The sequence below is a fragment of the bacterium genome, from assembly GCA_030647005.1.
Classification (GTDB): domain Bacteria; phylum Patescibacteriota; class Patescibacteriia; order JACPHY01; family JACPHY01; genus JAUSKG01.
The window spans coordinates 1-47,416 of sequence record JAUSKG010000030.1; the positions used below are offsets into that span (position 1 = coordinate 1).

At 58.1% G+C, this 47,416-nt stretch carries 47 protein-coding genes and 4 tRNA genes; 40 read left to right on the forward strand and 11 right to left on the reverse strand.

Features of this window, described 5'->3' with window-relative positions:
* The 11 genes from Q7S96_03985 to Q7S96_04035 all read left to right on the forward strand — a co-directional run.
* The coding region (locus Q7S96_03985) for a hypothetical protein (protein MDO8463401.1) at window positions 1-1,107 on the forward strand (1,107 nt) is incomplete at its 5' end.
* A gap of 160 nt (window positions 1,108-1,267) precedes the next feature.
* Entirely contained in the window at window positions 1,268-2,008 is a 741-nt protein-coding gene (gene tpiA, locus Q7S96_03990; protein ID MDO8463402.1) for a triose-phosphate isomerase, read from the forward strand.
* Window positions 2,005-2,772, forward strand: a complete 768-nt coding sequence (locus Q7S96_03995) for a hypothetical protein (protein MDO8463403.1) — start codon at window positions 2,005-2,007, stop codon at window positions 2,770-2,772. The genes tpiA and Q7S96_03995 overlap by 4 nt, the downstream gene beginning before the upstream one ends.
* Window positions 2,773-2,845, forward strand: a tRNA-Thr gene (locus Q7S96_04000).
* 3 nt (window positions 2,846-2,848) lie between these two features.
* Window positions 2,849-2,933: transfer RNA gene (locus tag Q7S96_04005), tRNA-Tyr, on the forward strand.
* 163 nt (window positions 2,934-3,096) lie between these two features.
* Entirely contained in the window at window positions 3,097-3,378 is a 282-nt protein-coding gene (locus tag Q7S96_04010) for an HU family DNA-binding protein (GenBank protein MDO8463404.1), read from the forward strand.
* A gap of 183 nt (window positions 3,379-3,561) precedes the next feature.
* Window positions 3,562-3,636: transfer RNA gene (locus tag Q7S96_04015), tRNA-Thr, on the forward strand.
* 29 nt (window positions 3,637-3,665) lie between these two features.
* On the forward strand, window positions 3,666-3,824 hold the full coding sequence (rpmG, locus tag Q7S96_04020; GenBank protein ID MDO8463405.1) for a 50S ribosomal protein L33: 159 nt from the start codon (window positions 3,666-3,668) through the stop codon (window positions 3,822-3,824).
* 36 nt (window positions 3,825-3,860) lie between these two features.
* A complete protein-coding gene (locus Q7S96_04025) occupies window positions 3,861-4,490 on the forward strand; it encodes an MFS transporter (protein MDO8463406.1) in 630 nt (209 codons plus the stop codon).
* A gap of 51 nt (window positions 4,491-4,541) precedes the next feature.
* A tRNA-Trp gene (locus Q7S96_04030) sits at window positions 4,542-4,615 on the forward strand.
* 1,059 nt (window positions 4,616-5,674) lie between these two features.
* Window positions 5,675-6,031, forward strand: a complete 357-nt coding sequence (locus Q7S96_04035) for a hypothetical protein (protein ID MDO8463407.1) — start codon at window positions 5,675-5,677, stop codon at window positions 6,029-6,031.
* 271 nt (window positions 6,032-6,302) lie between these two features.
* Here the strand turns inward: Q7S96_04035 and Q7S96_04040 are convergent, their stop codons facing one another.
* The 6 genes from Q7S96_04040 to Q7S96_04065 all read right to left on the reverse strand — a co-directional run bounded on the left by Q7S96_04040 (window position 6,303) and on the right by Q7S96_04065 (window position 11,139).
* Window positions 6,303-6,911, reverse strand: coding sequence for a hypothetical protein (locus Q7S96_04040; protein ID MDO8463408.1), 609 nt, complete (start codon window positions 6,909-6,911; stop codon window positions 6,303-6,305).
* An 89-nt stretch (window positions 6,912-7,000) separates the two neighbouring features.
* Window positions 7,001-9,181 (reverse strand): toprim domain-containing protein, encoded by a 2,181-nt coding sequence (locus Q7S96_04045; protein ID MDO8463409.1) that lies wholly within the window; start codon window positions 9,179-9,181, stop codon window positions 7,001-7,003.
* A 35-nt stretch (window positions 9,182-9,216) separates the two neighbouring features.
* A complete protein-coding gene (locus Q7S96_04050; GenBank protein ID MDO8463410.1) occupies window positions 9,217-9,606 on the reverse strand; it encodes a hypothetical protein in 390 nt (129 codons plus the stop codon).
* Window positions 9,607-9,648: 42 nt separating this feature from the next.
* Window positions 9,649-9,804, reverse strand: a complete 156-nt coding sequence (locus Q7S96_04055) for a hypothetical protein (protein ID MDO8463411.1) — start codon at window positions 9,802-9,804, stop codon at window positions 9,649-9,651.
* Window positions 9,801-10,046, reverse strand: a complete 246-nt coding sequence (locus tag Q7S96_04060; GenBank protein ID MDO8463412.1) for a DUF5659 domain-containing protein — start codon at window positions 10,044-10,046, stop codon at window positions 9,801-9,803. The genes Q7S96_04055 and Q7S96_04060 overlap by 4 nt, the downstream gene beginning before the upstream one ends.
* A gap of 160 nt (window positions 10,047-10,206) precedes the next feature.
* Window positions 10,207-11,139, reverse strand: a complete 933-nt coding sequence (locus tag Q7S96_04065) for a hypothetical protein (protein ID MDO8463413.1) — start codon at window positions 11,137-11,139, stop codon at window positions 10,207-10,209.
* 280 nt (window positions 11,140-11,419) lie between these two features.
* Here Q7S96_04065 and Q7S96_04070 point away from each other — a divergent pair, with 280 nt between their 5' ends.
* The 15 genes from Q7S96_04070 to mltG all read left to right on the forward strand — a co-directional run bounded on the left by Q7S96_04070 (window position 11,420) and on the right by mltG (window position 27,481).
* Window positions 11,420-12,412 carry a hypothetical protein gene (locus Q7S96_04070; GenBank protein MDO8463414.1) on the forward strand — a complete coding sequence of 331 codons (993 nt, stop codon included), beginning with the start codon at window positions 11,420-11,422 and terminating at the stop codon, window positions 12,410-12,412.
* Window positions 12,413-12,688: 276 nt separating this feature from the next.
* Window positions 12,689-13,369: a thermonuclease family protein gene (locus Q7S96_04075; protein MDO8463415.1), complete on the forward strand. Its 681-nt coding sequence runs from the start codon at window positions 12,689-12,691 to the stop codon at window positions 13,367-13,369.
* A gap of 1,090 nt (window positions 13,370-14,459) precedes the next feature.
* On the forward strand, window positions 14,460-14,831 hold the full coding sequence (locus Q7S96_04080; GenBank protein MDO8463416.1) for a hypothetical protein: 372 nt from the start codon (window positions 14,460-14,462) through the stop codon (window positions 14,829-14,831).
* Between the two features lie 184 nt (window positions 14,832-15,015).
* Window positions 15,016-15,420: a hypothetical protein gene (locus Q7S96_04085; GenBank protein ID MDO8463417.1), complete on the forward strand. Its 405-nt coding sequence runs from the start codon at window positions 15,016-15,018 to the stop codon at window positions 15,418-15,420.
* 522 nt (window positions 15,421-15,942) lie between these two features.
* A complete protein-coding gene (locus Q7S96_04090; protein MDO8463418.1) occupies window positions 15,943-16,224 on the forward strand; it encodes a hypothetical protein in 282 nt (93 codons plus the stop codon).
* A gap of 222 nt (window positions 16,225-16,446) precedes the next feature.
* Complete coding sequence (locus Q7S96_04095) at window positions 16,447-17,376, forward strand: tetratricopeptide repeat protein (protein ID MDO8463419.1); 930 nt, start codon at window positions 16,447-16,449, stop codon at window positions 17,374-17,376.
* Window positions 17,377-17,394: 18 nt separating this feature from the next.
* Window positions 17,395-18,276: a hypothetical protein gene (locus tag Q7S96_04100; protein MDO8463420.1), complete on the forward strand. Its 882-nt coding sequence runs from the start codon at window positions 17,395-17,397 to the stop codon at window positions 18,274-18,276.
* 157 nt (window positions 18,277-18,433) lie between these two features.
* A complete protein-coding gene (locus Q7S96_04105) occupies window positions 18,434-18,937 on the forward strand; it encodes a hypothetical protein (GenBank protein MDO8463421.1) in 504 nt (167 codons plus the stop codon).
* Between the two features lie 234 nt (window positions 18,938-19,171).
* Window positions 19,172-20,971: a translational GTPase TypA gene (typA, locus tag Q7S96_04110; protein MDO8463422.1), complete on the forward strand. Its 1,800-nt coding sequence runs from the start codon at window positions 19,172-19,174 to the stop codon at window positions 20,969-20,971.
* 52 nt (window positions 20,972-21,023) lie between these two features.
* Window positions 21,024-22,226, forward strand: coding sequence for a peptidoglycan DD-metalloendopeptidase family protein (locus tag Q7S96_04115; protein ID MDO8463423.1), 1,203 nt, complete (start codon window positions 21,024-21,026; stop codon window positions 22,224-22,226).
* A gap of 23 nt (window positions 22,227-22,249) precedes the next feature.
* Complete coding sequence (locus Q7S96_04120) at window positions 22,250-23,611, forward strand: DEAD/DEAH box helicase (protein ID MDO8463424.1); 1,362 nt, start codon at window positions 22,250-22,252, stop codon at window positions 23,609-23,611.
* 94 nt (window positions 23,612-23,705) lie between these two features.
* Complete coding sequence (locus tag Q7S96_04125) at window positions 23,706-24,815, forward strand: CAP domain-containing protein (protein ID MDO8463425.1); 1,110 nt, start codon at window positions 23,706-23,708, stop codon at window positions 24,813-24,815.
* A gap of 4 nt (window positions 24,816-24,819) precedes the next feature.
* Window positions 24,820-25,920 (forward strand): hypothetical protein, encoded by a 1,101-nt coding sequence (locus Q7S96_04130; GenBank protein ID MDO8463426.1) that lies wholly within the window; start codon window positions 24,820-24,822, stop codon window positions 25,918-25,920.
* Window positions 25,921-25,926: 6 nt separating this feature from the next.
* A complete protein-coding gene (locus Q7S96_04135; protein MDO8463427.1) occupies window positions 25,927-26,385 on the forward strand; it encodes a host attachment protein in 459 nt (152 codons plus the stop codon).
* Window positions 26,386-26,422: 37 nt separating this feature from the next.
* Window positions 26,423-27,481, forward strand: coding sequence for an endolytic transglycosylase MltG (gene mltG / locus Q7S96_04140; GenBank protein MDO8463428.1), 1,059 nt, complete (start codon window positions 26,423-26,425; stop codon window positions 27,479-27,481).
* A 138-nt stretch (window positions 27,482-27,619) separates the two neighbouring features.
* Here mltG and Q7S96_04145 read toward each other — a convergent pair whose 3' ends face one another.
* On the reverse strand, window positions 27,620-28,213 hold the full coding sequence (locus tag Q7S96_04145; GenBank protein ID MDO8463429.1) for a GNAT family N-acetyltransferase: 594 nt from the start codon (window positions 28,211-28,213) through the stop codon (window positions 27,620-27,622).
* A 286-nt stretch (window positions 28,214-28,499) separates the two neighbouring features.
* Here Q7S96_04145 and Q7S96_04150 point away from each other — a divergent pair, with 286 nt between their 5' ends.
* Window positions 28,500-30,575, forward strand: coding sequence for an ATP-dependent helicase (locus Q7S96_04150; protein ID MDO8463430.1), 2,076 nt, complete (start codon window positions 28,500-28,502; stop codon window positions 30,573-30,575).
* On the forward strand, window positions 30,572-31,492 hold the full coding sequence (locus Q7S96_04155; GenBank protein MDO8463431.1) for a hypothetical protein: 921 nt from the start codon (window positions 30,572-30,574) through the stop codon (window positions 31,490-31,492). The genes Q7S96_04150 and Q7S96_04155 overlap by 4 nt, the downstream gene beginning before the upstream one ends.
* On the opposite strand, the gene Q7S96_04160 is transcribed toward Q7S96_04155, so the two are convergent.
* Entirely contained in the window at window positions 31,477-32,655 is a 1,179-nt protein-coding gene (locus tag Q7S96_04160; GenBank protein MDO8463432.1) for an NADP-dependent malic enzyme, read from the reverse strand. The genes Q7S96_04155 and Q7S96_04160 overlap by 16 nt on opposite strands.
* A gap of 103 nt (window positions 32,656-32,758) precedes the next feature.
* Window positions 32,759-33,097, reverse strand: a complete 339-nt coding sequence (locus tag Q7S96_04165) for a hypothetical protein (GenBank protein MDO8463433.1) — start codon at window positions 33,095-33,097, stop codon at window positions 32,759-32,761.
* Between the two features lie 57 nt (window positions 33,098-33,154).
* Between Q7S96_04165 and xseA the strand changes: the two genes are divergently transcribed.
* From xseA to Q7S96_04185, 4 genes are all read left to right on the forward strand, one after another.
* Complete coding sequence (gene xseA / locus Q7S96_04170; GenBank protein ID MDO8463434.1) at window positions 33,155-34,375, forward strand: exodeoxyribonuclease VII large subunit; 1,221 nt, start codon at window positions 33,155-33,157, stop codon at window positions 34,373-34,375.
* 41 nt (window positions 34,376-34,416) lie between these two features.
* The gene (gene xseB, locus Q7S96_04175) at window positions 34,417-34,629 is read left to right on the forward strand and encodes an exodeoxyribonuclease VII small subunit (protein MDO8463435.1); all 213 of its coding nucleotides are present in this window, start codon (window positions 34,417-34,419) and stop codon (window positions 34,627-34,629) included.
* Window positions 34,630-34,631: 2 nt separating this feature from the next.
* Window positions 34,632-35,450, forward strand: a complete 819-nt coding sequence (locus tag Q7S96_04180) for a ribonuclease H-like domain-containing protein (protein ID MDO8463436.1) — start codon at window positions 34,632-34,634, stop codon at window positions 35,448-35,450.
* A gap of 79 nt (window positions 35,451-35,529) precedes the next feature.
* Complete coding sequence (locus Q7S96_04185; GenBank protein ID MDO8463437.1) at window positions 35,530-36,507, forward strand: hypothetical protein; 978 nt, start codon at window positions 35,530-35,532, stop codon at window positions 36,505-36,507.
* A 52-nt stretch (window positions 36,508-36,559) separates the two neighbouring features.
* Here Q7S96_04185 and Q7S96_04190 read toward each other — a convergent pair whose 3' ends face one another.
* The gene (locus Q7S96_04190) at window positions 36,560-37,012 is read right to left on the reverse strand and encodes a hypothetical protein (protein MDO8463438.1); all 453 of its coding nucleotides are present in this window, start codon (window positions 37,010-37,012) and stop codon (window positions 36,560-36,562) included.
* 246 nt (window positions 37,013-37,258) lie between these two features.
* Here Q7S96_04190 and rplJ point away from each other — a divergent pair, with 246 nt between their 5' ends.
* Together rplJ and rplL are read left to right on the forward strand one after the other, a co-directional pair.
* A complete protein-coding gene (gene rplJ, locus Q7S96_04195) occupies window positions 37,259-37,792 on the forward strand; it encodes a 50S ribosomal protein L10 (GenBank protein ID MDO8463439.1) in 534 nt (177 codons plus the stop codon).
* A 5-nt stretch (window positions 37,793-37,797) separates the two neighbouring features.
* Complete coding sequence (rplL, locus tag Q7S96_04200) at window positions 37,798-38,220, forward strand: 50S ribosomal protein L7/L12 (protein ID MDO8463440.1); 423 nt, start codon at window positions 37,798-37,800, stop codon at window positions 38,218-38,220.
* Between the two features lie 190 nt (window positions 38,221-38,410).
* Here rplL and Q7S96_04205 read toward each other — a convergent pair whose 3' ends face one another.
* Window positions 38,411-40,732: a hypothetical protein gene (locus Q7S96_04205; GenBank protein MDO8463441.1), complete on the reverse strand. Its 2,322-nt coding sequence runs from the start codon at window positions 40,730-40,732 to the stop codon at window positions 38,411-38,413.
* Between the two features lie 165 nt (window positions 40,733-40,897).
* Between Q7S96_04205 and Q7S96_04210 the strand changes: the two genes are divergently transcribed.
* The 6 genes from Q7S96_04210 (at window position 40,898) to Q7S96_04235 (ending at window position 47,261) form a co-directional block, all read left to right on the forward strand.
* The gene (locus tag Q7S96_04210) at window positions 40,898-41,518 is read left to right on the forward strand and encodes a winged helix-turn-helix domain-containing protein (protein MDO8463442.1); all 621 of its coding nucleotides are present in this window, start codon (window positions 40,898-40,900) and stop codon (window positions 41,516-41,518) included.
* Window positions 41,472-41,861, forward strand: a complete 390-nt coding sequence (locus Q7S96_04215; GenBank protein ID MDO8463443.1) for a hypothetical protein — start codon at window positions 41,472-41,474, stop codon at window positions 41,859-41,861. Before Q7S96_04210 ends, Q7S96_04215 begins: the two co-directional genes overlap by 47 nt.
* Window positions 41,862-42,016: 155 nt before the next feature.
* The gene (locus tag Q7S96_04220; GenBank protein MDO8463444.1) at window positions 42,017-42,709 is read left to right on the forward strand and encodes a hypothetical protein; all 693 of its coding nucleotides are present in this window, start codon (window positions 42,017-42,019) and stop codon (window positions 42,707-42,709) included.
* Between the two features lie 148 nt (window positions 42,710-42,857).
* A complete protein-coding gene (locus tag Q7S96_04225; GenBank protein MDO8463445.1) occupies window positions 42,858-44,315 on the forward strand; it encodes a glycosyltransferase family 2 protein in 1,458 nt (485 codons plus the stop codon).
* A 3-nt stretch (window positions 44,316-44,318) separates the two neighbouring features.
* The gene (locus Q7S96_04230) at window positions 44,319-46,229 is read left to right on the forward strand and encodes a DUF4012 domain-containing protein (GenBank protein ID MDO8463446.1); all 1,911 of its coding nucleotides are present in this window, start codon (window positions 44,319-44,321) and stop codon (window positions 46,227-46,229) included.
* Between the two features lie 24 nt (window positions 46,230-46,253).
* Window positions 46,254-47,261: a rod shape-determining protein gene (locus tag Q7S96_04235; protein MDO8463447.1), complete on the forward strand. Its 1,008-nt coding sequence runs from the start codon at window positions 46,254-46,256 to the stop codon at window positions 47,259-47,261.
* Window positions 47,262-47,416: the final 155 nt, after the last annotated feature.

A 47,416-nucleotide genomic window follows, 5' to 3' on the forward strand; every position in this document is an offset into this window, starting at 1 on the left:
TCCCTCCGCACCACCACCACCCCCCGCGACCTCCCGAGCATCACCCACCTCACCACCCTCTCCCACGCCCTCTCCGAGGCATACCGCACGGGAACCATCCCCGAGGGAACATACGATGTTCCCGAAGGACACCTCCCGTACGAATCCTGGAAAAACACCCTCAACCCCTTCCTCACAGAATCCCTCACCACGAACAAGAGCGAAGAGCTCAAAGCATCCTTCCCCGGTATTGAATCCTCTCCTGATCCCCTCGAGTTCCTCATTCAATACCAAGAGGAATTCTTCCAAACACAGTACAACGACCCCGACTTCACCATTGACCGGAACATCCTCCACCTCTCCAAAGAACGCATCGCAGACATCGTCGCCTCCATCGAGCGCGGAGAGACCGACTTCCCGGTCATTGTTGCCCCACCCCGAAGAGAAACTCTCACGGACAAAGAAACATGCAATCCCTCCCTCGGAGGTCTCCCCCGTACTCTCACCCGCGTGCTGTTCGATCGGATCATTCGGAGGCAGCGCATCAAATTTCGGGACTCAAGGGATCCCATCCTCAACGACTTCTTCAACAAACTCCGTGACCTCAACCTCCATGACCTCACGCGGAATGAGCTCCCCCCAGAAGACCCCAACTACATCCCCATTTCCTTCAAAAAAGAACACGTCCTCCAATACCTCACCGCGCTGTACCCCACGCTCAAACGTCAAGGGATCATTGATCAAGAGATCAACGAAACCCCTCCCCCCACTCTCCATTTCATGAAGTGGGAGCAACATCCACCCACAAGCAGAATCATCCCCAACACCACGGAAACCATCGGAAACAAGTCTCTGATTGATGCCGTCACCCATCACTACCCCCTTCCACCTCTTTCTGCATACCTCATCTTGTTTGCGCAGTACCGTGAGAAGACGGGGGAGCCCCTGGATGACTTCCTCCAATCAGGAGATGGAGGTACCTGGTCCTGGATCTTTGGGGTCATAGACCCGAGTACCGCGTCCAAGTGGCCGTCCGTGTATGCGGGCTGGGGTCCCGATGGACTACTCGTGAATCATAATCGCCCCGAGGATGCGATTAAGTTTTCGCGGCTGCGCGTAGCGCGTTGAGCCCTCATAACGGCGTCATTGCGAGGAGTCCCCGACGCGGCAATCCCGGTCATACCAGCACAACGGTGAAAGCCCTGTACGCTCTATGACCGGGATTGCCACGCCTCTCGGATTCGGCTCGCAATGACAGAGGTGTATGATGGATGCTGACCCTTACCTTATGCAGCCACTCCTCATCGCCAACTGGAAGATGCAGCTGACCGATGCGCAGAGTGCGCGCATTGCGGATGCGGTACGGCAGTGTCGTGCATCTGGGGTCTCCGTGGTGCTCTGTCCATCGTTCACCGCCCTCCCCGAGGTTGCGCGTGTTATTGACGGAGCGGATATCGCGCTGGGGGCACAGGACTGCGCGTTCGCAGAGCACGCCGCGCTCACGGGTGAGGTGAGCCCCGATGACCTCGTGCGGGAGGGCTGCACGTACGTGCTCATCGGTCACTCGGAGCGTCGCCATGTGCTCGGTGAGTCCGACGAGGTGGCGGGGAAGAAGCTTTGTGCTGCCGCCCGTGCCGGACTCCGCCCCGTCCTCTGTGTGGGCGAGACCGCGGCGGAGCGCGAGGCCGGTTTGCGCAATGCGGTACTCGAGCGGCAGTGCACCGCAGCACTTGCGAGCGCTGCGCTCGATGAGGTCATCATCGCGTACGAGCCGGTGTGGGCGATCGGCACCGGCGTACACGCCGCACCGGATGACGCATCGGAGGCCGCCGACACCATCACCGCGCTCGTCGCGAAGTTTGGCATCCGTGCGCGTATCCTCTACGGTGGGAGCGTTGATGCGACGAACGTCGCGGATTTCCTCCGCGCGGACGGGATCACCGGTGTTCTCGTGGGCACGGCGAGTCAGTCCGCCGATGATCTCTGTGCGCTCATCGGCGTTGCGGTAGCAATGACAGAACCCCTATGATGACCATGATCGGTTTGGTGCTCGTCGGTATCGGTATCGTCACGATCGTCGTGCATGTCGTGCGCGCGTGGCCGCGATTGAAGCGGCTGCGCGGTCGGAAGAAGCCCGAGGTGACGCGGGATCATGCGGCGATGAATCGTATCCTCATTGATCGGCTGTCGCGGCGCGCGAAGACGCTCAGTGATGCCGCCGGACGCAAGGTGCAGAAGCAGCTCATGGGTGCGCACGCGAACCTCGAGCGCGGGTACCGGAAGCTGCGGCTCCTCGCGAACGATCATGCGGTGATTCCTGAGGCGGGAACGGAGGCGATGAGCTGCGAGACGCGTATCGTCGCCGCGCAGGAGGCAATTGATGCCGGTGAACTCGACCGCGCGGAGGAATCGTACCTCGCATGCCTCAAGGTTGACGCGAAGTACTATGGCGCGTACCGTGGACTTGCAGCGATCTATCGGCTCCGTAAGGAGGACGAGCTCGCGGAGGAGACCCTGCGGTTCCTGAGCAAGCTCTACCCGAACGACGTCGAGGCGCACTGCGCGTTCGCAGAGGTGCTCCAAGCGCGCGGAAAGCACGAGGCGGCACTCAAGGCGATGGAGGCCGCACTGCGCATCGAACCCAAGAACCCGCGCCTCCTTGATTTTGCCACCGGACTTGCTATTGTGAATCATAACCGCATTCGTGCGGTGCAACTCCTCGGGAAGCTGCGAGCCGTCAATCCGGACAACCAGAAGATCGAGCAGCTCGAGCAGTCCATTTCCGAACTCTAGGCCCAGATAGCTCAGTTGGTAGAGCGCATCCATGGTAAGGATGAGGTCACGGGTTCAACTCCCGTTCTGGGCTGTCGGGCGGGTCGCGTAGCGGCAATCGCACCTGGCTGTAAACCAGGGGTCTTACGACTCCGTGGGTTCGAGTCCCACCCCGCCCACCAAAAGCATCCGACTTCCGTCGGGTGCTTTTGGTTTTCTTTACCATTTTCCCTTGTGGAAAAGAAAAGTAGCGTTTCCCTGGTGTTTTGCTACGCTGGAAGTACAAACGTCGATATTATTCCTTCATTTTCACTTATTTTGGCGTAGTTGAGCCACACAAGTACTATGGCAAAGCTGACGAAGTCGCAGATCTTCGCCGCACTCGCGGAAAAGGCGGGTGTGAGCAAGAAGGACGCCCAGTCGTTTTGGGAAGCGATGTACACGCTCGCGATCAGCGAGGTTCGATCGAACGGCGAGTTCACGTTCCCGGGCGTCGGGAAGCTCGTGAAGGCACACCGCAATGCACGCGTGGGTCGCAATCCGGCAACGGGTGAGCAGATCCAGATTCCGGCGAAGACCGTCGTGAAGTTCCGCGTTGCGAAGGCCGCAAAGGACAGCATTCTCTAGTCGCCACGGGCACACGAGTAAAGCGGTCCGATGTCCATCGGGCCGCTTTGCGATAGGGGGGGTAGTTGATGGATTCCCGATCGTGTGCTACGGTTGGCATGTACCGATGGAGCTCTGCGGGTGAGCGAAAGGTGGTGGCGCTGTTCGTTCAATGCGCTGCCGATTGCTCGCGGTCGGCAACGTGCCGCCCTAGCTCAACGGCAGAGCAACGGTTTTGTAAACCGTAGGTTCCGGGTTCAAATCCCGGGGGCGGCTCCAAAAAAATTATCACGGTTCTCGTCACGCCTATGTCACAAGATTACCGCGCCAAGCTGGAGTGCACCGAGTGTCACCGGCTGAACTACAACACGACGCGCAACAAGAAGCGCCTCTCGAAGGTTCGGCTGGAACTCAAGAAGCACTGCAAGGCCTGCGGCACACATGTGCTGCACAAGGAGACGAAGTGACCTCGTCGGTCGGAAGATGCACGATGGGATCCTCCCATGAACTCCATCCTCACCATCCTCACGACATCTGCGTTCTTCGCGAACAGCGCAATGGCACTGACCGTGCCGATCGTCGCGGTATTTATCGTGGAGGATCTCGTGGGTGGCTCCGTAGCTGCCGCAGGATTCGCGGCGACGATCTACATGGTCGTGAAGGCACTCCTCCAGATTCCCGTTGGCCGGTATACGGACGGGGACTCGGGATGCATGCGCGAGTACGGCGTGATGCTTGTTGGTCGCGTCCTGCTCGTCGCGGTGCCGTTCCTCTACCTCTTCATTGACCACATCCGCGAGCTCTACATGCTCCAAGTGCTCGCAGGAATTGGTGCGGCGCTCGTGTACCCCGGGTGGATGGTACTCTTCACGCGATTTGCTGATCACCAGCAGGAAGGCCGCGAATGGTCGTGGTTCAACACGCTCGTCACGTTTGGCGGAGCTGCTGCGGCATCGTTCGGCGGATGGAGCGCGCAGCGATTTGGGTTCGATGTTGTATTCATTACCTGGGGCATCCTCGAAGCGATATCCCTCATGACGACGCTGTTCCTCTCGCAGCATCACACCGATCTCGCTACAGGTTGCGCCACCGTCCGCCGCAAGCATATCGTGCACAATGTGCATTGTGCATAAAAAAATCATGCCAACCTGCTGGTGTCTGATCGTTGATGCGCGTGCGTCTTTGGGGGTGTGGTGAAGTGGTATCACAGAGGTCTCCAAAACCTTTGTCGGGGGTTCGATTCCCTCCACCCCTGCCATTGTGGAAGAACGGCCGCGAAAGCGGTTGTTCTTTCGTTGATGCAGCCACTTTCATCGAGTTCTAACCGTTTCATGTCGACTGTAACGGTGGGGGAGTGCTGTTTGAGCGTCACCCATACAGAGTGCGCATCTATGGCGAGTTTTCGGTCCAAGAGCGAGAAGTTCGAACCAAGTGCTGAAAGCACCCGCCTCTTGGTTGCAAGATCACCCTCCGCGAACCAGTGACGCGCGTAGGTTGAAAACTTGAAAATTTGTTCAAGTTGTTCAATCCATCTTTCGTCATCACCTTCGGTGTCCCGGAGCCGCGCTTTGAGCCCGTCTTGTTCAACTCGCGTCTTTTCTTTTCTGAGTGCGTATTCCTCCTCGTTTAGCTCATTGGCGATCCGAAGGTCGAGTAGCCGCTCTAGGCGCGTCTGGGAGGCATTGTAGGCGTCCTGGATGCCCTTTCTTGCCGCCCTGCGATCTGCAGATGTCTCTCGGTTTAGAGACCTAATGTGCTTGACCGCCCACTTCTGGAACGCCTCGGGAATTTCGATCTCCTCAAGTAGCTCATTGACCTGTCCCTCCAGTACTTCACTGCGGATCGTTTTTTGCGAGCATGGCGTCTTTCCCCGCTTTGAACAATGGTAGTAGATGTACTGCTTTTCATTCTTGTACTTGTCTTCTGCGACAACCGAATACCCACACTCACCACAACGGATAAGCCCCGAGTAGGCAAACTCCTTGAACTTCGGACGCCGAATCGGTCTTCCCATTATTTTCTGGACTTGTAGGAACTCATCTTCGGTGACCATCGGCGTGTGAGCTCCTTGGTATTCTTTTGTCTCCCCATCCTCTTCCTGGTGGGCGATGATGCCGCGGTAGAAAGTGTTGCTAAAGAGCTTGTAGATCACGCTCTTAGATATCGGAACCCCACCGAGACGCTTTCGCGTCGGCGTGCGAAAATTCCACTCGTCATTTGCAATCCTCCGAATGTCTTCTGGGGAATAGGCGCCCGTGAGCATGAGATCCCACATTTTTTTCACTGCGGAGAAGCGTTCAGGGTCAGGGACGATGGTGTGGTCATCCAGTTTATTCAGATAACCAAGAGGGGCAAGCCCTGGCTTCCATCCGATTTCCAGCTTCGCCCGGATGCCTCTTCGCACGTTCTTGCCCAGGTCGGAGACGTATTTGTGTGCCATCCCAAACTCGACGTACATGAGGAACATGCTTTCATCTCCGGGGAGATAAACCTGTCCTGGGGTAATGATCTCGAGCTTCTGTTGCTCACGCGCCCAGATGACACGGCCGCCATCAACCGGATTGCGCGCGAGTCGATCGAGTTTCCAGCAGAGGATGCCATGGATCTCCCCATTTTCCACGCGCTCCAGGAGTCGCGTGAAAATAGGGCGCCCCGGCTTCTTGGCCGTCTTTGACTCCTGTAGTATTTCAGAGATACGCAATCCTTGACGCTTGGCGATCTGTTGTAACTCGTTGATCTGGGAATCAATTGAAAGCACCTGTCGATCCTCAGATTCGGTCGACTTCCGCGCGTAAATGACGTAGTGCTTTGTGTGAGTCATAAAAACCAAAGTGGGCGGCACCTGACTACCCAACAGCGATGAAGCACGTTGGCAGGAACCGCCCACTCTAGTGGCGACTTCTTACGCTTCATCCTCGAACGTTGGGTAGTAACCCAAGTATACCCTAATTCCCAATAGCATTCGAAATTGCCATGTACGCGTCTATCCCCCTCTCAAAGCCCGTTTTTGCCTTTCTGCGCTGCAGTGTCCCGTACCGTTTTGTTGGTTGGCCTTTCCAATACCGAACCCTCATTTCCTCATTCTTCTCACAGAGCTTGGTGCAGCGCCATGCGGCATTGAGATAGCCGAATCGTCCCGTGTGCGTTTCTTTTTGGCTCTCGTAGCACAGGTTGTAACATTTTCGACAGCCATAGTACCTGCCTCCGTAGTAGAGAACGGCCACGCGCTTCCTGCAGGCAACACCCTCTTTGATGAGTGGGCAGATGAACCAGTATCGTTTCCCTCCAAAGTGGCACGGTGTTGTAGTGAGCCACACTTTGTAATCGTAGTCTGTTTTCTTTCCATCCTGTCTGCTCGTCGTGGTGTAGTAAAAGCGTATGTATGGGGCATCTGGATAAGTATCGATTTCAATGCCTACGCTGCTTTCACTGCCTCCTCGTGTCCACGTGATTTGGTGATGCCCCCATTTTGGTTCAGTGGGAAGCATCCCTTTTTGTTTGAGCCAAGAGAGTGATATTGATTGCGTGCCCTCGCATGTATCCTTGCCCCACATAGATCGAAATCAATAGGACTTCACAGAAGAAAGGATTTTGCGTTTTGTCTGGATACACACAGGGCCGGAATTGCTTAGAAAATATATTTCTAAGCAAAACTGGCCCTGTGTCCGCGTGCTCTCAGCTCACCATATTCGTCTGAGCAGAACCATTCGAACTCTTTTTTGATGGTCACGATCCTCATGGGTCGGCCTGCGTCGTTGTTGGTCTTTTGGTCTTCAGTGTTCACAATGCCAAGGACGTGCAGCGTCTCGATTTCTTTGAGTGCGGTAGGATTGCTGCAGTTTATTGCGTCCATTACGATTTCCGTACTCACGGTGCCTCCGTGTTCAAGGATTGCGCCCAGAAGACGAACACGGTTGAGTTGTGCGGATTGTAGGGCCACATCAATGGCTACCCAGAGATCCGCTTCGGCAATCTGCGTTCTTCCCGAGATGAGCGCGTGACCACGCACGAGATTATACAAGCAGGTGCTAATGCGATCCGGTTTTTCGATGACGACATTCGTGTAGTGCTGCTCGTCGCTCTCGTCGTTGCTCCAGACACTGATCGTGCCGCGCAGGCGTGCGAGGAGCCGTGCACATCGGGCGATGATTCTTCGGAGATGCACTGGATCTCCTTCATTGTCCCATGCCACACCCCCAGAATGGTGTTTCCAGAGATTCAACGCAAAGTCGCACGTCGCATCGCGACACTCCTGTTCCTTGAGTTTGTAACTTGGTTTTGCGAGTTGTTCTGCAAGCGCATCTTCGGACTTGTCAGGCGAATGCATGTTCACGAAGAACAGACGGCTGCCCAGATTCCCCATCGTTTTGAACACGCGCGGCTGAATGGGTGTGCTCCCTGCAAGGAACATGAATACGAAGTTTCCTCGATACCCGCGCTTCCCGTGGATGCCGCTGTCCGTCTCAAGCCCCTCGCCGTCGAACACCCGTGTCATCACACCAAGATTCTTCACCAGTGTTTCTTGGCGTTCAGCAAAGATCGGTGCCAGATCACGCACGACGAACATCTTGAATCGGATTCGTGGTAGCAGATCAATTTCTTCCAGCTGTTCACGTTTGACATTGGATGCGTGGGAGACAAGCGATGATGGCGTAAAGCTATCGCTGGCGTAGGAGATTCCCTGAAGGTCCGCGAAGAAGTTGAGCGTAATTGTTTTCCCTGCCGACGGTACGTCAATCAATACAAGCCCAAACGGATTCCGGATGTCCTTGATGAGCAGCTGTGCAAGCACGGACATGCAGATTTCGGATACCGTAAGGAACTCAGGGAACCGCGATGATAGCGCCTCTCGCCATGCTTCGATGGTCATGGTTCTCTGTGGTGGCGGAACATCTGCATAGCGCAACTCCGACTCCTCAAGTTGCGCTAATGTTTTTCCGGCTGTCAGTATTTCTCCAAAGTCATCAGGTGTCCGCTTCAGGCGCGCAAAGAAGTCCGTTACGTCCCCCTTTTCTCCAACGTCCCCCGGAAGCTCGCAAATTTTTGCATGGGGTATGAGCTTGCCAACCATGAGCGCCCCAGCGCGTCCCTGTGCGTCATGATCGTAGACAATGTGCACTTCCGGGACATTCGAGAGCAGCTGCGCCCATTCTTGCTTGAAGGTGCCCGCCCCTGCGGTGCCGGAGACAGCCAGGATGCCATTTGAGAGAAGAACGAGTGCATCCAGTTCCCCCTCGCAGATCACCACAGATATCGCTCCTTTGAGCAGGTGAACTCCGTAGAGGGCCGCCTGCGCCCCCTTGGGTGTTTTGTAGCGCGGCTCGTCGTTGCTGCCCGGAGCCGCACGTCTTCGAGCGTAGAGCCATGCTCCACTTTCGTCGGCAATCGGGATGGTGATGTGGCTGCCATCCCATCCGAGTTTTGCATCCCCAATGACAAGGTCACTGAGACCCCGATCGTCCTTGAGGTATTGACGGATATGATCGGGGAGATTGTTGTGCCATGTAACGATTTGATCCTTTGAGATTTGTGAGGAAGCTGCGTTCTTTTGCTCGTGCTGCACCGTCGCGGCGCGGCCCTGCGTGTGCTCTATCAGGCCAAGCTTGTACGGGTCATCTCCGAGGTGCTGGATGAGCTGTGAGATGTGGCCGCTCGTTTTGCACTTCTGGCAGCTGTAGACCTGCTTTGCGGTATTGATGTAGAAGTGTCCCGCGTGACGCACCTTCACGTCGCAGTCATTGAAGGGACACCGCATCACTAATTCATTACCGGTGCATTCTTTGAATTTGATGTTTCTCGTGCTAAGATATTGTTGTACATCCATACTGTTCTAGCTCCTCGAGGGGAGAGAGCGAGGGGTCATGCCGACTCCTCGCTCTCGCTATTTCCGAGAGGCAAAAACTCCGTGACTTTGACATGCTCTTTCCCACTTTGTGACATGGCATTCCTCACGACGATTTTGAGCTTCCTTCCGATCATCTCCTCGAGATCCAGCCCCTCGATCATTTCGTGCGATGTGAGCTTTCGATTGAGGACCGCCTCGCACATGGGCAACAGCTTGCCCTTGGGGTGAAGGGTGGGGGATGTCCAAAGACGAATGCTTTTCTCCCCGAAGGACTCGAACTCGAACATGAGCTGCACCCTCTCCTCATCGGAGTAGTGCTGGACCTCTTCGTAGCTCTTGAGACGCACGACGTGGATTCCCGCCTCCAGAATGTTTGATGATGTGCTGCGAACCAAGTAAGACATGCGATTGTGGGGTGAGTGAATAAAATAATTCCAAGCCCAGAATCAGGGCGGATCCCTGTTCATTGGACGATAAACCGCGAGCATCAGCGACAAAACGCGCTCGGCGTAATCGTGGGCTGCCTCAACGTCGAGATCCTCCCCAAATTCCCGCCACCAAATCTCGTGGAATTCATTGATGGTGGTCTCGGGGATCCTCATACGCGACGCACCGAAAACACCTGCGCCTTCAGCAGCTTCAGGGCATTGAAGTACGCGAGCGCATCAACCTGGAGCTTCCCGTTCCAGTACGCCTCCACCTTCTCGTTGATCGTTCCGTCGTCAGCGAAAACGAAAGCCACGCGTCGAGCATCAATTGGCTCCACGCGTAACAACTGCGTTCCTTGTAGTGATTTGAGTGCCCCGCTCAGTCCCAGGTCAGAGCTGGCAAATTCTCTATTCATATTCATCCCTTCAGAAATCAACACTAACTTCGTTCAATCTCCCATTTTGTCCATCGGGGCCGTAAGGGGGATGAGGTCGGGTACACAAAACGAAAGAATGGGCTTTGTGTAGCCCATTCTTTTACCTAATCCACACCCGAGATGTACCCGATGTAGTGCGCTAGAATTTCCAGCGGTATTGTTTCTCGCTCCTCACGTTTCCTCCGAGGGGTTGGTCCTCGATGATCTCCGAGTACTTCCCCCCGGATGTTTTAGCGACCCGCTGATTGATTCCTTTAATTGCCTTACGAATCTCCTCAGTGTATTTTTTGTTGGTTCGTTTTGAGTGTAGTTGTTGGCTGATGGTACTGTATCCAAACCAGTTCCTTTGAGCGTCTTTGTAGAAAAAGTTGATGAGGTCACTACGAATGCCCGGCTCAAATCTAATCGGTTGGGACATATTAGGAAGAGTTAGGACACTCTTATCGCTCTCGGGGTCGCTACTACGGCCTCCATATATGAAAAACGCCCGATCGGATGGATTGCGCGCACTCCGACCCTTTGCCCCCATCGGTATTCTTGTTTCGGTCGGCTTGATTCTTGTTGTCACGCTCGCTTCGTTGGAGTTGAAGATTTGGATTGTGGGTGCTGCAGTTTGATGCCGTGTTTGAGTCGGTTGCTGTGCCGCCTCTTTATTGTCCCCCCTCTTGACGCTGTTGGAGTAGCGGTCTAGCTTTTCAATGTCAGGAATAAGGTATATGACTGGGCCAACAGTTCTGATGAGGTACGCCAAATCTACATCTACGGGTGTGTTGTTGTCGTAGGAAGAAAATTCAATTATCACTCCCTCATCCTTCAATCGCCAGAGAATGGAATTGATTTCGATGCGAGTGAGACCCTTAGCTAGGAGTGTTTCAGTTTCTAGGGCGACTCCAAGGCCTGCTTCGAAGTCTATGAGTACATCTCCGTAATGATCCCAATTTTCTCTGTTCGATACATTTTGATACTTTCTTGCCACTGTCTGTAAATTGGCCTTTTCTTTACTTGAGCAAAGGCCAATTTGTACTTGTATTGCGTTTACGACTATTGCGATTTTTTCGAGAGCTTCATGCATATTCATCGATTATCATTCTATGCTCAACATAGCCGGATTTTAGTCGAAATGCAATTCATTCGCACATGGTAGTTCTCGCGTTGTTGAATGTGCTACGATATAAATTGTCCAAGCTCAACCGAAAATGAGTAGCTGACCCGCCTCACGGCTGGTTGGCCAGGGTTAGCGCCTAAAAGGGGGCACCCTGGTTAAAACAATCGGGCACTAACCGTGTTCGGTTGGGCTTGGACACCACTTAGGGTGTCCCTTTTTGTTTGCCTTCAGGGCTTGACACTACGCTATGCTCAAACGCCTCATTTTGGCAGTGGTAGCATTGGTGCTTTTAGGATTTGGATGCTTTGCGCCAAAGTATTTGGCACCTCCAGAATTCATCAAGTTACCAGATGCGACTGGAAGTCCTTTGCGAATTGAGGGTGTTGGCTTCAAGGGGGCGACAACTTTGTTGTACGTAGACGATGAGTTGGTTGAAAGCTTGGCTAACGATAAGAGTGGCAACTTTAGCACCGAGCTTTTATTTTTGGAAAGTGGGCAGATCGAGTTACATGCAAAGCAGCAGTATGGAGGCACGATTAGCGAACCCTCTTCGGCGGAAAAAGTGTTGGTGGATGTTGACCCACCTGAAGAATCTTTGACATTGTTGTCCGAAATTCCTTCCTTTACTACAGCACAAGAATTCAGCGTTAAGGGTCGGGCTTCGTTAGATTCATTCGTCGTGGTTAATGACCGGGCGATAGAAGTAGATTCAGATGGAAATTTCGTTGCACAGCTCCCGCTCAAGGAGGGAACAAACAAGTTCACTTGGAAATTGCAGGATGTATACGGAAATGATACGGGAGTTTTAAAAAGTTCAGAAATTGTAGTTGATGCTACGGCACCAGAAATCTCGACATCAAGACTAGCACTGTCATTTGCGGATAGAATGCCGCAGGCAAGCACAAAAGAAATCGTCTATCTTGACAGTGGCAGCGTTCATCTTTATCCACCCGCAGCGACTGCTGTTCTTATAGAAGGAGAAGTACGAGGAGAGTTATCAGCATTAACCCTAGATGGGAAAAGGATTCATTTGGATGAGCGAGGAAGGATTAATCAACGCGTACCGCTGTATCTCAGATTCGGTTCCAATAAGTTCAAAATTGTTGCGAAAGATCTTGCGGGTAACAGCACCACCGAATACATGAGCATCGAAATCGTTTCAACTGAAGACCAAAATAATCAAGATATTCTCGACAGATTAGATGATCTTGAGGGGAGTATTGACGATTTGCGGTATTAGCCTATGCGCAGAAGCATACAAAAACTTCGTCATTACGCCAGTAGCATCATAATCGTATTGGTGCTGATTTCGGCCTTTTTTGGTACTGTGCGTCCAGTATTCGGGCATCCCGGTCGTACCGCTTCTGATGGTTGTCATTACTGCAGGACAAATTGTGATAGTTGGGGAGTGGCATGGAATGCACGGCACTGTCATGGCGGGTATATTGCGCCACCATCCTATACGCCGCCTCCTACGCTAATCCCGAAGACTCTAACTGCAGCGGAGGAGCACCGGATGCTCGCGATCGTCACCGAAGTGATTGATGGGGACACCGTCCGCGTTCGTCTATCGGACGGCACGATCGAAAAAGTACGAATTATCGGCATGGATACGCCAGAATCGAAAGACCCGAGAAAGACCGTGGAGTGCTTCGCCCATGAGGCAACCGAGCACCTTAGGGACATGCTCAAGGGATCGAGCAATGTGACGACCTTGGTGCGCGACGACATCAGCGGCAATCGAGACACGTACCAGCGATTGCTACGACACCTCGAAATCACACCAACAGCAGACGTTACAGAGCGGGATGTCGCGAGGCGTATGATTCGAGACGGGTACGCCTATGCATACACGAAATATCCATTTGAAAAGGTCAAAATGGAGCAACACATCGCTGCTGAAAAAGAAGCTCGCACACAAGCACTAGGGCTTTGGGCGCCTGGAGAATGTGAAGAGGATCCGCGTGTCGCTGCTCATGCAAACTCGAAGACAACAGATGACAAGCTAACACCATCACTTGACAATCCTGTAGAAGCTGGTAAAGATATATCGAACCCAAAAGATGGGAACAATTCGACCGACGAACAGGAGCAAACAACCGATGAAGGATGGCCAGGACTCGCACTGTTTATTGTCGTACTTGGAGGCATCGCCTACATTGCGCGACCAAGTACTTGGAAGAAATGGGCCAAGTGACGCCAACGCAGCAGAAATCGTGATATGAGCATACAAAAACGAATCTTAATGGGGTTGATGACCATGATATTGGCTGCATCTTCGTTCGCGTTTGCTATAGATGCTGATGCCAGCGTTCGTGTGCGTGGGTACTACCGTAAAGACGGAACGTATGTGCAGCCGCACTATAGGAGCAACCCGGACGGAAATCCGTATAACAACTGGAGCTATCCAGGGAATACCAACCCTTACACTGGTGAAACGGCAAAAGGAAATCCAGCTACAAATCTACAAAACAGTAGAACGTATAGCTCATCACCGATACTGACACCCGTGCTGAAACCATCCATCCCTTCTCTGGCTCCTGCGGTGCCTGCACGCGTTTCTGTGTCCCCTGTGGCAACGCCACGCCAGTACATCCCACCATCTAACCCCACGGGCATTACCACAAATGAGCAGGAGGATGGATCGTTACTCGTCAACTTTATCGGAGCATCAGATGCGGATGGAGTAGTAATAAAATTTAATGTCGCGCTGTCCTCAAGCGATCCTAAGTATAAGGACCTATCCGAATTCCGTTGGATAGAGACATCAGCTGGTATCGCGTCTTACTCTATTCCTGCTTATCTTCGATCACAAAATTGGTGGATACTCGTGAGGACGCTCGACAACGACAGCATTATCACTAGGACTGCCGTCTACTTTCCATTCAATCCCTCTTCGAATACTTCGCCTGTTGCGCAGCAACCAACGACATACGCCGTTCCGAGGACTAGGCGGTATGTAACGCCGCAAGTCCCCATACAGAATATTCGAGCAGCATCGAATCTCGATGCTGAGGTACTTGAGCGAGCGAAACCAGGTTGGTTGTACGACATTGTTGCTGAATACCCTAAGTGGTACGAAGTGTCATGGTTTAGTAATCGTGACGGGAAAGTACATCGTGGTTGGATGATGCGCCAATATGCGAAGGTTGTAAGTTACTAGCATCTTCATGAATCTACCCATTCTGCCACTAGCCGTGTGGTACAGCAATCGCCATGGCCAGATGCACGGATGGATGATGAAGCAGTACGCGCAAGTGCTGGTCCAGTAAATGCCTGACACCCACATGCGATCACCTGCGACGATCATCATTGTCAGTGCCATGCTGCTTGTTGGCACAGGATGCGGGAGCTCCAGATACGAATACGATGCCTATTATGATGGGGGCAGCGTAGACGAGCACGAGTATGAGTACACGGTCGAAGAACCCGAGCCATACTCTGGCTCGACAACTGTTGAAGCGTGCAGTCAAAGCAGTGGTAACTGCTACGATCTCGACGCTGATATTTCCGATGGGGAGGTTGAAACAATCTACTTTCCGAACGGCGGCTACCTTGAACTAGATGACGCGGAACTCGATGAGTATGGTTCGGGATCAGGATCAACTTACGACGATGAGTGGGAGATCCAGTGTGATGACTGCGCTTGGGAGCACTAAGCACTGATATGTCAGAATCAGCGACAAAAACACGTTACGCGAACCGCGCCGTGATCATGGTGACGATCACAAAAGTCATAGGAATGGTAGCCCTCGTTGCTTTCGTGGCCGCGTTTAGGATTCTACCGGCCATCCTCTTTCTCGCAGCGGCGGTTTTCGTGACGAGTAGGCTAAGAGAGCCCGTATGATTACCAACCCATCACTCACTCCATCAACTGCTGATAGGGGGGGCGAGACGAATAAACCAAGTCAAAGTGTCGCTCAGACCATGAGGACAAGTCAAACCGTAAAATTTGGTATTGGCATGCTCCTCTCTCTTGGTACTAGGGGTGCCTTTCCTCCCGCATCCTATTCAGAGGCATTGTTTCCCGGAGTACTTGTGGCTGTCACACTACTGCCAGTCTATTTACTATTCTTGATCGGTTTATTGCTAGTAATCGCAGCCATTCGACCATTGGAGGATAAAGTGAAAAGGAAGACGCGCCTGATCACCGGAGGCCTGTATATGCTGTTGTCTGGAGGCACCCCAATGTTTCTTCTGGCAGGCGCAGGATTCATGATCACTGGGTTGAAAACGAAGAAAGTATGATTATCAACCCCTTCCTCAAAACGCGCCTGCTCATCGTAAGAATCATTGGAATTGTAGTCGCCCCCACTAATATATGAGGAGGAATGAAGTCCTACGTACAGCATTTCTGATCGCCGGTATCGCTGGAGTAATCGAAATTGGTACTCAGTCAAGTCAATCAGAGGAATTGGGATTTGTCAGCATCGGTTTTTTGAGTATTCTTACTCCAATTCTTGGTGCTTCAACAGCGGCAGTAATAACAACTTTTTTTGGTACCATTTTTAGCTTCTCAATCCTCTGGTTGATATTGGCGTTAATTTATCACAGGAAGATCAAAACCCTAGAAAATGCCGCACCCTCCTCTGAGAGCAAGCCCTAATCGAATCCCTCATTTTATTTGTGTTATATCGTGAGGCATTATGAATACCGCAAACATCAAAGGATTACTGTACAGCCTTCTCTTTGTCCTCGCAATTGGGATGGCTATTCAGGCTGCAATTTTGTACTTGGATGATGGATCAGTTGGTGAACCACCGGATCCATATGGGGACGCACGCATTGAAAATTGCGGCCCAGGCGGAACGTCGTGCTAATGCTAACCCACAAACTAATGTCCCTCCTAATATGCAGCTTTTCCTCACTCTACTAGCAGCACTTGTCGCATTCGCCGTTCTTAAGGTGGTTTGGCGAAAGGTGATGGGGATTATTGGTCATACGCCGGCGACGCGGAGGGCGGCGCTTGAAGAGTTGATAGATTCTTTGAATGAGGAATCTTCCACCAAAGATGTTGGGGACGGCGGTTCAGAAGCAGAGGCACCGCGCTAGATTGTCTAACCATTTCCGGCCCTCTGTAGTATCCTGAAATCAACAACCAATTCAGCCAATGAGTTTCTGACTTGTTCCACGAGCCCCTGCCAAACAGCACCACACAACAGCAGCCACAAGCGCCCCGCCGCGAAATAAGCGAACCTGACACGGTTTCGGTTCGATCCAGCCGCTCGCGTCCGTGCTTCATGGTGGTGAGAACGCGTGAGGGTTGTACAACTTATGTTTTGTAAAAATTGCGGACAAAAACTTAAAATCGGATCAAAAGTTCTGCACAATGTGCGGACAGGAGTTCCTGCTTCGCAAAAGCAACCTACTGAAAATACGAAGGGTCAAGAATCTTGGGTAAACGGAAAAATTGCTAAAACCGCCGTCATCGTTTTGGTTGTTGCTGTATTAGTTTGGGTATTAGTTTCGGGGATAGTAGCAGTAGCAACATTTGTAATGAACTCCTTTGTTGTTCATTTTAATAATGTAGGATGGGAATCATTTGATTCTGGAGACGCACAAAGTGCCATAAATCAGCTAAGAAGCGCCTCTGATTTAGCAGTTACAAACACAGACAAAGTAAACTCTCTAAAGAACCTCGCTTATGTATACGAGTCGGAGGGACTTTATGATGACGCCCACGATACTTACACAGAAGCACTTTCGCTAACAAGTGAAGGCTCTTTTGACTACCACCTCATCTCCGGCGAAATAGCCCTACTGGAGGACAGGCCAAATACGGCACTCGTAAGCTACAACAATGCTTATGAAAAGAATCAGAATGACGTTCAAATCAATGGCGGGCTAGCGTTGTTCTACTTAGATATTGAGGATACACATCCGCAATATGTGGATTATCTAGAAGCTCTTTCATATGCAAAACGCGCTTACGAGTTCGACACAGAAAAATCTCAAGCATCAAAACAAACCTTGGCAATCGCATATTTTTACAACAACGACTACAATCAGGCAATCTCCTTACTTTCAACATCCAATTTGACTCAACATCCTGACGCCGGTTTTTGGCTTGGCCTCGCTTATTTAAGCGATGGAGATGAAACCAATGGATGCTACTATCTTCAAAAATTTGCAAATGCGGCCGACTACAAATTAAACCCAAGTAATTTTGCAGAAGCCCCGTCTTGCTTTAAGGAATTGAGATGATTCAAGTGGATGGCCAATATGAAGCGCAAACAATCTAACAACGAACTAGATAGATGGACATTAAGTGTCGCTTGGCGCATCGTTAAATATCTTTTGGGACTTTCCTTTGCGATCAATGCTCCAACATGGATGAACGAATTTTTGGAACAAGAAATATCTACAAGGAGTATTACGTTCGGATTTATTGCGGTCGCGCTAGCTCTCGTCGTTGGAATACTCCTCATTATTTCCGCACTACGAGGTCTTGAAAGGGCAACATATCAAAAATTGCTACTCATTACTGGGGGAATATTTCTCGCACTGCCCTTTGCGCTCTCCCTGGCGTCGCCGCTATCGTTGTTCACCGGCGCGGGATTTTTAATAGCCGGCATGAGGTATATACCAAAACGAAAACCACAAATGAAGTTACCGGATGAGCATGTTCCCCCTATCGCACAAAACATGAATCCTCAAGAACAGAAGGCAAGCACAGAAGGCAAGCAGAATCTAAAAAAGCAGAGATCAAATACAATACGTCAACTTAGGCAAAGGTTTTGTCGAGGGGTGCGGGGCCCGGCATCTCGATTCATTCTGATTTCAGCAGCAATTTCTTTCGTTGTATTCGAAATATGGTGGATGCAAATTCGGCCCGCATCTATCAAGAAAGAATGTTCTTGGAAGGAAATGCATAACGATGCTGTTCACGAGATTACTCAGGCGCAGGCAGATAAAGAGAGGGAGGCATGCTTAGAACGACTAGCGCGAGGGTTCAAAAGCCCCTTTAACGACGACATCAATCGAAGATTTGGCGAAGCTAAATGCAATAGCATTAGACCCCAACCATCTCAACCAGAAAAAACATGGTACGAACCGGCAGGAGATGTAGAATACAAACGTTGTCTCCATAACAACGGTTTGTAATTATTTTCACTGATCAAAACATTGCGCCGCCTCATTCGAGTACTCAATGTGAGATGTACCACCAAGAAAATCATGTCAATCCGATTTTGCCCTGTATACGTTGGTCAATCGTTGCGCCGTCGCGTATTCATCAAGAACATCAAACCTGACACCATCTATGCCAAACACAAAAATTAAAAAAAGGAAATACGGCATCCCGTCTTTTCTTGAGGGAGTGATCTCGCAAGAAAAATATGAGAGATGGTTGCGGCGTAAAGCGGCGGCACATTTACGGCGCGACAGAAAGTACGGAAACCGAGTAATCTCTGGCGTGATATACAGAGTCGCGATTCATGAGGCCGTGAAAGAATCGAACGGCAAAGACGCCTACACTGGTGAGCGCCTTGATTGGAAGTCGCTGAGCGAATACTCCAATATAGAGTCAGCGAAGGGTCGGAGAAAATACAGAGCCCGATTCGCCCTCTTGCCGACGGTTGATCATGTTGATGATCGGTTGGCTTCCCCAAATTTTAGGATCTGTTCATGGCGCACCAATGACGCGAAGGGCGATATGACCCTATCAGATTTTTTAAAATTGTGTCGCATGGTAATAGCACATCATGGGAAAAACCACCCAGTGCCACGAAAAGTGAGAGTGGCAGCACCGCAGGAAGGAGGGTAGGGGACGGCGGTTCAGAAGCAGGGGCACCATGCTAGATTTTCTAACCATTTCCGGCCCTCTGTAGTATCCCAGGATCAATAGTGAGCCCAGCAAGAGAGTTTCTGACTTGTTCCACGAGCCCCTGCCATGTCAAAGCCCCGTATTGGACCAATACACATCCTTGACACCACAAAAGAACCGGTGTACAGTAGCAGCTCAGGCATGGGTGCCCCGTGAGGGTGCTTTTTCGTTCGTATGGATTTTCGAAACATCGCCATCATCGCACACGTTGACCACGGGAAGACCACCCTGGTGGACGCGATGCTCCAGCAGTCGGGTACGTTCTCGGAGCGCGAAGCGGCGCCGGAGCGGGTCATGGATTCCAACGCGCTCGAGAAGGAGCGCGGCATTACCATTTACGCGAAGAACACGTCCATCCACCTCGGCGATACGAAGGTGAACATCGTAGACACGCCCGGGCACGCGGACTTCGGCTCCGAGGTGGAGCGCGTGCTCCGCATGGTGGACTCCGTGCTCCTGCTCGTTGATGCATACGAGGGCCCGATGCCGCAGACGAAGTTCGTCCTGCGGAAGTCCCTCGCGCTCGGCCTCCGGCCCATCGTGGTCATCAACAAGATTGACAAGCCGAGCGCGCGGCCGGACGAGGTGCTCGACATGGTGTTTGATCTCTTCGTGGAGCTCGGTGCCACGAGCGAGCAGCTCGACTTCCCGTACATCTACACGATCGCGAAGGCAGGCATCGCGAAGCGCGATCCTCAGGATGCGAGCGAGAACCTCCAACCGCTCTTCGATCTCATCCTCACGAAGGTTGCGCCCGCGCTCTCGAACACCGACGTGCCGTTGCGCATGCAGCCGGCGAACCTCACGTACGATGATTTCGTCGGACGCATGGGCTCTGGTCGCATCTACGAGGGCGTCGCGCGCGTGGGGATGTCGGTGACGGTTATCAGTGCTGATGGATTGCGCAAGCAGCATAAGATCAGCAAGATCTTCACGACCGAGGGGTTGCGGAAAGTTGACGTTGCGGAGGCCGTCGCCGGTGACATTGTTATGATCGCGGGCATCCCCACGATTAACGTGGGCGAGACGATTGCAGCGAACGCCAACGCAGAACCGCTGCCGGCAATCACCGTGGACGAGCCGACGCTCACGATGAACTTCCTCGTGAATAACTCGCCATTTTCAGGCCGCGAGGGCTCGAAGGTGACGTCGCGCCAGATTCGTGAGCGCCTCGAACGCGAGCTCGAGACGAACGTCGGGCTCCAGATTGATTTCCCGGAGTCCGCGGATTTCTTCACGGTGCGCGGTCGCGGCGAGATGCACCTCTCCATACTCGTGGAGATCATGCGCCGCGAGGGGTACGAGCTCCAGGTGAGCCGTCCGCAGGTCATTCTTCGCGAGGTGGACGGCGCAACGCACGAACCGTTCGAGCAGGTCATCGTGGATGTGCCGGACGCGCTCGCGGGCGTTGTTATTGAGTCGCTCAGCAAGCGAAAGGGCGACATGCTCGACCTCGTGAGCGAGAACGGATCAACGCGTCTCACGTTCCGCATTCCCACGCGCGGCCTCCTTGGCTACCGCATGGAGTTCCTCACGCAGACGAAGGGGAAGGGGACACTCTCGCACATCTTCGCGGAGTACGGAGCGCACCGCGGGCCGATCGGGCGGCGAACAACCGGCTCCATCATCTCCGGCTTCACGGGAACAACGAGGGCGTACGCGCTTGACCGAATCCAGGAGCGTGGCTCGTTGTTCATTGGTCCAGGCGAGGACGTCTACGAGGGGCAGGTCATCGGCATGAGCATGAAGGAGACGATGACGGTGAATCCGATCAAGGATAAGAACCTCACGAACATGCGCGCGAGCGGAACGGATGACGCGATTCTCCTCACGCCACCGATGGACATGAACCTCGAGCGCGCGCTCGAGTACATTGACGACGACGAGTACGTTGAGGTGACACCAAAATCGGTGCGCATCCGCAAGCAGCACCTCACCGAGAACGCGCGTAAGCGGAACACACCGAAGGGCTGACGCGCAGGAGTGCACAGGCGCAGGGGTGATCGTGCTACACTGGGTGCATCCTATGATGCACCGTTCCGTCGTGATCAGCGTGGTCGTCTTCCTCAGCAGCGCTGGCGCGTTCCTTGCGCTCCGCGGTGATGCGTCCGTACCGCAGGTGGATGTCGCCCCAAGTCCGCCGCCCGTTGTGGATGAGACGCTCGGGTGGGTGCGTGAGACCATCGGCGATGGCGATACGTTCGCGGTCGTCATGGAGCGCATCGGCGTACCCTACGCGGAGACGCTCGCGATCGTTGAGGCCGCGGAAGGCGTCTTTGACTTCACGACCGTGCGCCTCGGCCGCGTGATCCGGTACGAGCTTCGTGACGGGAGTTTGCAACGGCTCGCGTACGACGTCGACACCGAGGACATGGTCGTCGTCGAGCGGAGCAGCGAAGGCGGCTTCACTGCGACACGCATGCCCATCCCGTACGCCGTGGAACTCATTACTGCGCAGGGGACCATCAACGTCTCGCTCTACGAGGACGGTCTCGCGGCCGGCATGTCCGATGTCGCAGTCCTCGCGCTCGCCACAGCGTTCGAGTGGACCGTGGACTTTGCCACGCAGGTCCAGCAGGGCGACACGTTTCGAGTGCTCTACGAGACGCGCACGCGGAACAGCGAGCCCGCCGGCATCGGGGATGTCCTCGCCGCGGAGTTCGTGAACGCGGGGAAGTCGTACACCGCGTACCTCTTCGACAACGGCGACGGCGGTGTACAGTACTTTGACGCAGCGGGTGACTCACTCGCGCGGCAGTTGCTCCGCGCGCCGCTCTCCTACGGCCGCGTGACATCCGGGTTCACGTACGCACGGTTCCATCCAACGCTCGGCACAACGACGCCACACCGCGCGATTGACTACGCTGCACCCTCCGGTACGCCGGTGCGCAGTGTGGGGAATGGCACGGTGAACGCCGCCGGGTGGAACGGCGGGTACGGGAACTTCATCTCCGTTCGGCATAGCAGCACGTACGAGACACACTACGCGCACCTCTCGGGCTACGCACGCGGCATTCGGAACGGGGCGAAGGTGACGCAGGGTCAGACGATCGGCTTCGTCGGCTCCACGGGATTCTCCACCGGCCCGCACCTCCACTACGAAATTGAAAAATCAGGAACGCTCATCAACCCACTCACGCTCGAGCTCCCGCCGGTAGAACCGGTGGCGGCAGACCGTCGCGCACTCTTTAACGCGCGACGCGACGAGCTCCACGCCTTGCTCCCGTAGCATCGCGTCATGCTCACACATCTATGATCAAAAACAGACCATCGAACAGCGGTTTTGAAGGGCTCGGCATCGTGCCGAAACTCATCGCCTCACTCACTGCGCGTGGGTTTAAGACACCCACACCCATCCAGCAGCAGGCGATTCCCATCGCGTGCGAGGGGAAGGATGTTATCGGTATCGCGCAGACCGGCACCGGCAAGACCATCGCATTTGGCATTCCCATGATCCAGCAGCTCAGCCGCGGCAAGGGTAAGGGACTCATCCTCCTTCCCACGCGCGAGCTCGCCATTCAGGTGAACGAGGAGCTCCAGGCCCTCGGGCGGAACTTTGGGCTGCGCACGGCGGTGATCATCGGCGGAGAGAGCGAGGGCAAGCAGTTCTCGCAGCTCGCGAAGAAGCCGCACATCCTCGTCGCCACCCCCGGGCGGCTCGTGGATTTCCTCGAGCGGGGAAAGGTGAAGCTCGGTGATGTCTCCGTGCTCGTACTCGATGAGGCGGATCGCATGTTCGACATGGGATTTGCGCCGCAGATCAAGAAGATCATGCTCGCGGTGCCGCGACAGCGCCAGACGATGCTCTTCTCCGCGACGATGCCACAGAATATCGTGAAGCTCGCGCAGGAGCACATGGGGTTGCCCGTGCGCGTGGAGATTGCGCCGCAAGGGACGACGGCGGATCGCGTCGAGCAGGAACTTTTCATTGTGCCGCGCACGCAGAAGCTCGCGCTCCTCGCGCAGATTTTTGGTGAGGTCCCGGGAACGGCGATTGTCTTCACGCGGACGAAGTACGGTGCGAAGGCACTCGCGCGCAAGATTCAACGCATGGATCAATCCGCCATTGAGATCCATGGGAACCGAACGCTCGCGCAGCGCAAGCTTGCAATGCAGGGGTTCAAGAGCGGGAAGTTCCGCGTGCTCGTGGCGACAGACATCGCCGCACGCGGTATTGATGTCGAGGACGTCGCGATGGTTATCAACTTCGATCTCCCCATGCAGGCCGAGGACTACGTTCACCGCATTGGACGAACGGCACGTGCGGGGAAGGCCGGCCGCGCTATCTCTTTCGCCACGCCGGAGCAGGCGAAGGACGTGCGGGCCATTGAGCGCATCATCAAGCGGCAGCTCCCGCGTCGGAAGCTCCCGCAGGGATTGGCTGCGGAATCCGGGCGGGAGGAGCGGGAGCGCCCGGAGCGTCCGTTCGGTGGCGGACGAGCACAACACCAACGTCGTCCACCACAGGGTCACCCTCAGAGTCGTCCACCGCAGAGTCGCTCACCACAAAGTCGTCCACCACAGAGTCGCTCACCACAAAGTCGTCCACCGCAGAGTCGCTCACGCCCCGCTGGCGGGCAATATGGGGGGCGGGGGCCACGACGGCGCCGCTGAAATCATCGAACCCACGCATCACCATGCGTGGGTTCATGACGGACGATGGGTCGTTGGATGCGCTATACTGTGCATAAGTGCTTCGGAGTCCTGTATGAAGCAGCTCATCATTGATACGTTCATTCCACACGCGGGGAATGACTACCATCCGCACTGGTGCCGGCAGCGGCGCATGCGGCGCTACACTGCGGCGTTCGTGGTCATGAAGCTCGTCGTCGTCACGGCGATCCTTGCTACCCCCGCGTCGCTCTTCATGTCCGAGCAGTCGTTGGTCGCACTCGAGGATGCGCTCATCAACCACACGAATGCACAGCGCGTGAGTCACGGACAGCTCGCGCTCTATCCGGACATCCAGCTCGAGCGATCGGCGGTCGCGCGTGCGATTGATCTCGGGACGTCGGGCTACTTCAGCCATGTGGGACCGAATGGCCAGGAGTTTGAAGATTTTCTCCAGCGGTCGGGTTATCACTACGCTGCCGCTGGAGAGAACCTTGCGATGGGGTTCACCGATGCGGAGGCGATCGTAGAGGCATGGATGGCGAGTCCGTCGCATCGTGCGAACATCCTCGCGGCGGATTACGCCGACATTGGCATCGGTGCAACGCGCGGGACGTTCGGTGGGCAGCCCGTCGTCTACATTGCACAGCACGTGGGGAGCCGCGCCACCGATGTCCAGGCGGCAGCATCCGTGCGGTTCGTCGAGCAGGATCGGTCGTCGGTGGACTGGAGTGCTACGGACGGGGGAACAGCGATCTCCATCGTGGTGGAGTCCGCACTGGATGTGGAGACGCTCACGGCGCAGGTGTACTCGGCGACCATTCCGCTCACGAAACGCGGGTCCACGACGTTCGTCGGGAGCGCGGTGCTCCCGCAGGAGCCCGACGCGCTGTTCACGGTGCAGCTTCTTCCGACCGTCACCGCGCGCGTGGCAGGGGGATTCGAGTACACGGAGACCGTTGACTGGAAGCGTGTCTACGTCCCGCGCATGTCGCTCCGCGAACGGTTCACGCAGAGAAAGGTCGCGCTCCTCGAGAGTGCACCGTCGTTCTTCCTCATCGCACGCACGCTCTTCGGTGCCGCGCTCACCGTTTCCGTGTGCCTCCTCATCGTTGGCATGGTGACCGAGACACGGAAGCGTCACCCGAAGATGCTGGGGCGCATGGCCACGTTCGCATTCGTCCTCGCACTCCTCTTCATCCTCTAGTTGTATGCGCCGCATTGCCACCGCCATTGTCTTCTTCCTTGCACTTGTGCCGTTTGCCGTTGGTGCCGAAGTGGGATTCGTACGCAGCAACATTTGGCTCTCGAAGACCGCTCCCACCGAAGGCGATGCCGTGACGCTCTACGCCATCGTCGTGAACAGCGGCGACGAGCGCCTCGAGGGCACGGCGCAGTTCCGTCAGGTGGATACCGGCGCAGCGATCGGATCGCCGCTCACGTTCGGGCTGGACCCGAACGGGACCTCGAGTATCCTCTCGACGGTGTGGATCGCGGTGCGGGGCGATCACCAGTTCCAAGCGCAGATCACACGAGCAGAGACCGTGAGCGCATCGGGCACCCGCGCACCGATCGCCGGTGGCGTGCTCTCGGAAACTACTGCGGTCATCCATGTCTCGGTGGACGCGGATGGCGACGGGGTGACCGATGAGGAGGAGACGGAGCAGGGGACAGATCCGAACGATGACGATACCGACGACGACGGTGTTGATGACGGTGTGGACAATGAGCCGCTCGACCCTGATGCCGATGACGACGGTGATCTCGATGGGACGGATCCTGCACCCAATGATCCCACCATTTTTACGCCGCCGGATACGGATGGCGACGGGATACCGGATGGAGAGGACTCGGATGACGACAACGACGGACTCTATGACTTCGAGGAGGGCATCATCGGCACGGACCCGCGGAACCCCGATACCGACGGCGACGGCGTCCGCGATCGCGAGGATGCGTTCCCCGTTGATCCCGCGCAGACGGTCAAGCCGGACGCGGATGACGATGGAACACTCGACAATGATGCGGTGACCAGTGAGGGCGCTTTCCCGCTCGATGAGGACCGATTCGATGCGGTGGCGAGCGCGCTCCCCGTGGAGGATCCTCCTGTGGCGGAAGTGACATCGGGCGGCGGTGATGGAACGGTGCTCGGACAGCGTATCGTGCAGCCAGAGGTGACCACACGCTACATTGCGCGTGACGGTTGGACCGATACGCTGCTCATGCCTATCCTGGGAGCGACCGTGTTCCTCGGCCTCCTCGTGCTCGCACTCCTCGCGCGTAGACGCCGTCGCGAAGAGGAGTCATCATAGCATCCTATGCGTATCCCCAATGACCTCCAGCAGTTTCACGGTGCTCCCGCGCTCTTCATTGTGTGTGGGACGCAGGAGGCAAAACTCTACGACGCGCGTGACGGCACCATCGTCGAACTTGACGCATTCCGTATCGCAAAGCCCAGCTTTACGGATCGTGAGGGGCGGTTTGAGCAGCACGGGCGAGGAGGCGAGGGAGCGTCTGGCGGAGCAATGGAGATCGATCAGCCAGAACGACGCAAGACGTTCACGAAGGAGCTCGTCCAGCACGTCGCGCAGGCACTCGCGGACCGTCCCTACGACCTCGCGTACCTCTTGGTGCCCGAACACATCCACAACGAGGTGCGCGATACGCTCCCTGCGGCATTGCGTCCAAAGATCTCCAAGGAGATCCACGGGAACTACTGCGAGGCCCACCCCCACGAGCTCATCCGGATGGTGATGCCAGATGATTATGCATCTTGACCGTCCACTGCGTCCACCGGAGGGTATTCTCGGATACATGCACAAGCGTAAACGATCGCCACTGCGTCGCGGCATTTTTATTTTGTGTGCACTCGTCGTTATCGTGCTCGTGGTGTTCGGGACACTCTTCATCATCCCCCAGGGACCTGCGAGCGCAGGAGCGGCATCGGTGACGCTCGACAGCGACGTTGATGTGGTGGTCGCGATGCTACGCGAGCAGGGCGTGCTGCGCTATGCAACCGCCTTTCGTGTCGCGCTCGCGCTGCGTGGCGGTCAGATCCAGGGTGGTCGCTACGAGATTAGTCCCCACCTCTCCGTTTGGTCGCTCGTGCATCTCGTCACCACAACGCAACCACGCGCGGAGCGCACGCTGACGATCATCGAGGGGTGGAATCTTCGCGATATCGGTCACTACCTGGAGATCGAAGGTATCGCGCAGGCGGAGGAGCTCCACGAGCTCGTGGGTTTCCCCGCGATGGACTACCGCAACGCAGAGCCGGCCATCCCGAGACCTACCCACAACTTCGATGTGGAGTTCCCGTTCCTCACCGAGCGTCCGGAGTTCGTCGGATTCGAGGGGTACCTGTTCCCGGACACCTACCGCGTGTTCGAGGATGCGACGGTCGAGGACATCGTGACGAAAATGCTGCGGCACTTCGACACGCAGATGACTCTGGTGCTGCGCGAGGAGATCGCCGCGAGCGGTCGCACACTCCACCAGGTTGTCACGATGGCGTCCATCATCGAGGAAGAAGTTGCGGACGATGCTGCACGGCCGATCGTCGCCGATATCCTCTGGAAGCGACGCGACCAGGGATGGTTGCTCCAAGCCGACTCCACGGTGAACTACGTCACGGGGAAGTCCGACGCGCGGACGCTCTTCGCGGATCACGCGGTGGATTCTTCCTTCAACACGTACCGATACGCCGGACTCCCGCGCGGGCCGATCAGCAATCCCGGCATGGCCTCTATCCTCGCCGCCATCCGTCCCGAGCCGTCCCCGTACTGGTTCTTCCTCACCGCCCCGGACGGCACCATGCATTACGCGCGCACGCTCGACGAGCACAACGCGAATATCCGGAAGTACCTGCGCTGAGTACTCCGCACGTGTCATTTCGAGCGGAGCGAAGCGTAGGGAGAAATCTCACCGCCACCATCTCCTGTAGTGTGCGCGATGATGAGGTCTCAACGCCATGCAAGGAAAGACCCAGCCCGAGAGGGCTGGGTCTGCGTGTTATGCGGGAGTTTGGAGTGCGCGAGGCGCGTGCCTCTCCCACACCGCTGCGAACTCTTCCGCGAAGAGCTCAAAGAGCAGTTCATCCACGTACTGTCCATCGCGGAAGACCTGCGCGTGGCTGCGTCCGCATTCGCGGTAGCCACACTTCTCGTGCACGCGGTTCGACGCGATGTTCGACGCGATGGTCTGCGAGGTAATCTTGCGTAGGTTAAGGCCGGTGAAGGCGTAGTGGAGCATGAGCAGGACGGCCTCCGTGGCGTACCCCTTGCCCCAGTGCTCCTTCTCGCCAATGAACCATCCGGTCGTTCCCGTGCGATCGATCCAGTTGATCTCGTGGAGGCCAACGGTACCGATGTGCTCGCGTGTCTCCGCGAGCACGACTGCGAAGACGAAGTCCGTGCTCGGGCGTTCCATCGTGCAAGCACGGATCCATGCCTCCTCCGCACCACGCGGGAGTGGCGTGTGACGGAGAAGTGTCCGCGTCACCGCGCGGTCGTTCATCCATCGGTAGTACCGGTCGAGGTCCTCTATCTCCACCGGTCGAAGGTACAGACGTTTGCTCATCAAGAACTGCACGTGTTGTTCAGCCATCGTTCACATCCTTTCCTGTCCTGCCAGAAGGTGCACTGTCGTGAGGCCGTTTCCACAATGAAAACGCTCCGGCGTTCCTCTCTCGCCGGAGCGGTTCGATCATGGGTGTTGCTACACCATGCATTAACCAACTGCTCGGGAGAGACAGGAACACGACGTGCAACCGATGGCCACCGTGGCCTTCGGTACCTCGTGCATGGGGTTGTTGCACTGGTATTCCATAGTGAGCACATCATCGCATGGAATGATGGTGGTGTCAAGTGTCTCGGGTTGGTACGCTAGGACTATGCCCATCCCATTCGACAAGCAACTCAACCCCGAGCAGCTCGCAGTCGTCCAGAACGGTGACGGGCCATGTTTGGTGCTCGCGGGGGCGGGATCGGGGAAGACGCGGACGATTGTGTACCGCGTGGCGTACCTCCTGGAACATGGGGTGCTCCCGCAGCAGGTCCTCCTGCTCACGTTCACGAACAGGGCGTCGAGCGAGATGCTCGGGCGCGTGGAATCGTTGCTCGGACGGTACCCGCAGGGGCTGTGGGGCGGTACGTTCCACTCCGTGGCAAACCGGATACTGCGTCGCTACGCGTCGCTTCTTGGGTATACATCGTCATTCACGATCCTAGACGAGGAGGACTCGTGCGATCTCCTCAAATTCTGCGCGAAGGATGTTGGTGTCCCGCAGACCAAGGATCGCTTCCCGCAGGCGCGCGTCCTCAAGGCGATCATCTCGCTCTCGCGCAACGCGCAGCGTTCCGTTGAGGAGGTCGTCACGGATCGCTACCCGAAGTTCGCGCGCTACGCGGAAACCGTGGAGCGGATTGCGGTGACGTACGCGGATCGCAAGCGTGCGGCGAACGCGATGGATTTTGATGACCTGCTCTGCAATCTCCTCCGCGTGCTCGATGACCCCCATGCGCACGAACAGCTCGCACAGCAGTTTCGGTACGTGCTCGTGGATGAGTACCAGGACACGAACCGCATCCAGGCGGCGATCGTCGCGCGGCTGGCGAGCGCGCACGGGAACGTGCTCGTGGTAGGGGATGATGCCCAGTCCATCTACTCGTTTCGCGCGGCAGACATCGGCAATATCCTGAAGTTTCCGGAGCAGTTCCCCAACGCAAAGACGTTTCGTATCGAGACGAACTATCGCTCGACGCCACAGATCCTCAACGTGGCGAACGCGGTCATCGCGCACAACGCGAAGCAGTTTGAGAAGACGCTCCGGCCCGTGGTTCGGGGTGGTGCGCGGCCGACGCTCGTGCAGTGCAACACCGCCGAGGACGAGGCGCGCGCCATCGCGCAGCGGGTGCTCGCGCTCCGCGCCGACGGTATGGAACTGCGCGACATCGCGGTGCTCTTCCGCGCGACGCACCTCTCCCAGTACCTCGAAATGGAACTCGTGAAGCGTGACATCCCCTACGACTACCGCGGTGGGGTGCGATTCTTCGAGCGCGCGCACGTGAAGGACACCCTCGCGTTCCTCAAGGTGGCAACGAATCCGCAGGACGAGGCCGCTTGGCTCCGCGTCCTCCGCATGCAGCAGGGGATTGGGGACGTCGGTGCCCTCACGATCATCGAGCGCGTCCAAGCGATCGTGCGCCAGCAGTCCGATGGTGGCGAGGAGCACGTGGTGTGGGGTAATCACGACCTCGCGCTCTCGTTGCGACTCCAGAACGGCTGGCAGGACTTCCGCGGTATGATCGAGAAGATGGTCGGTTGCACGGAGCCCGCCGCGATGATTCGCGCCGTTGCGAACGGAAACTACCGCGATTACCTCGAGGCCGAGCACCCCAATTGGCAGGAGCGCCTCGATGACCTCGAACAACTCGCGTTGTTCGCAGAGAAGTACGAGAAGCCGGAAGAGTTCCTCGCGGAGACCTCGCTCACGGAGATGTTCGGCGCGGAGCGCGTTGGCGCAAACGAGTCCGAGCACGAGCGCATGGTGCTCTCCACCATCCACCAGTCCAAGGGACTGGAGTGGGAGGCGGTTTTCGTCATGGGACTCACCGCTGCCGCATTCCCCAATCGGCGAGCGATGGTAGAGGATAACGGATTGGAAGAAGAACGTCGTTTGTTCTACGTCGCAACGACGCGAGCAAAAAATGTGCTCACGCTTTCGTACTCGCTCTCTGGTGGCTACGATCCGTCCTACCTCGCCGCACCTTCCCCGTTCATTGCCGAGATTCCGCCAGAGATGCTGGAACCCATCGGTGTTTCCCGCGTGACGCCACGCATGCGGTGGAATGATGATGGAGGCGATGGCGAGCCCGTCATCGTGCTCGACGACATGGGCGAGTTCACGCGCGAGCAGAACGCCGCGAAGAAGCGCCAGGGGTTCCTGCGTGACGTGAGCGAGCTATGACCTCTCGTCCGGTGGGCGCACAGCGCACGATTGCGGAGCGTCAGCGCGCGCTCATGCGGTGGTACGCGAAGCACGGGCGCCATGCGTTACCGTGGCGGCACGGTATCACGCCGTACCGCGTACTCGTGTCCGAGGTCATGCTCCAGCAGACGCAGGTTGATCGCGTGGCCCCATACTTCGAGCGATGGATGGAGCGGTGGCCAACGATGGAGCACCTCGCACGCGCTAGGCGATCGAGCGTCGTGCGCGCGTGGGCCGGTCTCGGCTACAATCGTCGCGCCGTGAACCTCCATCGCGCGGCGCAGGAGATCGTGGGTGATGCGGAACTTCGGATGTTGTGCTCAGATCAATGGCGTGAGATTTCTCCGCTTCGCTCGCGGACGAGCTCCGGTCGAAATGACGTAACGCGTGAGTTGGGTCGCATGCTGCAGCACCTTCCGGGTGTCGGCTCCTACACCGCGAATGCGCTGCTCGCGTTTGCGTGGAACCTGCCGGCACCGTGTGTGGATACGAACGTGCGGCGCGTGCTCGCGTACGCGATCGTCCGCCGACCCGCGATCATGCAGATGCCGCTCCAGGAGGTTGAGCGGCTCGCGGAACGCGTCATCCCGAGCCGGAAGGGGAGAATGTGGAACTACGCGCTCATGGACTACGGCGCACTCGTCTTCACGGCTCGGGATGTCCCCAAAACCAATCGTCCCAAACCAACGCAAAAAACATTTCAGAATTCCACCCGCTTCTGGCGCGGTCGCATCGTTTCGGTGCTTGCACAAAAAAATGAGCGGAGGACGGTACCGCAGCTCCGTGTTGCGCTCAAGCATTTCGGCAATCCGCCACGCGCGCTCACGCCGCTCCTCCGCGCACTCGAGCGGGATGGTGTCGTTGTGGAGCGCGATGGGTACTACACGCTCGCCTGATGGGTTGGGGCGGCGGCGTGTTCCTCGTCCCACGCACGCGCCACCGCATCCGCAATCGTTCGCGCGAGGTCGGGAGAGAAGATCGAAGGGATAATGATGTCCGGAGCCGGCACCTCAACGAATCCCGCAATCGTTTGAGCGGCTGCGAGCTTCATCGCGTCGGTGATGCGGGTGGCACCGGCATTGATGGCACCCAGGAAGATGCCCGGGTAGGCGAGTGCGTTGTTCACTTGGTTGGGGAAATCACTCCGTCCGGTTGCGACAACCATCGCGCCGGCCGCGCGCGCCTCGTCCGGCATGATCTCCGGGACAGGGTTGGCCATGGCGATGACGATAGAGCGCGGTGCCATGGATGCCACGAGGGCGGGCGAGAGGAGGCCAGCTTTTGAGACACCAATGAAGACATCCGCGCCGTGGAGCGCGTCGGCGAGCGTGCCACATACGCTCCGTTTGTTCGTCACCGCGAGGAGCGCGCGCTTCGGGGCGTTGAGGTCGTCGCGTGCCGCGCAGACGAGGCCGTGAGAGTCCGCGAGAACGACATCCGCGACGCGGGGGGCGAGCATGTGGGCGATGGCCGTACCGGCCGCACCGGCACCAACGACGACCACGCGCATGCGCGCGAGTTCCTTCTCCACGACGCGACCGGCATTCAGGAGTGCCGCGAGCACGACGACTGCGGTCCCGTGCTGGTCGTCGTGCATGACCGGAATACCGAGGTCCTGCAACCGTTCCTCTACCGCGAAGCACGTTGGCGCAGCGATGTCCTCGAGGTTCACCGCCGCGAACGTCGGCGCGATCGCGCGCACCGCGGCAATGATGCCATCTGCGTCATGGACATCGAGCACGATGGGAAACGCATCGAGTCCGGCGAACTCCTTGAAGATCGCGCACTTGCCCTCCATGACCGGCATCGCGGCCCTTGGCCCCACGTTGCCCAGGCCGAGTACCGCCGATCCGTCCGAGATCACCGCGACGCACCGGCCGCTGATCGTGTAGCGGCGTGCGAGCGTTGGATCCGCTGCAATAGCTCGTGAGACCTCGGCAACCCCTGGCGTATAGACCACGGAGAGATCCTCGCGGCTCCGAATGGCCCGCGTAGATGCCATCGTGATTTTTCCGCCCTCGTGCGCGGCGAGGATAGCATTTTTGTCGAGTGTCGCCATAGCGTACCAGTGTACCACGTCTGGCAGCACCCGAGAGAAGACCCCTCCGCGTGCGTGCGGAGGGGTCTTGCAGTGGGGCCTTCGCGGGTGTGGAGCGATCATCTCACGCAGGGATTCCGTCGAGCGCATCCCGGAGGTGCTCGTCGAACTCTTCATCCGATGCAAAGATGAACGCGTCGGAGAGGAGTGTATGGAGCTTGTCCATGGTGGTCGGCCCGTACATCGTGCTCGATCGCTGTATCGCCGTGAGGAACTGGTATGCTGCGTCGTACTTGGAGAACCAGCGTACGCGGATTTGCTCGAGCTTAGCTGGCGGTGCAATGCGGAGATCGCCGCCACCCCAGCGCATGGTCTTCATTCGTCTGTCTACCCACTCGCCGCGCGTTCCAGCCCACAGTATGTCGTCGCTCATCGTGTCCTCCTCCTGCTTTCTTCCATCCAAACGCTAGCATTGCCCTCCGGTGCTGTCAATACGATGAGCGTGGTACGATGCATACCTATGCGCATCCTGACGGTCTCCGAGTTCCTCGCCGGCATAAACGAGGTGCTCGCATCGGTGCCGGCGCTCGTGGAGGGCGAGGTATCCGGCTACAGCATGAGCCAGGGGAAGTGGGCGTTCTTCTCGCTCAAGGATGACGCGAGCGTCGTACCGTGCTTCATGCCGGCTTGGAAGCTCCGGCACGTCATCGAGGATGGCATGGTCGTGCGTATCGCCGGCGTTCCGCGCGTGTACGAGAAGAGCGGGAAATTTTCCATCACCGTGGAGGCACTCGAGCCGTCTGGCGAGGGATCGCTCAAACGGGCGTTCCAGCTCCTCGTAGAGAAGCTCGAGCGCGAGGGGTTGTTCGACGTGAGTCGCAAGCGTCCGCTCCCGCGTTTTCCGGAACGCATCGGACTCATCGCGAGCGCGGACTCGGCAGCGTACTCGGACTTCCTCCGTATCCTTGGCGATCGCTGGGGTGGTGTGGAGGTCTCCACGGTGGATGTACGAGTGCAGGGCGAAGGAGCGGTAGACGATGTGTGTACTGCGTTTCGGACATGCGCCAGCGCGGGAGGAGTGGATGTGATTGTTCTCACGCGCGGTGGGGGATCGCTTGAGGACTTGCAGGCGTTCAACTCTGAGGAGATCGCGCGCGCAATCTTCGCGTGTCCTATCCCCGTGGTGGTCGGCGTGGGGCATGAGCGCGATACAACGATTGCGGATCTCGTCGCCGATGTGCGCGCGAGCACGCCATCGAACGCCGCAGAGCGCGTGGTGCCGGATCGTCATGCCATCGCGCAGGAGCTCCGCATGATGGAGCAGGGGATCGCGGGTGTGATGCTCGGGACCATCGCAGACCACCGCGCGATCATCGAGCGATTCTCCTATCGGGGTACTGCGTTCGCCCACGCACGCTCCATGCGTGTGGAAGTGAATGCGCGCACGATCGTCCATGCAATGGACGATGCACTCCGGTCGTTCGCGCGCCGCAGGGAGGATGCGGAGCAGCGTATGGGGTCACGGCTCGCGGAGCGGTGCGCGACACTCACGGCGCAGGTCATCGCCTGCACGCGGCTCCTCGAAGGGCTCAACCCCGAGCGCGTTCTCGAACGCGGGTACTCCGTGACGACGGTGGGCGGTCGCGTCGTGCGTCATGCGATGCAGCTCCGTGCCGGTGACGAGCTCCGTACGCGGTTTGCCGTCGGCAGCGCGGTGTCCACAGTGACACGGACGGAGTGAGCATGAAGAATGGAGAGAGAGGATAACAACAGCGCGCGCGTATGACCGCAGCAAAGAAGCAATCATCATTCGCCAAGCAGTTCCAGGAGCTCGAAGCAATCACTGCGTGGTTCGAGGGCGAAGCCATTGATCTCGAGGAAGGCCTCGAGAAGTTCGAGCGCGGGATGGTGCTCGCGAAGGAGCTCCGCAAGCGACTTGAGGAGGCCGCGGTGAAGATCCAGCGGATCCAGCCGAGCTCCGATGACGCCACGTAGTTATGCCGAGGACGCTCGTATTCGATGTCGAGACGAAGAAGGAGTTCGCCGAGGTGGGAGGTGCGCACAATCGCCACCTCCTTGGCGTTGCGGTCATCGGGTACTGGGATTCCGCAACGGACACGTACGCGTGCGTCGAGGAGCATGAGGTGCTCCGATTCGGCCAGCTCCTCAAGCAGGCGGATTGCGTCATCACCTTCAACGGTGAGCACTTCGACCTCCCCGTCATCCAGCCCTACCTGCCGTTCGATACCTCGAAAGTCCCGTCGCTCGATCTCATGCGGCACCTCGAGCGCGCACTCGGGCATCGCATCGGACTCGATGCGTGCGCGGAAGCGACGTTTGGCCTCAAGAAGTCCGGCGACGGCCTCCAGGCGATCCGATGGTTTCGGCAGGGTGAGATCGAGAAGGTGAAGAGCTACTGCCTCGATGACGTGCGGTTGACGAAGCAGCTCTGGGAGTACGGGTGCGAGCACGGCGAGGTGTTCTTCATGGGTAGGGACGGTACGAAGCGCGCGGTACCGGTGACGTGGGGGGAAGGTGCGAAAGGTGAAACGGGCATCCGTGCGCAGCTCGAGCGGGCGCACCGCGACGGCCTACGCGTGGAGATCGAGTACGTCTCCACGGTGGACACCACCGGTGCTGGCCACCGCAATCGGCGGAAGATTGATATCCGGAGCATTCGCGATGGCGTGGTGGATGCGTACTGCTACCTTCGTAACGATGTGCGGCGATTCCACATTGATCGCATCACCGATATCGTGGTGCTCACGGAAGCGATGGCGGACGAGCATCGCGTTGGTCAGTACGCACTGTTTTAGTCCTTGACGTGGTCGTACTTGTCTGGTACATTCAGAGCGTCCTACGGGAGGACGTTTCTTTGTGCTATGGAGGAGAGCGATGCCGGAAGCAGAGCATGCCGTTCAACGGATGATCCTGCATGTGAAGATGATCGAGGGTGAGTGCAGTGCGGTGCGCGAGGAGCGCGCAAAGCAGCGGAAGCGACTCAAGGCGAAGAGCCAAGTCGTGCGGGCAGAAGCACAGGAGAAGTTTGATGAGGCCGAACGCGCGCTCGCCATCCTCGAGCAGCGTCTCGAGACGGCAATGCTCACGTTGCAGTTTGAGGAGGCACAAGAGAACCTCCAGGCCGCGTACCGAGCATTCCGCGAAGGCCGACGGCTCGCGCTCGAAGGCGGTGCTGACCGCGAGCTCACCGATCGCATGGCGAGCGCGCGGCTCGAGGAGCTCGAAGGTCTCCGTGCCACCGTGCGTCTCCTCGAAAAGCGCGGCAAGGAGACCACGGACGAGCTGCGTACGTTCGTGCAAGCACGGCCGAGCGGGTGGATGCACAGCGACGATCCGCTCAAGCGGTACCTCGCATACCATGCGCCCGATCGCAGCATCCTCGCGTTCCTCAAGGATAACCCGCGCTACAGCATGACGCCGGACCAGCTCGTGGCACTCGTCGGGATTGCGGCCGCTACGCAGTACCTCACGGTTGCCTACGGGTCGTTCGCAAAACAGGTCTCCGACGGGTTGATTCGTGACACCGCGGGTGAGGTGGTGACAGTGGAACGCCTCGAGGCGCTCCGCACGCGAAGCGTGCATGCGCCGTCCGTGGAGATCCGTCGTCCGGGCGAGGAACAATCCATCGAGGAACTCCTCGATCTCATTGATCCGCAGTACCGTGAGGGTGACGGGGACGACATCAGCGTGCTCGGTTTGGACCATGGAACGGAGCAAGCACTGCGAAGCGCAGAGGTGCATCGCGTGGGACAGCTCCGACGTTCCGGCGACGAGCTTACGCATATCTCCGGCATCGGCCCCAAGCGTGCGAATCACATCCACGATGCCCTCACGCGCCATCGCGCGGCATAGCGGCGACGGGATGGAACATGGAACACCCCCCAGCATGCTGGGGGGTGTTTTCCTACTGGAGGGCAAGCGCGTGGATTGCGACGTACTCGCCACCGACTGCTGGTCCCGCGAGGTTCTGTTGCTCGCGGATACCGAGGTAGGACCACGTCGCCTCTCGCTCGGTGGTGCGGTAGTCCACGACGACACCGATGGTCACGACACGGTCGTCGTCGGTGCTACCGAGTGTGATGAGGCACGAGATCGTCTCGCAGGTGATGCTCGTCACACCCATGACGTCGCTGTCGAGGGCGATGTCGTGAATGCCGAGCTCCTCACCGTCGAACGCGATGCGGTAGTCGAGGCGGACATCTGCCGCCGTCCTGAAGTGCGCCTGCGCCGCGATGCCGTACATGCCGATGAGGCAGGTAATCGCGAGGGCACCGACCATGAATCGGAGAAAGAAGATGTCGCCGCGACTCGGCGGACACCAGATGCTCTGACCACTTGCACCAATGATATAGGACACGTTGCCTCCTTGAAGGTTCTGGAGAAAGTATAGCAGAAAATGAGCTTGTTGTCAAGTGTTTTGTCATAAGAACGGCTCAATGGAGATGATTTGACAACGTGCGGTAAACCAGTACCATGGAACTATCGCCAGAGAAAGCAGCGGGGCGCCCACCAATGCCCTTAATCACGCTGCAGAGGCACAACTACCCCGCGACTGCGGGGGAGGTCGAGGGTGCACACTTGCTGGCGAGCAAGTGTTTTTTCTATGCCAAAGACACGAGTGCAGAAGCAGGAGATGATTGCGGGGGTCGAGCGACGCCTCGATGCCATGCACGGTGTGGTGTTCGCAAATTTTTCTGGTTGCACGGTGCACCAGCTCGAGGAGCTGCGCGCCGCGGCGCGGAAGGAGAACTGCGAGTACCTCGTCGTGAAGAAGACGCTCTTCAATCGCGCGGTTGCCGCCAAGGAGATCCCTCCGGAAGCAGTGGCCACCGATGGGGCGTTGTCCGTGCTCTTCGGGTTCGCAGATGCTCTCGCGCCCGCGAAGATCGCTAAGGCGTTCGTGAAGGCGAACGAGCGTTTCCAGGTGCTCGGAGGCCTCATGCGCGACCGTGCGACGATCCTCGCGCTCAGCGCGGCAGAGGTACGTCAGCTCGGCGATCTGCCGAGTCGTGAGGAGCTCATCGCGAGGGCCGTGGGGTCCATCGCCGCACCGCTGCGGGGTCTCGTCGGTGTCCTCTCGGGGAACCATCGGCAGTTCGTGCAGGTACTCAATGCTATTCGAGAATCAAAAGCGTAATGTCTATGTCTGACACCACAACTGAGGAGAAGAAGGAGGTGGAAGTTCCGGCGAAGTTCAAGGACCTCGTGAGCTCGATCGAGTCCCTGACGGTGCTCGACCTCGCGGAGCTCGTGAAGGTGCTCGAGGAGAAGTTTGGCGTTTCCGCCGCAGCGCCCATGGCCATGATGGCCGCGCCGGCAGCGGGCGGTGATGCTGGTGCTGGTGAGGAGGAGGTGTCCGAGGTGAATGTCGAGCTCACGTCCGCTGGTGCCAAGAAGATTGATGTCATCAAGGCCGTTCGCTCGCTCATGGATGTCGGTCTCAAGGATGCGAAGGACATGGTGGATGCCGCTCCCAAGATCATCAAGGAGGGTGTCGCCAAGGCCGTCGCCGAGCAGTGGAAGAAGACCCTCGAAGAGGCAGGCGCAACGGTGAGTTTCAAGTGATCGCGCCGGAACAAAAGGCAAGGGCTTCCTTGCCGGCGCGATCATCCCGAGCGAGTGCGCGAGCGAGGGATCCCGGCAATGCAGCACGAGGCCGCGCGACCGAGGGATCTCATACGAGACATCGTCGGGAGGCAATCAATAAGAATACGGATCCGGCATATGCCGGATCCGTATTCTTATGCGAGAGGCGTCACGTCGGCGGGACGACGACGTACACGGCATCGGCGGCCATGATAAAGAGTGACGCGCCATCACCTGCGAGCGTGATGGCGCTCATGCCGAGGAATGCGTCAGATTGGAGCTGGCCGACGAGGCGACCGCCGTCTCGCATGACGATGATGCGGCCATCCTGTGGCGTTCCCAGGAAGAACGTGTCGCTCTCTGAGCGGCCGGCGAGCAAGACGGGACCGGAGAGGGGAGGGTCAATCGTTTCCGTATAGTTTGTGTCACTGCGGTTGCCTGCGAGGTAGCGTGCAACGCTTCCGTTTTCCATCGAGAGTACCGCCGAGCCATTGACGAGGAGGTGTGCACGTCCTGCGGACTGCTCTGGCGCGCGGAGCCAGACGCTGCCGGCATTGAACCCGGCGGCCGTTCGCACGTGGCGTGTGATCGCGCCGTTCGCGTGGAGGAGGTAGAGGCGCTGCTGGAAGAACGCCGCATCAACGATACGTTCGGGCGGCGCGACGATCGAGGAACTCGTCATCGCGCCGTTCGCCACGGCCACGGAGACAACCTTCGCGTATTCGTCAATGAGGAGAACGGTGCGGTCATCCATGGCGAGCATCCGCACGACTCCCGAAAGCTGCGGAACAGGAACGATGCGCTGGGCATCGGCATCGCCAGTCCTCGGGTTGAAGGTCGTGAGCTGCGTGCGGTCAGCGGAGAGGAGTACGAGCTTGCGGTCCACGAGTACCATGTCCGGGAGGAGGGTGAATCCGAGCTGCGCCCCGCTCGTGACGGAGAGCGGGTGCTCGAGGTGCGTGAGGAGGCGGGCACGATCGAGCGACGATGTCACCTCCTCGCTCAGGCGCTCCGCACGTTCACGTCTGGCGCGCGAGTCACGCGGGAGGACCGTGACGAGCGCTGCTGCGTCCGCGAAGGACGATCGCGCTTCATCGCGATCGCCAAAGAGTAAACGCGCCTCCGCAACGGAGCGGAGCTCCTCGATTTTTGCAATGAGCACGTTGTACGAGGTGACATCCTGCTCGGTGACGTTCTGCCTCCAGAGTGCGAGCGTGGACGATGTGAAGAGCAGCCCGAAGCCGATGGCCATGATGAGGAGGCGTTGGGACTGACGCGGGAGCGCAATGAAGCGCGCGCGAGCTGCCATCACGGCAGCGATGCCGTAGTGGAGTGCATGCACAGGAGTACTCCGCCAGTGAGGTGCTCGAGGAGTGGATGGTTTGGCCTCAAGGGGTGCGTGGGATTCGGCGTGCTCAGCAGACGCGCGTTTCCGCCATGCCTGGAGGAGTGCACCCGCGCGGTGCGTCGCGTGGAGTATGCGGAGCGTGCCAATACCGATGAGTCGGAGCGCATCCACGATGAGTGCACCGACACCCGTGAGCGTCACGCGGATGGTCTGGAACGTGAAACGGATGGATTGGATGACCGCGGGCATGAGCGCATTGGTGCGCGTCGTTGTTCTCCCGCGTCGTGTCGTGCGTCGTGGACGGGCGGCGACGAGCATCGTTCCGGTTTTTCGTGCAGCACGCACGTAGCGACGGATGGACGGCCCGAGCTTTGGCGTGAGGAATCCCTCGGTGAGTGCGGCGGTATGGATGAACGACTCCATGGACGCGTGCGATCGTTCAACGGGTTGCGCAGATGATCCGCAGACCATGAGGAGCGATGCCTCGATGGGATTTTTCTGGAGCGCCTGGTGCACGCGCGCGACGGTCTCGCTCATCGTATTCCTGCTGAATGCGCGCTTGAGCGCAGCGGCGGGGAGCTGCTCTTGTGCGTCATCGGTGCCGATGAGGAGCGCGTCGTGGGGGCCGAGCGTCCCAGACATCGCGTGGGAGAAGGCAAGCGGAACCGATGGCGGTTCTGGCGTGACGACATCTGCACTCGAGACAACGCCGCGCGCGTTGCGTGACGCGATGCGCACGCGCATCCCTCCCGCAGTAGTGACGATGACCGTGCGTCGTCCCTGTGCCTGGCATGTGAGGCCAATCGCTGCGTGGAGTGGGATTGATCGTTTGCGTCGTGTGCTATCGTCCTCCTTCCGGAGAACGGTCTGGAGGCGCTGAACAAACGCGGCGAGCCACGCATCAGGTTCCGTCGCACGCTTCGTATCGTGTTCGGGTGTGAGGAGGTCGTCCGCCCTTGCAATGTTCTCCATGGTCGTCGTGAGGCGTGCGAGGTACGCGCGTGCTGCCTCGTTTGTTCCGGCAACAGGAATGAGCAGCGCGAAGAACGACGCCCGTCGCGGGCCGAGGAGCGGGATACGGTGCGTGATGCTCACGGCATCATGCGTTGTACTTTCGGCGTGGAGCGTGAGAACGGACGGCATAGCGGGCACGAGAGGCGCACGAGGAAGGTGGAGAGTGTCGGGATACAAAAAGTGTTCGGAGCATTCCGCTACGTCACGGGTGTGAACAAATGGTTTGCACAGTCCATATCCTCAGTATATCGTGTGAGTACGAGGTCTGCTACTCATGAGTGTGGCTATCGTTGTATGCTCGAGCATCTCTTTGGTTCCAAGACGCGGGTCAAGCTCCTCCAACTCTTCCTGGGAAATCCTGGCGGGATGTTCTACGTGCGCGAGATTGCGCGGAGGATTGGAGCGCAGATCCACGCCGTTCGTCGCGAACTCGAGAACCTCGAACACCTTGGTATCATCGCCGCGACAACACCTCCGGAGAGCGCGGTCGGTGGGCTGCGCGAGCGACAGCGGAAGTACTACACGATTGACGAGGGATTCTTCCTCATCGAGGAGCTCCGCTCGCTCGTCCTGAAATCGCAGTTCCTCCTGGAAGCGGAGTTCAAGCGGCGCATTCAGCGGCTGGGTTCCCTGCGCTACTTCGCGCTCCTCGGGCTCTTCATCGGTGAGCAAGATGCGCCGGTGGATGTATTCCTCGTTGGCACGATCCACCGAGAACGCCTCGTCCAGCTCATGAAGCAGTTTGAGCGAGAGATCGGTGGAACGGTGAACTACACCGTGATGACCGTCCGCGAGTTCAACTATCGTAAGAGTATCGGCGACCGATTCCTCTATGACATCCTCGGGGGAAAGAAGATCAGCGTCATTGATGAGCTCACGGAGCAAGCACCCGTCGAGCGCGTCGCTGTCCATTGATACGACAGGCGAGCGCGGGTTCGTGCGTCTCACCGACGAGCGGAGCGGGCGTTTCGTCACGCGGTCGTTTACGCTCATCAGCACTCACGAGCGTGACGGTGCGCTCCTGCGCGCCGTGGAACGCGCGTGTACGGCGTTGGGCGTTGACCGGTGTGCTATCGCCGCTGTTGATGTCGTCCCCGGACCTGGTCGCTTCAGTGCAGTTCGCCTTGGCGTGGTGACGGCGAACGCACTCGCACAGGCGCTCTCCATTCCGCTTTCCGTCCGCGGCACGCGCACCCGCCTCGCGCTCCCCGAGTATGGAAGCGAACCATCCATCACGCAACGCCGTGCGGACGGGTGAGGTATGCGATGATTGAGCAACTTCGCGTGCGGTGTGGATAACGACGCTCACCAAAAGGGGAACGCTGTGCTATACTGGAAAGGAGAATCATCCATAAAGGTCGGGTAATTTTCCTGTTTCGCGTGAGACAATCTTTGACATAACCAAAAATTCACATGCCAGATTCCAGCGTATCCGCCTGGGGTGACGTGCTCCTGCAATCACTCCAAGGTCTCTGGATGAGCTCTGCCGCGTTCCTTCCGCGTCTCCTTGGGGCGCTCATCGTGTTCGTCGTCGGCTGGGTGATCGCTGCGGCGCTCGGGAACGTTGCCCGCCGCATCATTGATTTCATCCAGATTGATAAGCTCATTGATCGGTTGAATATCCACAAGGTATTCGAGAAGGCCGATGTTGACTTCTCGTTCTCGCGGTTGATCGGCTGGCTCGTCAAGTGGTTCCTCATCATCGCGTTCCTCATCGCTGCGGCGGACATCCTCGGATGGGGGCAAGTGACGACGTTCCTCTCGAGCGTCGCGCTCTACATCCCGCAGGTGTTCGTGGCGGTGGTCATCCTCGCGGCCGGTCTCGTCGCGGCCGACTTCGTCTACAAGGTTGTCGGCAATGCCGTGCAGTCAACGGGATTGCTCAGCCCGCACTTCGTTTCGGGGATCGCGAAGTGGGCGATCGTTATCTTCAGCGTCTTCGTCGCGCTCGACCAGCTCGACATCGGAACGACACTCCTCAACACCATTGTGCAGGGCTTCGTCGCGATGGTCGCCATCGCTGCAGGCCTCGCCTTTGGCCTCGGTGGCAAGGAGCATGCAGCGAAGTTCCTCGACCGCCTGCGCAAGGACCTCTCCGGAAAATAGTCCAGCGTTCGAGAACGCTCGGATTGCAACAGCACAACGGCTTCCGCACTGGAAGCCGTTGTGCTGCTAGTATGGAGCTATGACCCTCCCTTCGCACAAACACCACGTTCGCCTCCCACGCGGGACGCCGCTGTTCAGGGTATTTGAGATGATTCCAGGCATCGTGCTCTGGGTTGCGCTCCTCTCGAGCGTCATCTTGTCGTTCGTGCGGCCGATGTGGGTCATCGTGTTCATGATCTGCTTCAGCTTCTACTGGCTCCTGCGGGTCCTCTACTTCATCGTCTACCTCGTTGCTTCCTGGGGACGGTTTCGGCGTGACGTCCTGCGCGATTGGACGGCCATGCTCGAGTGTGATTTTCCGGAGCGGTGGCGAACCATCCATCACCTCGTCTTCCTCCCCACGTCCACCGAATCGGTCGAGGTCATGCGGCAGACCTTCCTTGGTTTCGCTCGCGCGTACCTGCCGCCCGGTCGCATGACCATTGTGCTCACGGGGGAAGCGCGCGCAGGTGCGGCGGCGTTCCTCGAGCGGGCACGTTTCATTACACAGGAGTTTAGCGAGACCTTTGACATCCTCGTCATCGTTCACCCGGAAGGGTTGCCGGACGAGATCGCGGGGAAGGGTTCAAACTTGCACTACGCAGGCGGGGAGGCCGTTCGCCATCTCGCAGCGCGCGGCATTTCCGTGGACGATGTCGTCGTATCCGCGTTTGATGTGGACACGGTTGTGCACCCGCAGTACTTCTCCTGCCTCACGTGGACGTTCCTTCACCACCCGAACCGCTACCGGACGAGCTACCAGCCCGTGGCACTCTACAACAACAACATGTGGGAGTCGCCATCCTTCATGCGCGTCGCGGCATTCGGCACGACGTTCTGGCTCCTCACCGAGCTCATGCGACCGGATCGGCTCTTCACGTTCTCGTCCCACTCGATGTCGCTCCGCGCGCTCATCGAAGTAGGGTTCTGGGAGAAGGATATCGTCACAGAGGACTCGCGCATCTTTCTCCAGGGGTTCATTGCCTACGATGGTGACTATACCGTCACACCGCTTTTTGTGCCGGTGTCCATGTATACCGCGAAGGCCGGTTCGTTCCTCGAGAGCGTCGTTAACCTCTACAAGCAGCAGCGTCGTTGGATGTGGGGGGTCGAACATTTTCCGTACATGGTCTGGCACTTCTTTTTCGGCTCCGGTACCGCCATTCCGTTGTGGAAGAAGCTCAAATACCTCTGGAATCTCGGTGAGGGTATGTTCTCGATGGCGACGGCACCGATGCTCCTCTTCATTTTCAGTCGTTTGCCGCTCGCGATTCTTCGGAGTGGTTCGGGAGCATCATCCGTCCTTGCCCAGACCGCACCGCATGTGCTCGAGTGGCTCCTGGGCATCGCGATGATCGGCATCCTTGCTTCTGCGGGGTTCGCACTCACGCTCATCCCGCAACGGCCTCGGGGGATGCACCCGGCGTCATTTGCGATCCATATTTTTCAGTGGCTCCTCCTGCCGATTACGCTCGTGCTGTTTGGTGCGCTTCCGGCGATTGAAGCGCAGACGCGCCTCATGATCGGGAAGTATCTCGGGTTCTACGTCGCGAAGAAAACGCAGTAGCGTATGCGTGCCTCCCCCACCATCCTCAAGACCGTGCTCGTTCTCATACTCGTGGTCGTCGCGCTCGGTGCGCTCGTCGTTCTGCGGAGCATCCCCGCGCTCGCGACTGCGGCGCGTGAAGCGTCCATCGCGCAAGACGCACTCGTGCGTGCATCCGATCTCTGGGAAGTGCAGGGGATTGCTGGTGCCCACACCGCAATTGTGGAGCTCACTCGTGCGCGTACGACGCTCGCTCGCGCGTCGGAGCGTATCGAGGCGCAGGTTTTTTTGAGCTACGTTCCGATTGCGGGCTCCGTGCGAGTTGCAGCGATGAACGCGACGCGTGGCGCAGAGCATTGGGTGCGCGGCGGGCATCTCCTCGCGACGATTGCCGCGGATGTTGACCGTCTCGGGACGCGCTTCGGGGGCCGATCATTCCGTTCGCTCAGCGATGCCGAGCAGGCGCAGATCACGGCGTTGGTTGGTTCTGCAGCCCTCCGACTCCGAACCGCGAACGCGGCGTTTGCGGCCGGTGATGCACTCCTCGCACAGGCGCGTTGCCCGAGAGCGGTACGCCGAATCGTGCCGCAGTGCGCATCGCTCGATGGCGCGCTGGGGTCGCCGACCATTGTCGCGCAGCGCGAGCAGCTCCGCGGGGTGACGCAGACCGCGACGGCACTCGTGGATTCGCTGGGGGGTGCGGAGCCAACGTCCATCCTCCTCCTCTTCTTGAACAACACAGAGCTCCGTCCGGGTGGGGGGTTCCTGGGGACCTACGGCCTCGCGGAGGTCGCAGGCGGATCGCTCACGCGGTTCACGACGGATGATGTCTACAACCTCGATCGGGAGGTTGTCGGCGAGATCCAGATCGCGCCGCCGGCACCGTTCCGCGAGCAAGGTATCGTGCAGTACTGGTACCTTCGTGACGCGAACTGGTCGCCGGATTTCGCGGAGTCATCACGCACCGTGCTCGACTTCTACGAGCGGGAGCACGGTCCGGGCAACCCCGAGGTGGTCGTGGGGTTCACGCCGACGCTCGCGGCAGCACTGCTCATGATCACCGGCCCGATCACCGTGGAGGGTGTTCGCTTTGATGCGGGGAACATCGCCGATGAACTGGAGTACCAGGTCGAGAAGGCCTACGCAACGCGCGGCATCCCGCAGCCCCGCCGCAAGGACATCATCGCGCCGCTCTCCACTGCGGTCATTGACCGTTTCTACGATATTCCCCTGCGCGAGCTTACGCGTGTGCTCGGCGCACTGCGCGCGGCCGTCGCAGAGCGTCAGCTCATGGCGTACAGTACCAACGAGACCTTCCAGCACGCCTTCGAGCAAATCGCCGTCGCCGGTCGCGTTGCGCCGATCGTGCACGGCGAGGACTTCCTCATGGTGGTGGACGCAAACCTCGGCGCGCTGAAGACCGACAGCGTCATGGATCGTCGCACGACGTACGCCATCACGCCGGACGCCGCAGGTGGGTACACGGGCACCGTCACGCTGACGTACCGGAACACCGGTACGTTCACCTGGAAGACGACGCGCTACCAGACGTACACGCGGGTCTACTTCCCGCCAGGAACACGGCTCTACCGCGTGACGGGTGCCGCCACGTCCGCCGACGTGCTCGAGGAGCTCGACCGTGCGGCATTTGGTACCTTTTGGTCCATCGAGCCCGGTCAAACCGCATCGCTCACGTTCACCGTCGGCCTGGCTCCGGAGATCGTCGCGCGCATTCGTGCAGGGGAGTACGCGCTGCACGTCCAGAAGCAACTTGGGCTCCCGTCGCCAACGACCTTGACGGTGGATCATGAATTCGGTATTCCTGTGGAGACGGCCTCCCCCGCAGAGGTGCCGGCTGCCTGGGGGGATGGACGGTATACGGTGGAGACGGACTTGCGAGTGGATCAGCGCTTTAGGGTGCGCGTTGCGCCGTAACGTACCGAGTACACGGTGAAGGATATGTTCTCCTCAAAGATCGGCATTGACCTCGGCACCACGAATGTCCTCGTGTACATGCCGCGACGGGGGATCGTCATCAACGAGCCCTCGGTGGTGGCGATCTCCGTGCTCGACAAGAAGATTCTCGCCGTCGGGCGGGATGCGAAGGAGATGCTCGGGAGGACACCGGATACGATCATCGCGCAGCGGCCGATGAAGGATGGTGTCATCGCGGACTACAAGACCACGGAAACCATGCTGCGCTACTTCATCAACAAAGCGGCAGGCGGGTTCCGCATTCGGCGGCCGGAGGTCATGGTCGCCGTGCCTGGCGGTATCACGTCCACGGAGCGCCGCGCGGTCATTGACGCGACGCTCGCGGCGGGCGCGAAGGCCGCGTACATCATCAAGGAGCCCATCTGCGCGGCGATCGGCGCGGACATCCCCATCGGGAGCGCGTCCGGTCACATGATCATTGACATCGGCGGCGGGACGGCGGAGATCGCGGTGCTCTCACTCGGGGGTATCGTGACCTCGCGGAGCGTCCGCATCGGTGGGAACCGGTTGGACACGTCCATTCAGGAACACATCCGCCGCAAGCACGGCCTCGCCATCGGCGAGCGCACTGCGGAGGAGATCAAAATCGGTGTCGGGTCCGCCATGTACCTCGAGGAACGACTCACGATGGACGTGCGCGGGCGCGACATGGTGACGGGACTCCCGAAAACGATTACGGTCACCTCGGATGATGGGACCGATGCGATTCAGGCAGACCTCCAGGGCATCATTGACGCGGTGAAGGATGTTTTCCACGATACGCCGCCCGAACTTTCCGCAGACATCATCGAACGCGGGATGGTCATGTCTGGTGGGACATCGCTCCTCCGTAATCTCGACGAACTCCTCGCGCGCGCCACTGGTGTCACCGCCCAGGTCGCCGAGGACGCGCTCCTCTGCGTCGCGAAGGGAACCGGCATCGCCCTCGAGAACCTCGATGTGTACAAGCGAAGCTTGGTGGGGACAAAGTAGGGCGGCATCTATGCGCCTCGCCATTGATGCCTCCCGCGCGGCGGAGTCGAAGAAGACCGGCGTGGGGTGGTACACGCATCATCTCCTCCGTGCCATGCACGAGCAGCTCCCCAACGATGTTGGGGTGTGTTTGTATTCGGATTGGTCGCTCCCGG

Coding starts and splice junctions, on each gene's coding strand:
- Q7S96_04180 (MDO8463436.1), top strand. CDS start 34,632: ATGCCGAGGACGCTCGTATTCGATGTCGAGACGAAGAAGGAGTTCGCC.
- Q7S96_04225 (MDO8463445.1), top strand. CDS start 42,858: ATGATTCCAGGCATCGTGCTCTGGGTTGCGCTCCTCTCGAGCGTCATC.
- Q7S96_04160 (MDO8463432.1), bottom strand. CDS start 32,655: ATGGCGACACTCGACAAAAATGCTATCCTCGCCGCGCACGAGGGCGGA.
- Q7S96_04105 (MDO8463421.1), top strand. CDS start 18,434: ATGCCAAACACAAAAATTAAAAAAAGGAAATACGGCATCCCGTCTTTT.
- Q7S96_04205 (MDO8463441.1), bottom strand. CDS start 40,732: ATGCCGTCCGTTCTCACGCTCCACGCCGAAAGTACAACGCATGATGCC.
- Q7S96_04235 (MDO8463447.1), top strand. CDS start 46,254: ATGTTCTCCTCAAAGATCGGCATTGACCTCGGCACCACGAATGTCCTC.
- rpmG (MDO8463405.1), top strand. CDS start 3,666: ATGTCACAAGATTACCGCGCCAAGCTGGAGTGCACCGAGTGTCACCGG.
- Q7S96_04095 (MDO8463419.1), top strand. CDS start 16,447: ATGTTTTGTAAAAATTGCGGACAAAAACTTAAAATCGGATCAAAAGTT.
- Q7S96_04010 (MDO8463404.1), top strand. CDS start 3,097: ATGGCAAAGCTGACGAAGTCGCAGATCTTCGCCGCACTCGCGGAAAAG.
- Q7S96_04215 (MDO8463443.1), top strand. CDS start 41,472: ATGAGCTCACGGAGCAAGCACCCGTCGAGCGCGTCGCTGTCCATTGAT.
- Q7S96_04075 (MDO8463415.1), top strand. CDS start 12,689: ATGCTCGCGATCGTCACCGAAGTGATTGATGGGGACACCGTCCGCGTT.
- Q7S96_04065 (MDO8463413.1), bottom strand. CDS start 11,139: ATGCATGAAGCTCTCGAAAAAATCGCAATAGTCGTAAACGCAATACAA.
- Q7S96_04155 (MDO8463431.1), top strand. CDS start 30,572: ATGACCTCTCGTCCGGTGGGCGCACAGCGCACGATTGCGGAGCGTCAG.
- Q7S96_04220 (MDO8463444.1), top strand. CDS start 42,017: ATGCCAGATTCCAGCGTATCCGCCTGGGGTGACGTGCTCCTGCAATCA.
- Q7S96_04150 (MDO8463430.1), top strand. CDS start 28,500: ATGCCCATCCCATTCGACAAGCAACTCAACCCCGAGCAGCTCGCAGTC.
- Q7S96_04130 (MDO8463426.1), top strand. CDS start 24,820: ATGCGCCGCATTGCCACCGCCATTGTCTTCTTCCTTGCACTTGTGCCG.
- rplL (MDO8463440.1), top strand. CDS start 37,798: ATGTCTGACACCACAACTGAGGAGAAGAAGGAGGTGGAAGTTCCGGCG.
- mltG (MDO8463428.1), top strand. CDS start 26,423: ATGCACAAGCGTAAACGATCGCCACTGCGTCGCGGCATTTTTATTTTG.
- Q7S96_04185 (MDO8463437.1), top strand. CDS start 35,530: ATGCCGGAAGCAGAGCATGCCGTTCAACGGATGATCCTGCATGTGAAG.
- Q7S96_04050 (MDO8463410.1), bottom strand. CDS start 9,606: ATGTCTTACTTGGTTCGCAGCACATCATCAAACATTCTGGAGGCGGGA.
- Q7S96_04210 (MDO8463442.1), top strand. CDS start 40,898: ATGCTCGAGCATCTCTTTGGTTCCAAGACGCGGGTCAAGCTCCTCCAA.
- Q7S96_04025 (MDO8463406.1), top strand. CDS start 3,861: ATGAACTCCATCCTCACCATCCTCACGACATCTGCGTTCTTCGCGAAC.
- Q7S96_04055 (MDO8463411.1), bottom strand. CDS start 9,804: ATGAGGATCCCCGAGACCACCATCAATGAATTCCACGAGATTTGGTGG.
- tpiA (MDO8463402.1), top strand. CDS start 1,268: ATGCAGCCACTCCTCATCGCCAACTGGAAGATGCAGCTGACCGATGCG.
- xseA (MDO8463434.1), top strand. CDS start 33,155: ATGCGCATCCTGACGGTCTCCGAGTTCCTCGCCGGCATAAACGAGGTG.
- Q7S96_04115 (MDO8463423.1), top strand. CDS start 21,024: ATGATGCACCGTTCCGTCGTGATCAGCGTGGTCGTCTTCCTCAGCAGC.
- Q7S96_04090 (MDO8463418.1), top strand. CDS start 15,943: ATGGGGACGCACGCATTGAAAATTGCGGCCCAGGCGGAACGTCGTGCT.
- xseB (MDO8463435.1), top strand. CDS start 34,417: ATGACCGCAGCAAAGAAGCAATCATCATTCGCCAAGCAGTTCCAGGAG.
- Q7S96_04040 (MDO8463408.1), bottom strand. CDS start 6,911: ATGTGGGGCAAGGATACATGCGAGGGCACGCAATCAATATCACTCTCT.
- Q7S96_04070 (MDO8463414.1), top strand. CDS start 11,420: ATGCTCAAACGCCTCATTTTGGCAGTGGTAGCATTGGTGCTTTTAGGA.
- Q7S96_04045 (MDO8463409.1), bottom strand. CDS start 9,181: ATGGATGTACAACAATATCTTAGCACGAGAAACATCAAATTCAAAGAA.
- Q7S96_03995 (MDO8463403.1), top strand. CDS start 2,005: ATGATGACCATGATCGGTTTGGTGCTCGTCGGTATCGGTATCGTCACG.
- Q7S96_04135 (MDO8463427.1), top strand. CDS start 25,927: ATGCGTATCCCCAATGACCTCCAGCAGTTTCACGGTGCTCCCGCGCTC.
- Q7S96_04060 (MDO8463412.1), bottom strand. CDS start 10,046: ATGAATAGAGAATTTGCCAGCTCTGACCTGGGACTGAGCGGGGCACTC.
- rplJ (MDO8463439.1), top strand. CDS start 37,259: ATGCCAAAGACACGAGTGCAGAAGCAGGAGATGATTGCGGGGGTCGAG.
- Q7S96_04080 (MDO8463416.1), top strand. CDS start 14,460: ATGCGATCACCTGCGACGATCATCATTGTCAGTGCCATGCTGCTTGTT.
- Q7S96_04085 (MDO8463417.1), top strand. CDS start 15,016: ATGATTACCAACCCATCACTCACTCCATCAACTGCTGATAGGGGGGGC.
- Q7S96_04145 (MDO8463429.1), bottom strand. CDS start 28,213: ATGGCTGAACAACACGTGCAGTTCTTGATGAGCAAACGTCTGTACCTT.
- Q7S96_04100 (MDO8463420.1), top strand. CDS start 17,395: ATGAAGCGCAAACAATCTAACAACGAACTAGATAGATGGACATTAAGT.
- Q7S96_04125 (MDO8463425.1), top strand. CDS start 23,706: ATGAAGCAGCTCATCATTGATACGTTCATTCCACACGCGGGGAATGAC.
- typA (MDO8463422.1), top strand. CDS start 19,172: ATGGATTTTCGAAACATCGCCATCATCGCACACGTTGACCACGGGAAG.
- Q7S96_04120 (MDO8463424.1), top strand. CDS start 22,250: ATGATCAAAAACAGACCATCGAACAGCGGTTTTGAAGGGCTCGGCATC.
- Q7S96_04230 (MDO8463446.1), top strand. CDS start 44,319: ATGCGTGCCTCCCCCACCATCCTCAAGACCGTGCTCGTTCTCATACTC.